Source organism: Burkholderia sp. AU45274 (genome assembly GCF_030482505.1).
In the GTDB taxonomy this organism is placed as follows: Bacteria; Pseudomonadota; Gammaproteobacteria; order Burkholderiales; family Burkholderiaceae; genus Burkholderia.
The window spans coordinates 1-56,997 of the sequence record NZ_JAUJQE010000003.1; the positions used below are offsets into that span (position 1 = coordinate 1).

A 56,997-nucleotide genomic window follows, 5' to 3' on the forward strand; every position below is an offset into this window, starting at 1 on the left:
TCCTGGAAGGCGGCAAGCGCGTGTCGTACGGCGCGCGGGCGATCACGGCCGGCGGGCTGCTGTCGCTGCCGAAGACGGTGTTCCCGGGCGGCGCGCTGATCGGCGACGACGCGGGCTTCCTGAACGCATCGCGGATCAAGGGCAGCCACGCGGCGATCAAGACCGGCATGCTGGCGGCCGACGCCGCGTTCGACGCGGTGCAGGCTGGCCGCCAGAGCGACGAGCTCAACGCGTACCCGGACGCCTTCAAGCAGTCGTGGCTGTACACGGAGCTGTACCGCGCGCGCAACTTCAAGCAGTGGATGGCCAAGGGGCTGTACCTCGGCACGCTGATGGTCGGGCTGGAGCAGAAGGTGATGGGCGGCAACGTGCCGTGGACGCTGCACCACAAGCATGCGGACCACGAAATGCTGAAGCCGGCATCGCAATGCCAGCCGATCGAGTATCCGAAGCCGGACGGCAAACTGACGTTCGACCGTCTCTCGTCGGTATTCATCTCGAACACGAACCACGAAGAGAACCAGCCCGCGCACCTGACGCTGAAGGATGCGAACGTGCCGGTGAACGTGAACCTGCGCACGTACGCGGGGCCGGAGGCGCGCTTCTGCCCGGCGGCCGTGTACGAATTCGTGAAGAACGACGACGGCAGCGATCGCCTGGTGATCAACGCGCAGAACTGCGTGCACTGCAAGACCTGCGACATCAAGGACCCGACGCAGAACATCGTGTGGGTCACGCCGGAAGGCGGCGGCGGGCCGAATTACCCGAACATGTAACGCAACGCATCCCCGCGCCTGCGGGCGCGAACGAACCGGAGTGAGACGATGAGCAATGCAGCGAAAGAAGTCGTGGTAGTGAGCGGTGTTCGTACCGCGATCGGTGATTTCGGCGGCAGCCTGAAGGATTTCTCGCCGACCGACCTCGGTGCGAAGGTGGTCGCCGAAGTGCTGTCGCGTGCGAACGTGTCGGGCGACGCAGTCGGGCATGTCGTGTTCGGCCACGTCGTGAACACCGAGCCGAAGGACATGTATCTCGCGCGCGTCGCGGCGATCAATGGCGGCGTGGCGCAGCATACGCCCGCGCTGACCGTGAACCGCCTGTGCGGTTCGGGCCTGCAGGCGATCGTGTCGGCCGCGCAGACGATCATGCTCGGCGACGCCGACATCGCGATCGGCGGCGGCTCCGAAAGCATGAGCCGCGCCCCGTACACCGTGCCGGCCGCGCGCTTCGGCCAGCGCATGGGTGACGGCAAGCTCGTCGACATGATGCTCGGCGCGCTGCACGACCCGTTCCAGACGATCCACATGGGCGTGACGGCCGAGAACGTCGCGGCGAAGTACGGCATCTCGCGCGACGCGCAGGATGCGCTGGCGCTCGAATCGCATCGTCGCGCGGCGCGCGCGATCGCGGAAGGGCGCTTCAAGGATCAGATCCTGCCGATCTCGATCCGCACGAAGAAGGGCGAAGTTGCGTTCGACACCGACGAGCACGTGCGCCTCGAAGCCAGCGCGGATGATTTCACGAAGCTGAAGCCGGTGTTCCAGAAGGAGAACGGCACCGTGACGGCCGGCAACGCGTCGGGCATCAACGATGCGGCCGCGGCCGTGCTGATGATGAGCGCGGACGCCGCGCGCGCGCAGGGCGTGAAGCCGCTCGCGCGCCTCGTCGCCTATGCGCACGCGGGTGTCGATCCGGCGTACATGGGCATCGGCCCGGTGCCGGCCACGCAGAAGGCGCTCGAACGCGCGGGCCTGAAGATCAGCGATCTCGACGTGATCGAGGCGAACGAGGCGTTCGCGGCCCAGGCATGCGCGGTCACGCAGGAGCTCGGCCTCGATCCGGCGAAGGTCAACCCGAACGGCTCGGGCATCTCGCTCGGCCACCCGATCGGTGCGACCGGCGCGCTGATCACGGTCAAGGCGCTGTACGAACTGAAGCGCATCGGCGGCCGTTACGCGCTCGTGACGATGTGTATCGGCGGCGGCCAGGGGATTGCTGCGATCTTCGAGAACATCTGATAATCGAACGCTCAGCACCCGAACACACAGGAAATTTCATGGCCATCGAAATCGTCGGCGTCGTGGGCGCCGGAACCATGGGCAACGGCATTGCGCAGACCGCCGCCGTTGCGGGTCTCAACGTCGTGATGATCGACGTCAGCGACGCGGCGCTCGAGAAGGGCATCGCGACGCTGAAGGGCAGCCTTGAGCGGCTCGTGTCGAAGGACAAGCTCGACGCCGCCACGCGCGATGCGGCGCTGGCGCGCATCACGACGTCGACCGACTACGCGAAGCTCGCAGCGGCCGATATCGTGATCGAAGCCGCGACCGAGAACGTCGAGCTGAAGGGCCGCATCCTGAAGCAGATCGAGGCCGTCGCGCGGCCTGAAGCGATCATCGCGACCAACACGTCGTCGATCTCGATCACCGCGCTCGCGGCGCCGCTCGCCGATCCGGCGCGCTTCGTCGGCATGCACTTCTTCAACCCGGTGCCGCTGATGCCGCTCGTCGAGATCATCCGCGGGCTGCAGACGAGCGACGCGACCGCGTCGGCGGTGCGCGAGCTGACCGAGCGTTTCGACAAGTCGCCGATCGGCGTGCGCAATTCGCCGGGCTTCGTCGTGAACCGGATTCTCGTGCCGATGATCAACGAGGCGTTCTTCGTGCTGGCGGAAGGCATCGCGTCGGCCGAGGAGATCGATGCGGGGATGAAGCTCGGCGCGAACCACCCGATCGGGCCGCTCGCGCTGGCCGACCTCGTCGGCCTCGACGTGTGCCTCGCGGTGATGGACGTGTTCGTGAAGGACTTCGGCGATCCGAAGTATCGTGCATGCCCGCTGCTGCGCGAGATGGTGACGGCCGGCAGGCTCGGGCGGAAGACCGGGCGTGGGGTGTACGACTACAGCAAGTAAGCAGAAGGCTGGAAAGTCATCAACGCGGGTGGCGAGTTGTGTCGGATGGTGTAATTCATCCGGTGCGGCTCGCCACCCGCGTTTTTCATTGATGGAAGCGGCTCGCCGAATACTGTCCGCTGGTTGAATTATTTCGAAAATAGATTTTAATCGTTAAATAGTTAAGTCAGTTAACTTGGAGTTATCTTTCATATCGATTAAATTGACGTTTCAATGTGTAATGTTATATCGTGATTGCCCAAAAACAACCGAGAGAAAATAAAGTGGCAATAAACGAGGGGTTTCAAAAAAAATGCCGCTGGTCGGCCATCGTCGCGTGGTCGGTATTCGCCGGACTGGCAGGCGCCGCATCGGCCAATACCGAGCCGGCGCAGCAGACGCAACCCAGGCAGGCGCGCATGCCTCGCGTGCCGCAGAATCTGCCGGTGTCGCCCGAGCAGGCGCAGTACAACCTGCCGCTCAGCGAGCAGGATCGCGCGGCGCTGACCCGGCCCTCGCCGCTCAAGCAGCCGGCCACGCGCAGCAAGCGCAGCACGTCGGGCGCCGATTGCCGCGACATGTCGGTGATGACCCAGTATCGCGGCGCGGCACTCGCCGATTACATCGCGAATCTTCCCGATTACGAATGCCATTACGGCCTGTTCTCGGTCGATAAAGCGCAGGCTACGCAGATATTCAATGCCGAAAACGTGCACGCTGTCGCGGGTCGTTTCGTGCAGGAAATTTATCAATACGACGCGAGCAATTTGATCCTGGTCAATTTGCTGATTTATCTGCGTGCCGCTTATTACCAATATGATGTATCGGGCATCGCAAACCCGATTCCGAATCTCGCGGTGTCGCTGCGCCCGTATATCAGGCAAAGCCTGGAGGGCGATGCGCTCTATCGCGACAATTCGCGTGCGCCGAGCACCGCGAACGAGCTGATGAAGCTCATCACGAACATGCGGGACGAAGCGTACTACCTGCCGACGCTGAAGAACCGCATCGCGTCCTACACCGTGAGCGCGTCGAATCCGCAGGCAGCGGCGCCGCTGCTGCAGCGCAGTGCGGCGGGCGGCTTCACCGGCTTGCTCACGGTGTTCTTCTACGCGCACCAGCGCAGCGGCGCGCAACCGATGCTCGACAGCGATGCGACGCTCCCGGAGACGCTCAACCGCTTCGTCACCGCGAACCGCGCGAGCCTGTCGAACACGAGCGCCGCCTATCAGCTGGCCGACGCGGCGCGCGAGACGTTTCGCTTCCTCCGTTATCCGGCGCAGAAGCCGCGCGTGAAGAAAATGATCCAGGACATGCTCGCGTCGACGAGCATGACGGGCGCGGACAGCGACCTCTGGCTCGCGGCGGCGGAAGCGGTCGACTACGGCGATCCGGGCAACTGCGCGGACTACGGCACCTGCGACTACAAGAAGCGGCTGACCGACGCGGTGCTCTCGCATCGCTACGCATGCAATGCGGGCGTGCGCATTCTCGCGCAGGACATGACGCCGCCGCAGCTGCAGTCGGTCTGCACGGCAGTCGCGCGGCAGGACGACTACTTCCACCGGATGATGAAGACCGGGCGCAAGCCGGTCGCGGGCGACCGCAACGACACGATCGAACTCGTCATTTTCGATGACTACGCGAACTATCGAAAATACGCGTCGGTGATCTACGGCATCAGCACCGACAACGGCGGCATGTACCTCGAGGGCGATCCGTCCGCGCCGGGCAATCAGGCGCGCTTCATCGCGCACGAGGCATCGTGGCTGCGGCCCGAGTTCAAGGTGTGGAATCTCGAGCACGAGTTCACGCACTATCTCGACGGCCGCTACGACATGGCGGGCGACTTCTCGGTGAGCACCGCGAAGCCGACCGTGTGGTGGATCGAAGGCGTCGCCGAGTATCTGTCGAGAAAGAACGACAACCCGGAGTCGATCGACGCGGTGCGCACGGGCACGTACCGGTTCTCTGACGTGCTCGGCACGCGTTACACGTCGAGCGACTACGTCACGCGCGCGTACCGGTGGGGCTACATGGCGACGCGCTTCATGTTCGAGCGCCATCGCGCGGACGTCGACACGATCGTGTCACGCTTCCGGGTGGGCGATTACGACGGGTACGCAAACCATGTCGCTTACATCGGCAATCGCTACGACACCGAGTTCGCCGACTGGGCGCGCAGCGCGACGACGGCGGGCGAGCCACCGGTGCCGGCGAAGCGCTGACCGGCACGGGCCGGCGCCGCGTGATCGGACGCCGGCCTCCGATCGTCACCCCCGCTCTGCCCGGGTGTGACGCGCCGGCCTGCACGAACGGTTGCACTTCCCGGATGTCAGTCACGCGCCGTCGGCATCGCGCGCGTCTATCGCGCGCCTTTCTTCCATCGTCGGGTTCACGTTCACGCAGCTGGTGGTGCATTTGCCGCTGGTGATCGTCATGCTCTGGGCGCTTGCGAGCACGCTCAGCTACCATCCGCCCGTCATGCCGTGACGAACGTCGGGCTTGCTTGCCGCCGGCGGATTGCGTGTCCGGCAGGCGCGGCGTGAAGTCGGTGCCGGCCGCGTACTGCGTTGGACACGACTACGCGCCCAGCACCGACAGATCCCGCGGCAGCGCACGCTTGAACATCGCGAGAATCTGCTGCGCCGCCTTCGGCGGCAGCGTGATCGCATGGCGCACGGCCGCCGCAATCTGGATCATCATCAGCTCGGCGAATGTGCTCCGTTGCGCATGCGGAATATCGGGCGCCACTTCGCCCAGCGCATCCGCGAACAACCCCGCCAGGAATTCCCCGTCCGCCCGGTCGAGCGCCTGCAATGCGCGGTCGGCCTGCGTGGCGCGCCAGATGTCGCGCATCAGCGGCTCGTCGACGAACATCCGGTAGTAGCTGTCCGTGATGCGGGCGAGCGTGGCGTGCAGGTCGTCGAGCGTCTTCATCGTCGCGAGGTCGCGCCGCACGCAGACGTGGCCGGCTTCGTTGTAGCGCTCCGCGAGCGTGCCGATCACGGCCGCCTTGTCAGGGAAGTACTGGTACAGCGAGCCGAACGAGATGCCCGTGCGTTCGACGATGTCGCTCATCCGGAACGCATCGCAGCCTTTCTCGATCATCACTTCCGACGCGCACGCGAGGATGCGCTCGAACCGCTCGCGGCTGCGCTGCTGCGTCGGCACCAGCCGTGCGCGCGCCGGTGTATCCGCCGTGTCCGCCGTTGTTGCAGGCCCGTCGTTCTGCCCCGATTTTTGTCGGCCCATGCCGCCTCCGGAAAAACTTGACGTTGCTAATGCGAGAGTCTATCGTGTTTTCGAAACACGAGACGCTCTCGTATTTTAGTCAAAGGAGACGGTCATGTCGGCACTTCCCATCCTCATCGTCGGCGGTTCGGGCAAGACGGGCGCCCGCGTCGATGCCCGGCTGCGTGCGCGCGGCATCGCGACCCGGCCCGTGTCGCGTACGTCGGCCGTCCGCTTCGACTGGACGGCGCCCGACACGTGGCCGGCCGCGCTCGACGGCGTATCGGCCGCGTACGTGACCTATCAGCCCGACCTGGCTGTCGAAGGCGCGGTGGATGCGATCGCCGCATTTGCACGCCTTGCGCGGGAAAGCGGTGTCGAGCGGGTCGTGCTGCTGTCCGGGCGCGGCGAGCCCCGCGCGCAGGCCGCCGAAGCCGCGCTGCAGGCGTCGGGCGTGGGTTGGGGCGTGGTGCGCGCGAGCTGGTTCAACCAGAACTTCTCCGAGGGCTACCTGATCGACGGCGTGCTGGCCGGTGAGGTCGCGCTGCCGGCCGGCGCGGTGCGCGAGCCGTTCGTCGATGCGGACGACATCGCCGATGTAGCGGTGGCCGCGCTCACCGATGAGCGCTTCGCGAACCGCGTGATCGAGGTCACGGGGCCGCGCGCGCTGACGTTCGCCGAAGCGGTCGGCGAAATCGCACGGGCTGCCGGCCGGCCGGTCGTCTATCGCGAGATTCCGGCCGATGCGTTCGTCGCCGGATTGCGCGAGGCGGGCGTGCCGGAGCCGGTCGTCGCGCTGCTCGACGATCTGTTCAGCGTGGTGCTCGACGGGCGCAACAGCGCGGTGACACACGGTATCGAAGCGACGCTCGGGCGGCCGGCGCGCGATTTCGCCGACTATGCGCGCGCGACGGCCGCCACCGGCGTGTGGCGCGCACGATCATGATCGCGTTCGCGACCGCCGCCTTGCTGTGGGGCTCGGCCATCGGCTGCGGGCTGATGGCCGGCGTGTATTTCGCGTTCTCGACGTTCGTGATGACGTCGCTCGGACGGATCGCGCCGCAGGCCGGCGTGGCCGCGATGAACGCGATCAACGTCGACATCGTGCGCTCGCCGTTCATGCCGCTGTTCCTCGTCACGACGCTGATGGCGCTTGCCCTAGTCGTGCTCGCGCTGTTCGATCGCGAGCAGCCGGGCGCGATGCTGGCGGTCGCGGGCGGCGTGCTGTACGTGTTCGGGATGTTCGCGGTGACGATGGCCGTCAACGTGCCGCTCAACGATGCGCTCGCCGCGGCCGATCCGTCGACCGCGCAGGGCGCGGCGCTGTGGACGCGTTACGTGCACGACTGGACGATGTGGAATCACGTGCGCACGGTGGCGTCGGCCGCCGCGTGCGTGTTTTTCATCGCGGGGATCGCGGCGCGCTAGCGGCGGGCGTCATGCGGTGGACGCGGCCTGTGCGGGCAACCGGCATTCGTCGAGCGTGCCGCACAAGAACCCGCCCTACGCATAAAACGCCGACGGCGACACGCCGAAATGCCGCTTGAACATCGCGGAGAACGCGCTCTGGCTGCTGTAGCCGTGATCCATCGCGACGGTCAGCACCTTCTCGCCGTGCGCGAGGCGCTTGAGCGCGAGCAGCAGCCGCGCCTGTTCGCGCCAGCGGCGGAAGCTGAGCCCCGTCTCGCGGCGGAACGCGCGATGGAGCGTGCGGACCGACAGCCCGAGCCGGTCGGCCCATTCGGCGATCGTGCGCAGGTCGTCGGGCGCGGCGACGAGCGCGTCGCAGATCGTGCGCAGGCGCGGGTCGTGCGGCCACGGCAGGTACAGCGGCAGCAGCGGCGCGACCGTCACCTCGGCGAGCAGCAGGTGCATCAGGTGGTCGTGGCGCGAGCCCGGCGCATAGTCGAGCGGCACGTCCACCGCGGCGAGGATCAGCTCGCGCAGCAGCGGATGCACTTCCACGACGCAGCTCCGCGCAGGCAGGTGCTCGACCGCGCCCGGCTCGACGAACACGGTGCGCATCTGCACGTCGCCGCTCATCTGCACCGTGTGGTCGAGACCGGCTTCGAGCCACACGCCGCGCGTCGGCGGCACGACCCACGACGCGCCTTCGGACTGCACGTGCATCACGCCCTCGATCGCATAGAGCAGCTGCGCGCGGCGATGCCGGTGCGGCGCGATCGACGTGCCGTGCGCGTACATCGCCGCCATCGCCGAGACGGGCATCGGCGTCGATTCGAAGCGCAGGTGGGCACCGGGCGGGGTGGACTCGAGTGTCCGATTGGCGACAAGTCGTGACATTTTGGCGTGAGACAGGCAGGTGGACGGGCGGGCACGATGGCGTTCCCATCCACGCCAACCCCCTGCCAGGATATTAATCCGTCGAATGCGATGAACAAGTCTCCTTTTCTGTTTCCCTTCTGCGCGATCGCGCTGTGGGCCGGCAACGTGGTCGTGTCGAAGCTGTCGGCGTCGACGATCGACCCGTCGGCGATCACCTTCTACCGGCTGCTGCTCGCCGTCGCGCTGATGAGCGTGTTCACGCTGCGCCCCGCGTGGCGCAATCGCGCGGCGCTCGTCGCGCACCTGCCGAAGCTCGCGGTGCTGGGCTTTCTCGCGATGGCGCTGTTCCAGAGCCTGTCCTACGAGGCCGCGAAATCGACCAGCGCGACCAACATGGCGATCATTACGGCGCTCGTGCCGCTGATGACGATGGCGCTCAGCTCGCTGCTGCTCGGTGATCCGCCCAGCGTGGGCATGATCGGCGGCGGGGTGCTGTCGCTCGCGGGCGTCGTCTACCTGATTGCCGAGGGGCACCCGACGACGATCGCCGCGCGCGGCGTGCATACGGGCGACCTGCTGATGCTGGCCGCGTCGGCCGCCTATGCGCTGTACGGTGTGCTGCTCAAGCGCTGGCGCATCGGTGCGCTGCCGGCGTGGCAGTCGACCTACGTGCAGGCGCTTGCCGCGCTCGTCTTCATGGTGCCGATGCTGCTGCGCTTGCCCGCGCCGGCGGCATGGCCGACGCGTGCGAGCGTGCCGCTGATCCTGTACGCCGGCGTGCTGGCGTCGGTCGTGCTGCCGTATCTGTGGATGCAGGGCGTGCGGCTGCTCGGCCCGAGCCGTTGCGCGATGTTCATGAACCTGCTGCCGGTGATGACGGCCGTCGGCGCGATCGTGCTGCTCGGCGAATCGCTGAAGCTGTATCACTTGATCGGCGGCGGCGTGGCGCTTGTCGGCGTGGCGATCGCGCAGCGGTTTCCGTTCCAGGCGAGCGCTTCGCAGGGCGTGCGGCAATGAGCGGCGACCGCGATATGCAGCACCTGATGGCCGCGCTGCCGGACGCGCTTGCATCCGTGGAGGGCCCGGCGCTCGCGCATCAGCTCGAACGGATCGCAGCCGCGCTCGAAGCGCTGGCGGGCACCGGCCAGCCGGCGCAAGTCGATTTCGATGCGGCCGTTGCATTCCGCTGGCGCGGCTTCGACGGCGGGCCGCGAGCGGCGCCGCTCGAACCGGTCGCGGCGCCCGCGCTCATCGCGTTCGATGCGCTGCGCAACGTCGAGCGACAAGTGGCGATCGTCGAGCGGAACACGCGGCAGTTCGTGCGCGGCTTCGCGGCCAATCACGTGCTGTTGACCGGCGCGCGCGGCACCGGGAAGTCGTCGATCGTGAAGGCGTGCCTGCATGCGTTCGCGCCGCACGGGCTGCGGCTGATCGAGGTCGGCAAGGAGCAGTTGAGCGACCTGCCGGCGATCGTCGATCTGGTGCGGGCGCGGCCGGAACGATACATCGTGTTCTGCGACGACCTGTCGTTCGAGGCGGGCGAGACCGGCTACAAGGAACTGAAGACGGTGCTCGACGGCTCGGTCGCGAGCGACCTGTCGAACGTGCTCGTGTACGCGACGTCGAATCGCCGCCACCTGATGCCCGAGCAGGCGAGCGACAATGCGAACGTGTCGCGTGCGGAGAACGGCGAGCTGCATCCGGGCGACGCGGTGGAGGAGAAGATTTCGTTGTCCGAGCGATTCGGGATCTGGGTGACGTTTTACGGGTTCACGCAGGACGCATATCTGGCGGTGGTCGACAGCCGGCTGAGCGAAGCCGGGTTCGATACGGAGCAGATTCGCGCGGCGCGCGAACCGGCGCTGCGGTGGGCGCTGGAACGCGGTGCGCGGTCGGGGCGGATTGCCGTGCAGTTCGTGCGGGATTACATCGGGCGGATGGCGGACGAAAGTGACGCGGAGGAAAGCGCCCGCGCGTTGCGAGCGGGCTGAGCAGGGCGTTACAACACCCGCTCCGACAACACCCTGAACGCGACGTCCGGCACGACGAAGCACATCGGCTCGCCGGTCGCGCCGATGCGCGCGAGGAATTCGCCGCCGCCCACCGGTTCGACCGGTTTCAGCGGCCGAACCGCGTCGACATCGATCGGCAGCTCGATCGACGCATGCGCGAGGCGGTCGCAGTCCGCGACATGCGCGACGGCCGCGTGCTGCAGCGACAGGTAAGCGACGGCGTCGCGCCAGCTTTCGAAGAACGGCGCGAACGCCTCGGGCAGCGTGGCGTCATCCGACATTGCCGCCGAGCAATGGAAATCCGGCGCGCTCCCGCTGCCGCCCGACAGCCGCGTCCGATACCGTCCATCTTGTTCGGCATGCGTGAAGCGCTCGGCGAGATGCGACGGCAGCGCGTCGCTGAAGAGTCGGCTGCCGAGTGCATAGAGCGGATGATCGAACACGTTCTTGACGAACAGCACCGTGCGATCGGCCGGCACGCCGCCCGGCAGCGCATCGACGTAAAGCCGCCAGTTGCTTTGCAACGGCGACGGGAACACGCGTCGCAGCGGGCCTGCGATACGTGGGCCGAAATGGCGGTGCGCATAGGTGAGGATCGTGAACGGCGTGCGGCCGTCGCGGCTCGCGAGCGTGACGCCGCGCGGCACCAGATGCGCGACCGCCGCAACATCGACGAGCCACGTGCAGTACACGACGTTCTCGACCTCGCTCGCGAGCTGCAGGAACGGCAGGCGCGACAGCAGCGCGCGGCGTGTGCGCAGCAGCGGGCGACTCGCGACGAGCCGGTTGACGAGGCGGCCGACGGGGCCGGCGGACGGGGAAACGAAGGCGTTGTCCTGGAGCATGAGCGGCATTGTGCCGATGTCGCGGGGCGGGTGGAAGAGGCGTTGCGGTGCCCCTGTCGAAACTGTCAGGGCATGTCGATCGCGAGCAGGATGCCGGGGATTTCAAGCAGGCGGAGAGCGCTCTCGTCGGATGGACGCAGGCGCCGCGCGCAAGCCGGCGCATAGGCGCGAAGCCTGGCGTCGTGCCCGCGTCCGCGTCCGCCAATCCGTCGGCGGCCTGCAGCATCGGTCAATACCCCGACCCACTCCCGCCCTGATCCGTCACGATCGCCACCCCCGAGCTCGTGCCGAGCCGCGTCGCGCCGGCCTCGATCATCGCCAGCGCGGCCGCGCGGTCGCGCACGCCACCCGACGCCTTCACGCCGAGCACGGGGCCGACCGTGCGGCGCATCAGCGCGACATCCGCGAGCGTCGCGCCGCCGTGGCCGAACCCGGTCGACGTCTTCACGAACGCGACGCCGAGATCGCGGCACATCTCGCACACGCGCACCTTCTCGTCGTCGGTCAGCAGCCCCGTTTCGAGGATCACCTTGAGCGGCACCGCGCCGCATGCCTGGTGCACGGTGTCGATGTCGGCCTTCACGTCGTCGGCGCGGCCGCTCTTCAGCGCGCCGATGTTGATCACCATGTCGATCTCGCCGGCGCCCGCCGCGATCGCGGCGGTGGCTTCGAACGCCTTGGCGGCCGACAGCCCGGCACCGAGCGGAAAGCCGACCACCGCACAGACGAGCACGCCGGTATCGGCCAGCTCGCGCGCGGCGAGCAGCACGTTCGCCGAATTCACGCAGACCGAGTAAAAGCGATGCTCGGCCGCCTGGCGGCAGAGTTCGCGGATCTGCGCGTCGCTCGCGTCGGGCGCGAGCAGCGTGTGATCGATGGTTTGAGCGAGTTGGGCGTTGGAAAGCGGCATGTTTCAGGACTCCACGGAGCGTGTGCCGGGAGGGCACACGTAAAGTTGATGTTTTCACATCGGTTTGTTACAAATACGACATTCCGGCCGGGCCCGCGCGCCCGGCACGACGAGCGACGGATGCAGCGGGCACGCAGGATACTGGCATGGAAACGAAGAAAGGCGAACGGATCAAGACATTGATGAACGTGCTGCAAGGGCAGAACGCGATTCATCTGAAGGAAGTGGCCGAGCTGTTCGGTGTGTCCGAGATGACGATCCGCCGCGATCTCGCGGACAACCCGCACGGCCTGAGCCTGATCGGCGGCTACGTGACGCGCCACTTCGCCGCGCAGCGCAGCGACATCGGCGAGTACGTGGTCAGCACCGAGAACGACCGGCAGACCGAGGAGAAGCGCCGCATCGGCAAGCTGGCCGCGCAGTTCGTGACGACCGGCGACACGATCTTCGTCGACTGCGGCTCGACCACGCCGTTCATCGTCGACTTCATTCCGGACGACCTCGAATTCACCGCGGTCTGCAATTCGCTGAACGTGTTCGCGAAGCTGCAGCAGAAGCCGCATTGCAGCGTGATCCTGTGCGGCGGCGTGTACCACCGCAAGAACATGGTGTTCGAGTCGGTAGCCGAGACGGGCATCCTCGACACGGTGCGCGTGTCGAAGGCATTCATCTCCGCCGCCGGCGTGAGCGACCGATGTGGCGTGACCTGCTTCAACTTCCACGAAGTCGACGCGAAGAAGAAGGTGATGGCGCGTGCGCAGAACCGCTTCCTGCTCGTCGACCACACGAAGTTCGACGAAGTGCGCGCGGCCTACTTCGCCGAGCTGACCGACTTCAACTACGTGATCTCGGACGGGCAACTGAGCCGCCGCTACGAAACGGCGATCCGCGAACACGGGATCGCGCTCGTGACCTGACGCCGCGCGGCCGCGCATCGCTTCACGCATGGCGGGCTTCCGCCGCGCTCAGGTAGCCGGTGACGACTTCGAAGCGGCGCGTCGCGCCCGGCGCGAGCGCCGCCACATGGCCCTTGCGGCGTTCGGCTTCATACCCCTCCGGCTCGCAGGTCGACGGCAGCGCGAACGCGGCGACCTGCTGGTCCGCGTTGTGCATGATCCAGCGCGTCGCATGCGGGAATTGCTCGGGGCGGTACGCGGTGTGGAAGGCGCCGCCATCCGGATGTTCGAGCAGGAAATGCGCGAGCCCGTCTGCATCCGTTTCCGCACCGTTCATGAAGAACACGATCTCCGGGTCGTACAGCGCGGGCGCATCGAGCGTGTGAAGCCGTTCCGGCTCGTGCGCGAGCGTGGCCGTGTAGTCGCGCCATGCGGCGGTCGGCTTGACGTGCGCGGGCACGCTGTCGCGCAATCGCAACCCGCCTCGAGGCAACGCCTGCACGAAGCGACCGCCCGGCACGTACGCATAGTTCAGGTGCGCCATGTACATCAGGTCCATCGGCGCGCCGCCGAGATTCGTCACGTCCATCGCGATCGTCATCTGCGCGTCGTGCTCGGCGAGCCGCACCGACGGGCGCGCCATGTAGTGGCTGCCGAAACCCTGCACGTATTCGTATTCGCCGGTCACTTCGACGAACGCGCCGCGCGCATCCGAGCCGACGACGACGCTCGCGCGATCCATCGGCGCGCACGGCATTTCGCCGTGCAGCGCATGCGTGTCGTCCGGCCCCGGGCAGCCGTTGCGCAGCAGCCCGCTGTGGAACATGAAGCAGCCGTAGGTATCGATGATCGATGCCGCGCGCTTCGGCTGCCGGAACATGTGCTTCATCGTCAGGTCGCGGCCGTCGAACGCGGCGGCCCAGATCATCTGGCCGAGATACGGCAGCACGACGAGGTGGCCGCGACGGTTCTCGAGCGTCAGCGCCTCGACGCCGGAGGGATACGCGAACGCGGTGACGGTGAGCCCGTCGGTGCGGTACAGCGTGCGCGGCGTGTCGCGGCAGTCGTCGCGGCGCAGTTCGATTTCGCCTCGCATGCTTACGCTCCCGATGTGTTGCGCGTGGCGGCGTAGCGCGCGGGCGCGTTGCCGTCGGCGGCTGCGTCGGGCGTCGCGGCCGGCAGGTGGCGCAGGCAGTAGAAGCCGTAGTAGACGATCACGACGAAGCACGCGAGCGGCACGACGAACGCGAGCTGCATGTTGCCGCCCGTGTGATCGGAGATCAGCCCCTGGATCAGCGGCACGACCGCGCCGCCGACGATGCTCATCACGAGGATCGAGCCGCCGTATTCGGTGTCCTTGCCGAGCCCGTCGATCGTGAGGCCGTAGATCGTCGGCCAGCACGGGCCGAGGAACACGCTCACGCCCACGGCCGCATAGACGGCCGTGATGTCGTGCACGCTGATCGTGTACGCGAGCAGCGCGATGCACAGGATGCCGTAGACGATCAGCACCTTGGCCGGCCCGACGCGCTTCATCACGAGCGTGGCGACCAGCTTGCCGACGAAGAAGGCGAAGAACGTGGCGAGCAGGTAGTGCGACGCACCGCGCTCGGTGAGGCCGCCGATCTGCATCGCGAGCCGGATCGTGAAGCTCCACACGCCGACCTGCGCGCCGACATACAGGAACTGCGCGACGACGCCCGCGACGAAGCGCCGGTTGCCGAACAGGCGCGCGAGCGTGCCGCGCGCGTCGATCCGGTGCGTGGCCACGCTCGGGCCGTTGCCCTTGCAGGCCGGGTAGGGCGTGAGCGCGAACACGATGAACACGGCCACGAGCACGACGATCAGCCACTTGTACGGCTCGAGCGTGGCCTGGATCATCGCGAGCTGGTGCACGTGCGCGTCGGCGGCCGACATCGCGGCGAGCTGCGCATGCGACGCATCGCCTTCCTTGAAGATCAGGAAGCTGCCCATGTACACGCCGGCCATCGCGCCGAACGGATAGAACGTCTGCGAGATGTTCAGCCGCCGCGTGCTGGTTGCGCGCGGGCCCATCAGCGTCGAATACGAGTTCGATGCGGTTTCGAGGAACGACAGGCCGGCCGCGATCACGAACAGCGCGACGAGGAACATCCCGTACTTCGCCATCGATGCTGCGGGGAAGAACAGCAGGCAGCCGGTCGTGTAGAGCAGCAGGCCGACGAGGATCGTCGTCTTGTAGCTGAACTTCTTCACGACGGTCGCGGCCGGAATCGCGAGGAAGAAGTAGCCGAGATAGAACGCGGACTGCACGAATGCCGATTCGAAATCGGACAGGAAGAACGACTTCTTGAATTGCGCGATCAGCACGTCGTTCAGGTTCGCGGCGGTGCCCCACAGCGCGAACAGGCAGCACAGCAGCGTGAACGCGAAGAGCGGCGTGCGGTTCAGGTAATAGCCGTCGGGGGTGTGTTCGATCCTGGCTCGGCTCATGGGTGTCTCCTTCCCAATTGTCTCGTCGATGAAGGCGTCGCTTACATGCCGGCGTCGCGGAGGAAGCGTTCGAACGTCGCGGTGTCGGCGTACGACTTCTGCGTGCCGAGGCCCGTGACCGAATGCGCGGCATACGCGGACGCGTAACGCATCGCATCGAGTGCGTTGCGTGACGCGGCATAGCAGCGCGCGAAGCAGCCGATGTACGCATCGCCGGCGCCCGTCGTGTCGCGTGCGTCGACCGGCACGCCCGGCACATGCCGCACGCCGTCGCGCGATACCAGCAGCGAACCGTTGCTGCCGAGCGTGACGAGCACGTGCTTGAGCCCGCGCGCGACCAGCGCTTCGGCGGCACGCGCCGCGCTGTCGCGCGAATCGACCGGCATGCCGGACACGATCGCGAGCTCGGTTTCGTTCGGCACGAAGAATTCGACGGTGCGGATCCGCTCGAAATCGAGATCGGCCACCGCGGGCGCGGGGTTCAGCAGCACCGGAATGCCGTGCCGCGCGCCGAATGCGATCGCGTGATAGACGGTGTCGAGTTCGATCTCGAGCTGCAGCACGATCAGCGCGCATGCGGCGAGCTGCGGCGCGGCCGCGTCGATGTCGGCCGGCGTCAGGTGGCGGTTCGCGCCCTTGACGATCAGGATGCTGTTGCTCGAATCGGGTTCGACGAAGATCGGCGCGACGCCGCTCGGCACGCCGGCGACCTTGCGCACGTGCGTGGTGTCGATGCCTTCGCGCTCGAAGTTGCGGATCGTGTTGTCGGCGAAGACGTCGTCGCCGACCTTCGTGACCATCACGACGCGCGCGCCGAGGCGGGCGGCCGCGACGGCCTGGTTCGCCCCCTTGCCGCCGCAGCCGAGCTCGAAGTTCGGTGCTTCGAGCGTTTCGCCCCGGGCGGGCATGCGTGCGACGTAGGTCACGAGATCGACCATGTTGCTGCCGATGACGGCGATTGTCTCCATCTGCGTCTCTTCCTTGGTATGGGGTGCGCCGCGCGCGTGGTGGGCGGCGGCGTGCGACAGGTGGTAATAAAATCACATAAAATGTGAGAATGCAATCATGTGATGTTCGGAGGGTTACTTTTGTCGGGGCGCAGCTATGCCGGCATGTGCTATCGATGCCGCCTGATGCAAGCCTTGATCCGGCCGGGCGGCGCTGTCGGCGCTGTTCCGATGCGCTCGTCCGGGCCGTGACGAAACCGCTCGACGAAATGTCGCTCAGCAAGCTCGGCGTTGCTCAATGGGTGCGGCGTGCAGGCATGAGGGAATCCGAACGCAGCGGAAGGGGCTGCCTCACCTTGCTGGGCGGCGGCCTGATGTGAACGGCGGTGCACCGGCTTCGGCAGGGCCCGCGCGCGCGAATCCGGACGCGACGGCCACGCGAATGGCCGGCACGTCGGCAACGATCCTCGACGCGTTCGATCCGACGTGCGGGTTTGCGCAGGCCGGCTCCAAATAACGGCGGCAGGGGCTCGGGAGGGCGCCTTTAAGTTCGGTTGCATACGCGTTCACGACGCGTGCGATGTGCGGACATCGCCGTCCGGGTCGTCCTCGGTACCCGTCGTCCGCACCGCGCCCGCGTGTGCCGAGCTGCCCGTCCCCTGAATACCGATCGGCGCCGCCAATGGGGATTCGGGGGTTCGCCACCGCACGCCACGCTGACGGCCCGATTACCGTTTTGTCATCCACCCCGTTCCCGCTTGCACCGTGCAGTGCGCCGTCGCCGTTTCCCGGTAACATCGCCGCATGTCACCACGACCGCGACGGAACCGCCATGCGCATCCTGATAGTTGAAGACGAGCCGAAGACGGGCGCCTACCTGAAGAAGGGCCTCGAGGAATCGGGGTTCAGCGTCGATCTCGCGAAGGACGGCGGCGAAGGGCTGACGCTCGCGCAGGAAGAGCGCTACGACGTGATCGTGCTCGACGTGATGCTGCCGGTGCTCGACGGCTGGGGCGTGCTGAAGCGGCTGCGCGACACGCATACGACGCCGGTGCTGTTCCTGACGGCGCGCGACGACGTGCAGGACCGCGTGCACGGCCTCGAGCTCGGCGCCGACGATTACCTGGTGAAGCCGTTCGCGTTCGTCGAGCTGCTCGCCCGCATCCGCACGCTCGCGCGGCGCGGGCCGCCGCGCGAAACCGAGCATCTCGCGGTTGGCGACCTCGAAATCGACGTCGTGCGCCGCCGCGTGAAGCGCGGCGCCACGCGGATCGACCTGACGCCGCGCGAATTCTCGCTGCTGCAGCTGCTTGCACGCCGGCAGGGCGAGGTGCTGAGCCGCACGCAGATCGCGTCCTACGTGTGGGACATGAATTTCGACAGCGATACCAACGTCGTCGAAGTCGCGATCCGGCGCCTGCGCGCGAAGATCGACGACGCGTTCCCGGTGAAGCTGATCCACACGGTGCGCGGCGTCGGCTACGTGCTCGAACCGAAGGACGACGCATGAGGTGGCCGCGCTCGCTGGCCGCGACGCTCGCACTCGCGATTGCCGCGACCACGCTGGCCGCGTTCGGGCTCGTCGGCGTGTACGTGTACGCGAGCCTCGAGCGGCAGGTCAATACGCAGGACGACCTCGACATCGTGCTCGCCGCGCGCCATACGCGCCGGCTCGCGGGCGAGCTCGAATCGCTCGACGCGGTGCGCGCGCATACGGAGCGGCTCACGAGCCAGGTGCTCGGCAACGAGGCGCTGTCGATGGTCGTCACCGACGGGCAGGGCGACATGCTGGTGCGCCACAACGTCACGCTCGCCGCGCTCGACGACGCGCGGCCGGCCGCGTCGGCGCCGCTGGCCGACGCGCAGCTGGTTGCGCCGAATGCGGCGCCGATACCCGCGAACGACCGGATCACGGCCGATCGACTCGTCACATGGATCGCGGCGGGCGGCACGCCGATGCGCGGCGTCGTGATCGAAGCCTTGCTCGGCGACCGCACGCCGATTCACGTCGCGATCGCGCGCAACATGCGCGACCGGGCCGCGCTGCTCGACGGTTACCGCGACCGGCTCAAGCTTGCCGGCGGCCTCGGCGCGTTGTTCGCGCTGCTGCTCGGCTACGGGCTGATCCGCAGGGCACTCGAGCCGCTGCGCGAGATCGTCGACAACACCGGCCGGATCACGGTCGACAAGCTCGACACGCGGCTCGACGCGTCGCGCGCGCCGCGCGAGCTGCGGGCGCTCGTCGATGCGCAGAATGCGATGCTCGGCCGCCTGCAGCAGGCGTTCTCGCACCTGTCGCAATTCAGCGCCGATCTCGCGCACGACCTGCGGACGCCGCTGAACAACATGCGCGGCGCGACCGAAGTCGCGCTCGCACGGCCGCGGCCGGCCGATGAATACCAGGCGCTGCTCGAATCGCATCTCGAGGAGTACGACCGGCTCGCGCGGATGATCGACAACGTGCTGTTTCTCGCGCGCGCCGAGCATCCGAGCTTCGTCACGCGGCAGCGGGCATTCGACGTGCGCGACGAACTCGAACGCATCGCCGGGTATTTCGAGGGGCTCGCCGACGAAGCGGGCTCGACGCTGCGCGTCGAAGGGCAGGGGCGGCTGACCGCCGACGTCGAGCTGTTTCGCCGCGCGATCGGCAACCTGCTCGCGAACGCGCTGCGTTACACCCCGGCCGGCGGTGTCATCACGCTCGCCGTCGACGAAACGCCGGATGCGGTGCGCGTCGTCGTCGCCAATCCCGGCGAGCCGATCGATCCCGCGCTGCTGCCGCGGATCTTCGACCGGTTCGTGCGCGGCGACCCGGCGCGCAGCGGCGGTGCGCCGGGCGGCACGGCCGGGCTCGGCCTCGCGATCGTGCGGTCGGTGATGGAACTGCACGGCGGTTCCGCCCGCGTCGAAAGCGATGCGGCCGGCACGCGTTTCATGCTCACGTTCAGCCGGCCGTCGGCGTCGTAACGGCGGTATCGTGCGGCGCGGCGGCCGCGTCGCTTGCGATGCCCGTCTGCGTCTGTGCCGCCGCGCCGGGCGCCGGCTCCGCCTGCCAGCCACCGCCCAACGCCTTCAACAACCCGACCTCGGCCTCCATTCGCCGCGCGGCGATCTGATCGGCCGTGCGCCGGTTCGTCAGTGCGATCGTCTGCGCGGTCACGACATCCAGGTAGCTGACGGCGCCTGCGTTGAACCGGTTCGTCGTCAGCCGCAGCGACAGGTCGGCCGCGTCGGTCGCGCGCTGCTGGCTGCGTGCCTCCGACGCGAGCGCATCGAGCGACGACAACTGATCTTCGACCTGCTGGAATGCCACCAGCACGGTTTGCCGGTAATCGGCGACCGCGCCGTCGTATTGCGCATGCGCGCCGCGCAGCGACGCGCTGCGGCGGCCGCCGTCGAACAGCGTGCCGGCGAGCTGCGGGCCGAGCGACCAGAACAGGCTCGGCGCGGTGAGCCACGGCGCAAAGAACGAACTTTCGAGCCCGGCGCTCGCCGACAGCACGAGGTCCGGGAAGAACGCCGCGCGCGCCTCGCCGATCCGCGCGTTCGCGGCCGCGACGCGGCGCTCGGCCGCCGCGATGTCGGGCCGCCGCTCGAGCAGTTGCGACGGCACGCCGGGCGGGATGGCCGGCACGTCGTACGCCTGCACACGCGGCGGCAGCGCGAACGTCGACGCGCTTTCGCCGACCAGCGTTGCAATCGCATGCTGGAGCTGCGCGCGCGACGCGTCGATGTCGGTGTCCTGCGTGCGCGTCGCCTCGAGTTGCGTGTCGGCCTGCGCGACCGCCGATGCGTCGATCGCACCGGCCGCGAGCTGCTGCTTCAGCAGCGTCAGCGCGTCCGCGTACGCCTGCACCGTGTCGTCGAGCAGTTGCTTCTGCGTGTCGAGCGAGCGCAACGCGAAATAGTCGGTCGCCAGCTCGGCCGTCACCGACAGCTTCACGGCCTGCAGGTCGGCCGCGCTCGCGGCGGCGTTCGCCTGCGCGCCCGTCACCGCATCGCGCACGCGGCCGAATACGTCGGGCTCCCAGCTCGCGGCCACGCCGGCCTGATAGTCGGGCGTGGTCTTGCCGGCCAGCGACGAGCCGAGCCGGTTCTGCGACACGCGTGCGCGGCTTTGCGCGGCGCCCGCGGTGATCGTCGGCAGGAACCCCGCGTGCTGGTAGTCGACCATCGCGCGGGCCTGCTGCAAATCGGCGAGCGCTTTCTTCACCGTCTGGTTCGATACGTCGACGCGCGCTTCGAGCGCGTTCAGGTCGGCGTCGCCGAACACCGTCCACCACGCGCCGCGCGCAGCGGCGTCGGCGGGCATCGCGACGTGCCAGCCGGCTTGCGCAGCCGGTGCGGTCGGTGCGCCCGCGTAATGCGCCGGTACGGCGACCGCAGGCGGTGAATATGGCGGCAGCGTCGTGCAGGCGGTCAATGCGGCCAATGCCGCGGCGGCGCCGAGCGCGACGGCGCGGCGGGCGAACGGGAACGGATGAGCGAGGCGCATGGCGGATATCTCGTCAGGGGTCTTCGATAGGTCAGCCGCGTGCGGGCGCCGAGGCGGGTGTCGATGCGGCCGGCGCGGCCGGTGCTGCGCCGCTCGCGCGCATCGGCGGCACGCCGCCCGCACCGCTCGCGGGCGCGGGTTGCGCGCGTTGCGCGGGCGAAGCGGCAACCGGTGCCGCCGCGTGCGCGATCGACACGATCTTCACGACTTCGCCGGCGGTGATCGCATCGCCCGGGTTGTCGATCACGCGATCGCCTGCCGCGAGCCCCGAGACGATCTCGACGCGTGTGCCGAAATCGCGCCCGATCTGCACGCGCTTGAGCGCGGTGCGTCCGTTCGCGGCGACGGTCGCCACCGTCACGCCGTCCGGCCGGAACAGCAGCGCGCTGACGGGCAGCTCGAACGCGGGCGCGGCGCTCGCGACGACGAGGTGCGCCTGCGCATACGCACCGGGCAGCAGCGCGCCGTCGGCGTTGTCGACGTCGATTTCGACGCGCAGCGTGCGCGTGACCGGATCGATCGCGCCCGCCGTGCGTGCGACGCGCGCGGCAAAGTGCCGCCCCGGATACTGCTGCGTGGTCAGGTAGACCGGCGTGCCGGTCGAGACGTCGGCTGCGCTGTCCTGCGGCACGTCGACGAATACGCGCAGCGTGCCGGTTTGCTCCAGATGGAACAGTTCGCCGGACAAGCCCGGACTGCCCGGCGTGCCGCCCGCGGTGACGAGCGTGCCGACGTCGACGTTGCGCGCGGTGATCACGCCGTCGAACGGCGCGCTGACCGCTTCGTACGACACCAGCTCGTTCAGGTGCGCGACGTTCGCCTGCGCGGATGCGAGCATCGCACGCTTCGCGTTCATGTCGGCCACCTTCGTGTCGGTGTCCTGCTGCGACACCGATTGCGACGTCAGCATGTCCTGCCAGCGCTGCGCGGTCGATTTCGCATAGTCGTAGTTCGCCTGCGCGGTGGCCGCGTCGGCGCGCGCCTGGCGCAACTGCGCATCGAGATCGGGCGCGGCGATCTGCGCGAGCGGCTGGCCGGCCTTCACGTGCGCGCCGAGATCCGCGCTCCAGTGCGCGATGTAGCCGCTGGTGCGCGCATAGATCGACGCTTCCGCGAACGGCATCACCGAACCGGGCAGCGTCAGCGTCTGGTCGGCGGGCGCCGTGCCGGGCGCGATCACCGATACCGGCAGCGCTTGCTGCGCGGCCACCTGCGCGCGCTGCGCGGCGCGCGCATCGATGCGCGGCACGATACCGATCGCGAGCAGCACGGCGGCGAGCGCGACGGCGGCGAGCGGCACGGTCAGCCGGCGGCCGCGTCGGCGGTGCGGCGCATCGGGCGCCGCCTCGCGGGAGCCGGGCGGGACGGCCGCGCGTTCGATCGTGCTTCCGGCAGGGTGGGCCGCGTCGGCGGCCGGCGGGGCGAGGGGTTCGATCGAGTCGTTCATGATGGGGGCTCGAGGTTGGACGAATCGGATGAAAGGGCGGCGGCGCGATCAGCCCAGCGCCGGCGTATCGGAGGTGGGCTGCGCGCGCCGTGCGGCCGCGGCCTCGCGACGCCGGTCGAGCCACGCGTGGACGAAGCCGAACACGACCGGCACGAACAGCAGCGTCGACACCGTGCCGAACGCGAGCCCGCCGATCACCGCGCGGCCGAGCGGCGCGTTCTGCTCGCCGCCGTCGCCGAGGCCGAGCGCCATCGGCAGCATCCCGATCAGCATCGCGAGCGCGGTCATCAGCACCGGGCGGAAGCGGTTGAACCCGGCGTCCAGCGCGGCCTGCCACGGCGGCGCGCCGCCGGCGAGCAGTTCGCGCGCCGTGTTCACGACGAGGATGCTGTTCGCGGTCGCGATGCCGATGCAGAGGATCGTGCCCGTCAGCGCAGGCACGGACAGCGTCGTGCGCGTGACGAACAGCATCCACGCGATGCCGGCGAGCGACGCGGGCAGGCCGCCGACGATCACGAGCGGGTCGAGCCACGACTGGAAATTGACGACCATCAGCAGGTAGACGAGCGCGACCGCGAGCACGAGGCCGCCGAGCAGTCCGGTGAACGACTCGTGCATCGCCTGCACCTGGCCGCGCAGCACGATCGACGAGCCGGGCGGCAGTTGCGCGCGGGCTTCGTCGACGAGTGTCGTCACGTCGGCGGTGACGCCGCCGAGGTCGCGCCCCTGCACCGACGCGAAGAGGTCGAGCACCGGCTGCACGTTGTAGTGCGACACGACCGCCTGCTGCGTCGTGCGCGAGAAGCTGCCGAGCGTGCCGAGCAGGTTCTGCGCGGGTGCGCCGGCCGCCGGGCCGCCGGCCGGCGTCTGCGGCGCGCGGGCGGTGCCGGCGGGCAGCGGCACGTTCGCGAGCGCCTGCAGCGAATTCACCGTGTACTGCGGCGTCTGCACGAGCACCGGGTAGCTGACGCCGTTGCGCGGATCGAGCCAGAAGTTCGGCGTGGTCTGCGAGCTGCCGGACAGCGCGATCAGCAGGTTCTGCGCGACGTCGCGCTGCTGCAGACCGGCCAGGATCGCCTTCGTGCGGTCGACGTTCACGTCGATCGCCGGTTCGTCGCCGGGTTGCTGGATGCGTGCGTCGACGAGGCCGCGCACGCCGCGCAGCTTCGCGAGCAGCGCGTTCGCGACCGCGCGGTTCTGGTCGAGCTGGTTGCCGACGATCTGGATGTCGATCGGCGCGGGCAGCCCGAAATTGAGGATCTGGCTGACGATGTCGGCCGGCAGGAACGCGAACGTCACGCCGGGGAACGACTGCGCGAGCACGTTGCGCAGCGTCGCGACGTACGCGGCCGTGGACGCATGGTTCGGCTTCAGCGTGATCAGCACGTCGGCGTCCCCGGTGCCGATCGGGTCGGACGCGTCGTACGTGAGGTTGATCCCGCTCACCGGCACGCCGATGTTGTCGAGCACGCCCGCGAGCTGGTCCGCCGGGATCACGCCGCGGATCTTCGCTTCCACTTCGTCGGTGAGCCGTGCGGTCTCCTCGATTCGCGTGCCGGTCGGCGCGCGCAGGTGCAGGCGGATCTCGCCGGTATCGACCGACGGAAAGAAGTCCTGGCCGGCGAACGCGAACAGGCCGGTCGATGCGACGCAGGCGAGCAGGAACGCGGCCGCGAAGCGGCGGCGCCGCGCGATCGCCGCCGCGAGCAGCGCGCGATAGCGCAGCCGGACGGCCTCGAAGCGTTGTTCGAACGCGGCCTGGAAGCGCGCGAGGCGGGCGAACACGCCGCGCGGCGGCCGGCCGTGGCCCTTCGCGCGCATCAGCGCCATCGCGAGCGTCGGCACCAGCGTGCGCGAGAAGAAGTACGACGCGATCATCGCGAAGATCACGGCTTCGGCCAGCGGCACGAACAGGTAGCGCGCGACGCCGGTGAGCAGGAACATCGGCACGAACACGATGCAGATCGACAGCGTCGACACGAAGGTCGGCACCGCGATTTCGCCCGCGCCGGTCAGGATCGCGTCCTCAAGCGGCGCGCCGAGTTCCAGATGATGCGTGATGTTCTCGATCGCGACGGTCGCGTCGTCCACCAGGATCCCGACCGCGAGCGCGAGGCCCCCGAGCGTCATGATGTTGATGGTCTGGCCGAGCACGGCGAGCGCGAGCAGCGACGTGAGCACCGCGAGCGGGATCGTGATCGCGATGATCAGCGTCGCGCGCCAGCTGCCGAGGAACAGCAGGATCATCAGCGCGGTCAGGCACGCGGCGATCAGCGCCTCGCGCACGACACCCTGGACTGCCGCCTTCACGAACACCGACTGGTCGTCGAGCGGCGAAATGTGCAGCGCCTTCGGCAGCCCGGCCGCGATCTTCGGCAGCATCGCCTTCACCTGGTCGATGATCGTCAGCGTCGACGCGCTACCCGTTTTCTCGACGGTCAGCAGCGCCGCGCGTTTGCCGTCCACCCGCACGATGTTGGTCTGCGGCGCGTAGCCGTCGCGTACGTGAGCGACGTCGCGCACATAGACGACCGTGCCGCCGATCGTCTTCACCGGCAGGTCGTTCAGCGCGGCCACCGTCTGCGTGCTGCCGTTCATCTGCACGTCGTACTCGTGCGTGCCGATCTTCGCGGTGCCGCCGGGCAGGATCAGGTTCTGCGCGTTGATCGCGTTCACCACGTCGATCGGCGCGAGGCCCTTCGCCTGCAGCGCACGCGTGTCGAGATCGACGACGATCTGGCGGATCTTGCCGCCGAACGGCAACGGCACGGCCGCGCCCTGGACGGTCGCGAGCTGCGTGCGGATGAAGCTGTTGCCGAGGTCGTACAGCTGCTGCTCGGCGAGCGTGTTGCTCGACAGCCCGAGCTGCAGGATCGGCACCGTCGACGCGTTGTACGTGATGATGTTCGGCGGCAGCGTGCCGGGCGGCAGGATGCGCAGGATCGACGCGGCGTTGCTCGAGGCTTCCGCGATCGCGCGATTGATGTCGGCGCCCGGGTGGAAGAAGATCTTCACGACCGACACGCCGTTCAGCGATTGCGATTCGATGTGCTCGATGTCGTCGACGTCCGACGTGAGCGCGCGTTCGTAGTTCGACGTGATGCGCTTGGCCATGTCCTCCGCGGAGAAGCCGTTGTACGACCAGACGATGCTGACGACCGGAATGTCGATGTTCGGGAAGATGTCGGTGGGGGTGCGCAGCAGCGCGAGCGGCCCCGCGATGAAGATCAGCAGCGCGAGTACGACGAACGTGTAGGGCCTGCGTAACGCCAGCCGGACGATCCACATGATGGTGCTCCTCGAAGCGGGGAATGGACGCGCATTCGATGCGACGAGCACGCAGTCTGCCGGCGCGGCGTTGACCCGACCCTGACTCGAAGATTACGAAACCGTTATCTGCGCCGGCGCGGCGGCAGCGGCCGTGCGGCAGGCCGCGCAGCGCGATGCGGGCTGGCCGGACCCGCGCCGCCGACGGCGGCGCGCCGCTTCATCCATAATGTCCGGCGGCAAACCTTCGCTCATTCGCGTATCTCGCCGATTTCAGGAGCCAGACCGATGTCGTTGCGCACCGATGCAAACTTCTTCCGCCTTCTTGCCGACTCGTATCGCCGGCTCGTGAACTGCCCGCTCGTGCCCGACGGCATGAGCGCATCCGACGGCGCCGCGTGGCTGTACGAAGCGGCGCCGTTCGGCATCCTGGCGCACGACACGTCGGCCGACCCGGTGTTCGTGTACGGCAACCGGCGCGCGCAGGCGATTTTCGAATACGACTGGGATGAACTGACGGCGTTGCCGTCCCGTCTGTCGGCGGAGCCGATGGAGCGACACGAGCGCCAGGTGTTTCTCGACAAGGTGATGCGCGATGGCTTCGTGGCCGAATATCGCGGCGTGCGCGTGACGAAGTCCGGCAAGCGGTTCTGGATCGAACGCGCGACCGTGTGGCAGCTCATGGACGCGGACGGAGTCGTGCACGGCCAGGCCGCGATGATTCCGGAAGTACGGCCGCTCGACGCGCCCGCATGAACGCGACGATCGACTGGCACGCGCATCGCGTCGCGGGCCCGCGCGATGTCCGGCGAACCGGGGCGGCCCGCCCACGACGGACGCGAGCGATCAGATAACAAAACCGTAATCGAAGCCTCACCTTCAGGAAAGCGCGCGAATCGCAGAATGAATCCAACTCTTCATCACATCGATGGGGAGCGGATGTCCGGCCTGATCTGCGGACGCGAACACGCCATCATTGAGAGGTGAACATCATGAACAACCTGATTCGTGCAGTCCTGCTTTCCTGCGCACTGAGCGCACCGATCGTCGCATTTGCGCAAACCGCCGACCATGCGCTCACACGGGCCGACGTGCGCGCCGATCTCGTCCGCGTCGAACAGGCCGGCTATCGGCCGATCGGTAACGATCCGAACTATCCCGACGACATCCAGGCCGCCGAGGCGAAGGTCGCCGCGCAGCAAGCGCAATCGGCCGCCGCGCGGCCGAGCGTCGCCGCAAAGCGCACTGATGCGCAATCGCTCGCGTCGCTCGACGAGCACCAGTTGTACGACCATCACTGAGCGCGATTGGCGACCGCCGTCCGCGGCCCGACGGCGGTTCCTTCAACGGACGGCACGCATGCCGTAGCGAGTCAGTCGTCGCCTTTCTCGAGCACGTTCTGCGTGAGCGCGATCGACGGAATCGTCGGCTTCAGCAACGCGCGGCGCGCGCGACGGCTCAGCCACTTCCAGCCGGCCACGAGCAGCAGCGCGACCAGCGGGATCGACGCGATCGTCCATGTCCCGTTCGGGTAGTCGAATGCCATCAACACCAGCACGCCGAGCAGGAACAGCAGCGTGAGCCACGACGTCACGGGCGCGCCGGGCATCCTGAACGAGACGTCCTCCACGTCGCCGCGCCTGACCGCGGCGCGGAACTTCATCTGGCATACGACGATGAAGCCCCATGTGCTGATGATGCCGAGCGACGCGATGTTCAGCACGATCTCGAACACGCTCGACGGCACCAGATAGTTGAGCAGCACGCCGACCACATAGATCGCGACCGTCACCAGAATGCCTGCGTACGGGACGGATTGCCCGCTCATCCGCGCGAGGAATGCGGGGGCCGAGCCGCCCATCGACAGCGAACGCAATACGCGCCCCGTCGAATACAGGCCGGAATTGAGGCTCGACAGCGCGGCCGTGAGCACCACCAGGTTCATCACCGAGCCGATGCCCGGCACGCCGAGCGCGCCGAAGAACGTGACGAACGGGCTCTGGCCCGCCTTGTACGCACTCCACGGCAGCAGGCAGACCAGCAGCACGACCGATGCGACGTAGAAAATCGCGATGCGCCAGATTACGTTGTTGATCGCGCGCGGCAGCACCTTGCGCGCATCCTTGCATTCGCCGGCGGCCGTGCCGACCAGTTCGACGCCCGCGAACGCGAACACCACGCCCTGCACCAGCACCAGCGCCGGCATCAGTCCGTGCGGAAAGAACCCGCCGTTGTCGGTGATCAGATGCAGGCCGGTGCCATGGCCGGCCACCGGCATGCCCGTGCCGAGGATCGCCGCGCCGATCACGAGAAACAGCACGATCGCGGCGACCTTGATCAAAGCGAACCAGAACTCCATTTCCGCGAACCATTTCACGCCGATCAGGTTCATCGTCGCGACGATGCACAGCGCGACGAGCGCGAAGATCCACTGCGGCACGGCCGCGAACGGTGCCCAGTAATGCATGTAGAGCGCGACGGCGGTGATGTCGACGATGCCGGTCATCGCCCAGTTCAGGAAGTACATCCAGCCTGCGACGAACGACGCCTTTTCGCCGAGGAATTCGCGTGCGTACGACACGAAGCTGCCGCTGCTCGGGCGATGCATCACGAGCTCGCCGAGCGCGCGCAGGATCAGGAACGAAAACGCGCCGCAGACGAGATAGACGATCGCGAGTGCCGGGCCGGCGGCCTGCAGCCGGGCGCCGGCGCCGAGAAACAGCCCGGTGCCGATGGCCCCGCCGATCGCGATCATCTGCACCTGTCGATTGCCGAGGGTCTTGTGATAGCCGGCTTCGTGCGATTCGAGCCAGCTGCGTTTGTCGGTTTCGCCGGTTGTCGACGGGTCGGGAATCGATGCCATGACGGGTTCCTCGCGCATGGAGGGGATGGGATTCGTCCCGGTCGCGGACGATCGGGACCACCGGTACCGGAGGTCCGGCGCGCGCAATCGCGCGCGCCCGTCCAGATTGCGGTTCGTCGGACGTGACGAAAGGCACGGTACGTCGCGAACGTATTCAGCCGTAATTCCGGTCACAAACGGAATGCAAATTTGGACTGAGCCTGGTCGAATCCATGCATAGGTGTCGGCGCCGGGTGAACCGGATAGGTAATTTGGTGCGCCGGCGCGCGCTGCGGGGGCAACCGTTACCGACGGCGCCGGCTCATGCACCGAAATGAGGAATCCGGCACATCGAATTTTTCGTCTCGCGCCGGTGCGGCAAGCGTTTCACGGCGATGGCCCGGTTTTTGCTGGAGTGGTGTCGGCCGCGCAATCGTTGCGCGCTGCCCGACGACATACCAGACAAGGAAGATTCACCGTGAGCCCGACGACCCGACCGTTCCCCCGACGCACCTGGCTGGCTGCGCTGCTCGCCGCCCCCGTGATCGCGCTGTTCGCCGCCGCGCCGGCCCACGCCGATGCGCTCGACACCATCGCGAAAAACGGCACGCTGCGCGTCGCGGTGCCCGAGGACTATCCGCCGTTCGGTTCGGTCGGCACGGACATGCAGCCGCAGGGCTACGACATCGACATGGCAGGCCTCCTCGCCAAGGCGCTCGGCGTCAAGCTGAAGCTGGTGCCCGTGAACAGCGCGAACCGGATTCCGTACCTGACGACCAACAAGGTCGACATGGTGATTTCGTCGCTCGGCAAGACGCCGGAGCGCGAGAAGGTCATCGATTTCTCGAGCGCGTACGCGCCGTATTTCCAGGGCGTGTTCGGGCCGTCGGACGTGAAGGTGAGCGCGCCCGCTGACCTCACCGGCAAGACGGTCGGCGCGACGCGCGGCGCGCTCGAGGAGATCGCGCTGTCGCAGCTCGCGCCGAACGCGACGATCAAGCGCTTCGAGGACAACAACGCGACGATCCAGGCGTTCCTGTCGGGGCAGGTCCAACTGATCGCGGCCGGCAACATCGTCGCGGCGGCGATTCTCGCGAAGCATCCGCCGCGCCGCCCCGAGGTCAAGTTCGTGATCAAGAATTCGCCGTGCTTCGTCGGCGTCAACAAGAACGAACCGCGCCTGCTCGCGAAGATCGACGATGCGATCGCGCATGCGAAGCAGGACGGCTCGCTCGGCGAGCTGTCGCGCAAGTGGCTCGGCCAGCCGCTGCCGGCCGGGCTGTGACGTATCGCAGTGCAGCCTGACACGTTGCCGCGGCCGGGATGCCCGGCGTGGCGCGTGTCGTTGTCCGAACCCGAATTCATCCGCTTCCCATGAGCTACCAGCTTCAATTCGGTGAACTCGCCGATTACGCCGGCGTGTTCGCGAGCGGCGCGGCGATCACGCTCGCGCTGACCGCGGTCGCGACCGTGCTCGGCGCGGCCGTCGGCGTGCTCGGCGCGGCCGCGTACAGTGCCGACGCGCGCGCGGCCGTGCGCCTGCGCCCGCTGATCGGCGCGTACGTCGAGGCGATTCGCAATACGCCGTTCGTCGTCCAGCTGTTCTTCATCTTCTTCGGCTTGCCGGCGCTCGGCGTGCACATCGACGAGTACACGGCCGCGATCCTCGCGATGACGCTCAACCTCGGCGCGTACTCGGTCGAGATCGTGCGCGCGGGCGTGGCCGCCGTGCCGAAAGGGCATCTGGAGGCGGCGTCCGCGCTGGCGATGTCGCGCGCGCAGATGCTGCGCCACGTCGTGCTGCCGCAGGCGCTCGCCAAGGTGTTTCCCGCGCTGTCGAGCCAGATCGTGATCACGATGCTGGGTTCGGCGGTCGTGTCGCAGATCTCGGTGGCCGACCTGACCTATGCGGCCGGCTACATCCAGTCGCGCAACTTCCGTGCATTCGAGACGTACTTCGTGATCACGCTCGCGTATCTGGCGATGGCGCTGCTGATGCGCGCCACGCTCGGCGCGATGGGCCGCCGCCTGTTCTCCCGCCGCGTGCGAGGTGCGCGATGACCGATTTCACGTTCGGGCAGATTCTCGCGAACCTGCTGCTGGCCGCGCGCTGGACGATCGTGCTGTCGATCGTGTCGTTCGTGTCCGGCGGCCTCGTCGGGCTCGGGCTGCTCGTGATGCGCGTGTCGGGTTCGACGGTGCTGCGCGGCATCGCGAAGCTCTATATCGAAGTGTTCCAGGGCACGCCGTTGCTGATGCAACTGTTCATCGTGTTCTTCGGCCTGCCGCTCGTCGGGCTCGACGTGCCGCCGTGGGTCGCGGCCACGGCGGGGCTCACGTTCTTCACCAGCGCCTATCTGGCGGAGATCTGGCGCGGCTGTGTCGAGGCGGTGCCGAAAGGGCAGTGGGAGGCGTCGGCCAGCCTGGCGATGAGCTATGTCGAGCAGTTGCGTCACGTGATCCTGCCGCAGGCCGCGCGCATCGCGATCGCGCCGACGGTCGGCTTCGGCGTGCAGGCGGTGAAGGATACGGCGCTCGTGTCGATCATCGGCTTCACCGAGCTGACGAAGGTCGGTATCGCGATCTCGAATGCGACGTTCCGGCCGTTCGTCGTGTATGGCCTCGTTGCGCTGATCTATTTCGCGCTCTGCTATCCGCTTACCCGTTATGCGCGCACGTTGCAAAGGAGATGGCATGCCGCTCGTTGAAACCCGGGGTCTCGAAAAGCACTTCGGCACCCATCATGTGCTCAAGGGCATCGACCTGTCCGTCGAGCGCGGGCAGGTCGTGTCGATCATCGGCCGCAGCGGCTCGGGCAAGAGCACGCTGCTGCGCACGCTCAACGGGCTCGAGAGCATCGACGCGGGCACGATCTCGGTCGACGGCGAACGCGTCGATGCGCGGCATGCGGACTTGCGTGCGCTGCGGCTGAAGGTCGGCATGGTGTTCCAGCAATACAACCTGTTTCCGCACCTGAGCGCCGGACAGAACGTGATGCTCGCGCAGTCGGTGGTGAAGAAGTCGCACCCCCAGCAGGCGCGCGCGATCGCGGAGCTGATGCTCGAGCGCGTCGGCCTCGGCGACAAGTTCGACGCGTTTCCGGAGCACCTGTCGGGCGGCCAGCAGCAGCGCGTCGCGATCGCGCGTGCGCTCGCGATGAAGCCGAGCGTGCTGCTGTGCGACGAAATCACGTCGGCGCTCGATCCCGAGCTCGTCGGCGAGGTGCTGGGCGTGATCGAGCAACTCGCGCGCGAGGACATGACGCTGATCATGGTCACCCACGAGATGAACTTCGCGCGTGCGGTGAGCGACAGGATCGTGTTCATGCACCAGGGACGCGTGTGGGAGAGCGGGACGGCCGACGAGATCTTCGAGCGTCCGCAGACGGTGGAATTGACGCGGTTTCTGGGCAGCGTGCGGAACCCGGAAACGGTTGCGCGCTGACTGACACGGCCGTGCGGCCGGGCCGCGACCTGATGACAAGACCGTAATCGAAGCCTCACCTTCCGGAAAGCGCGCGAATCGCAGAATGGACACCACTCCTCATCGCATCGATGCGGAGCGGATGTCCGGCCTGATCTGCGGACGCGAACACGCCATCTCGAGAGGTGAACGTCATGAACAACCTGATTCGTGCAGTCCTGCTTTCCTGCGCACTGAGCGCACCCGTCGCCGCATTCGCGCAAACCGCCGACCATGCGCTCACCCGCGCCGACGTGGTCGCCGACCTGATTCAGGCGGAGCGCGACGGCACGCTGCCGACGTCGAACTGGGACTATCCGCCGAGCGCGCCGACGATCGCGCGCAATCGCGAGCTGTATGCGATCGCGCACGGCGAGCCGCGCACCGCGACGGCGGGCGTGGGAACGGGCGCGGCTGTTTCAACGGCGAGCGCGCAATGAAGCCGGCTGCCGTACTGGCGCGGGTGGCGGGCCTGGCGCTCGCCGCGTGGCTCGCGGCGCATGGCGCGCCGGCCGCCGCGCGTGGCCAGCCGCAACTGCCCGACGACGATGGCGGGCGCGCCAGCGTGCTGCGCGCGCTCGATCCGTCGAGCGAGGCGCTGCGCCGGCCCGCCCACACGCGGCCGGCCCACGTTCAAGCCGCGCCCATCAAGCGGGCGCCCAGCGCGATGCCGCGCGCGGCGATCACCGCGCTCGCGGCGCGCTGACGGGCGTCCCAGCCCGCCAGCGCGGCGTCGAACCCGCGGCCGTGGCCGACTTCACGCAGCGCTTGCGCGAGGCCGACCGCGTCGTCCGCCGCTTTCGCGACACCGGCCGCCGTGTGCGGGCGAACGAGGCACGCGGCGTCGCCCAGCAGCACCGCACGCCCCACCGCCATCCGTTCGACCGCGAGATCCTGGATCGCCTGCGCGAACGGCGCGGGTGTCGCGTCGACGAGCGCGGCGAGCGTCGGCGCGAGCATCCGGCCACCGGCGTCGACGAGTTCCGCGCGGTGGTCGTCGCGCATCGCGCCGGGCGGCAGCGACCCGTCGCGTTGCGTGCCGTCGCGCGCGACGAACAGCGACCGCAGCCGGTCGGAAGTGAGGCGCCGGTACCAGACCCAGTTCACGCGCCGCTTGCCGGCCTCGATCGCGCCGTCCGCGCCGGGCACCAGATAGGTGAGGAACAGGTGCGCGTCGCCTTGCTGGAACGTGAAGCGCTCGCGCAGCAGATCCAGCACCTGTTCGGGCAGCGCCCGCTCGTCGACGAGCCCGCGCCATGCGACATAGCCCGCATACGTCGGCCGCACGTCCGGCATCAACTGTGCTCGCACCGCCGAGCGGCCGCCGTCCGCACCGATCAGCAGGTCGGCCGTCTCGGCGTGGCCGCTCGCGAAATGCGCGACGATGCGCTCGCCGTCCTGCTCGAATCGCTCGAACGCGTCGCCCGCATGGACGATGCCGGCCGGCAGCGCGCGCTTCAACGCCGTGTAGATCACGTTCCACGCGGTCTGCGTTTGCGGCATCGTGAAGCGTTGCACGATGCGGTCTTGCGCATCGACGTAGATCCGGTCGATCGAATCGACGGCGGCCTCGCGCGGCAGCGGTACGTTGCCGAATGCGAACGCCCGCTCGATCGGCGGCTGCAGCACGATGCCGCCGCCGCGGCTGTCCAGGTCGTGCGGGGATTGCTCGAATACGCCGACGTCCCAGCCGGCTGCGCGCAGGGCGGTCGCGGCGAACAGTCCGCCGACCGACCCGCCGACGATGACGGCCTTGCGGCCCGATCCGTGTTCCATCCGATGTCTCCCGATGATGGCCGAGCATAGGGCAAGCAACGGACGCAGCGGTTGAATCGTTCTGAAGCGGCCTGCGTGACAGCGTGACGCGTGCGCCGCCGCTCAGCCTCGGCGGCGTTTGGCGGGGGCGGCGCAGGAGCCGGATGCCACGCGTTGCAGTGCGGCCGGCGTGCCGTTCAGGAACGCGTCGACCTGCCGTTCGATTTCGGCGTCGAGATCGTCGGGCGCCGGCAATCCGTATCCCCCGCTTGCACACGCCCAGAGGGAGAGGCTCGCTTGCGGGCTCCAGCCCCGTTCGATTTGCGCGTTGCGCTGCGCTTCCGCCGCCGGCGTTGCTTCAGAAAAATTCAGTTCGCCGCCATGACTTTCAGGCGCACGTCCCCTAGTCTTGCTACCGAACCGCCGCATGGGCCGGGCGCGCAGGTCGAGGGCGCGGACTGCGCCGGCAAAACCAAGGAAACCACGACATGCAACCTGGACACGTAACGGCCGCCGGCGCGGCCGCGCCCGATCGCCTGCCCGGCGAAGACGTCTTTCTCGCGTCGATCGCAGGCTATGTCGACACGCTCGGCTTCGTCGCGCTGTTCGGCCTCTTTACCGCCCATGTGACCGGCAACTTCATCCTGATCGGCTCGGGCCTGGCCGGGGTCGGGCAGGGGCTGCTGATCAAATGGCTCGCGTTTCCGGCGTTCATCGCCGGGATCGTGGCCGCCCGCCTGCTCGACCACCGGATGCGCGTGCGCGGTCATGGCGCGCGGGCCGGTTCGCTGTACGCATTGCAGGCGATCCTGCTCGCCGGCTTCATGTTCGCGGGGATCGCGGCGTCGCCGATCGGCAGCGCCGACGCGCCCGCGACGATCATCTGCGGGCTGCTCGGCGCGGCGGCGATGGGCGTGCAGAACGCGCATGGCCGGCTGACCGCGCGCTCGGTGGTCGCCAACACGGTGATGACCGGCAACGTCACGCAGGCCGTCATCGATGCCTTCGACTGGCTCGTGCCGATCGCCGCGCCGGCCGAACGGGACGCCGCCCGCGCGCGGCTGCAGCGCACGCTGCCGCCGGTGGCCGGCTTCGCGCTCGGCGCGGGCGCCGGCGCGACGGCGTACCTGTATGCCGCGTTCTGGGCGCTCGCGCTGCCGCTCGCGGTGCTGGGCTTTCTCACGTATCGATCCGCACGCTTGGCCGAGCTGCCCGCCTCGCGCTGAACCCGTTTTCGCGCGCGGCGTGCCGCTGCGCGCCACCTTCAAGGAGAACCCGATGATTTCACTGAACCTGCGCCACGTGCTGCGCATGACGACTGCGTCGACGGCGATGCTCGCCGCGTTGCTGGCGGCCGCCCCGTCGCATGCCGACGAAACGCATCTGGACGACACGGCGCGCCAGCCGGCCGCCGCGCGCTTCCCGGCGGTCGCGGTCGGCCCGCAGTACGACACGACGCACGTGTGCGTCGCGCCGGAAGACTTCGACCGCTTCACCGACAGCTTCGTCGCGACGTTCGGCGGCAAGAAGTCGAAGCAGGGCGTGTTCCAGGTCACGCCGACGCCGAGCCAGACGATGTCGCAACTGGTGCTCACGCCGGTCGGCACGATCTCGGTGTTCGGCTTCAAGACGCCGATCCCGTATCCGTTCTGCGAGGAGCGCACCGGCTATCTGGTGACCGACATGGACATGGCCGTGAAATCGGCGCGTTCGCATGGCGCGGACGTGGTCGTCGCGACCTTCCCCGATCCGATCGGGCGCGACGCGATCATCCGCTGGCCGGGCGGCGTGAACATGCAGCTGTACTGGCATACGCAGGCGCCGAATTACGACCCGCTGCAGACGGTGCCGGAAAACCGCGTGTATGTGTCGCCGGAACGCGCGGGCAAGCTCGCGCACGACTTCGCCGCGTTCTCGCACGGCAAGATCGTGTCGGACGTGCGCAAGGCGCCGGGCATCGAGATTGGCCGGCCGAACGACACGTACCGCCGCATCCGCATCGAATCGGGCTTCGGCAAGATGACCGTGCTCGCGACGGACGGCCACCTGCCGTTCCCGTTCGGGCGCGAGATGACCGGCTATGAAGTCGCCGACCTGGCCACGACGCTGAAGCAGGCCGAAGCCGCGGGCGTGACCGTGCTCGTGCCGCCGTTCACGTCGGACGGCCGCGACGCGGCGCTCGTGCAGTTCCCGGGCGGCTACGTCGCCGAAATCCACGCACGGTCGAAATAACGGTGCGCCGGCCGATCAAACCATCGTGGCGCGGCGCGCTGCCGGGCGTCGTGCTGGCCGGCGGCGTCGCGCTGCATGCCGGGACGGCGGCCGGTGCCGATGCGCCGGCCGCAGCAGCCGCAGCAGCACCCGTCGTTCAGCCGCAGGCGCCGGCGGCAGCGAGCGCCGCCGTGGCGTGCACCGCGAAGCGTCCGACCGTGCTGTTCAACCGCTGGCAGGAGGACTGGTCGGTGCTCGCGAACCCGTGCGTGCCGCGCAAGCCGTTCGACGCTCTGAAATACGTGCCGCTCGGCGACGACCCGTCGACCTACCTGTCGCTCGGCGCGAACCTGCGCGAGCGTTTCGAGCTGAACAACGCGCCGCTGTTCGGCCTCGGCTCCGCGCACGACGACAACTACGTGATCCAGCGCACGAACGTGCACGCGGACCTGCGCTATCGCGGCCATCTGCAGGCGTTCGTGCAGTTCGTCGATGCGCGGCCGTTCGGCAAGAATACGGTCGGCCCGATCGACAGGGACCAGCTCGACATCGAGCAGGCGTTCGTCGCGTATGTCGACCAGATCGGCCCCGGCACGTTGAAGACGCGGGTCGGCCGGCAGGAGATGGCGTTCGACTTGCAACGCTTCGTGTCGGTGCGCGACGGCCCGAACGTGCGGCAGGCGTTCGACGCGCTGTGGGCCGATTACGAAATCGGCAAGTGGCGGCTGATCGGCTACGTGACGCGCCCGGTGCAGTATCGCGACGCCGCCGCGTTCGACGACGTGTCGAACCGGCACCTGCGATTCGACGGCGTGCGCGTCGAGCGCAACGGCACGGGGCCGGGCGACCTGTCCGCGTACTGGTCGCGCTACACGCGCGACAACGCGCGCTTTCCGGATGCGTCGGGCACCGAGCGGCGCGACGTGTTCGACATGCGCTATGCGGGCAAGGCCGACGGGCTCGACTGGGACGTCGAGGCGATGCTGCAGACGGGCCACGTCGGGCAGGACACGGTCGGTGCGTGGGCGTTCGGCGCGCTCGGCGGCTATACGTTCGCGAAGACGGCCGGCACGCCGCGCATCGGGATCCAGATTGACGGCGCGTCGGGCGATGCTCACCCGGGCGACCGGCGCGTGGGCACGTTCAATCCGATGTTTCCGAACGGCTATTACTTCACGCTCGCCGGTTATACCGGATACAGCAACCTGATCCACGTGAAGCCTTCGCTGACCTTCAAGCCCGCCAGCTCGGTAACGGTGCTGACCGCCGTCGGCTTCCAGTGGCGGCAGACGACGGCCGATGCGATCTACGGACAGGGCATGTCGGCCGTGCCGGGCACGGCGGGCAAGGGCGGCGCGTGGACGGGGATGTACGCGCAGGCTCGCGTGGACTGGCTCGTCAATGCGAACACGGCCCTGGCCGTCGAGGCGGTGCACTTCCAGCTCGCCGATTCGATTCGCGCGCTGGGCGCGCGTAATGCCGACTATGTCGGCGTGGAAGCGAAGTTCGGTTGGTGACGCGGCGCGCGCCGCCGCTCCTGTCAGGGCGGCGCGCGCGTGACCGAACGACGCCGGGCACGGGGCAGGTCGCCCAACGACCTGCGCGAATACGTCGTTCAGAGGGTGCCGATCGGAAAAGTCGCAAATGGCCCCGATCTCGGCGAAGGTCAGGTCGGCGTGCCGATCAGATGCGGAGCACGCGTCATGCGTCGTTCGAGCAGCCGGCGGTGCTGCCGGCGGACGGTCGCAGAAACAGCGGCGTCACGCAGGCCATTGACGAACGTCTTGAAACACATGCAAGCGCCCCGACCGTCCTGGTCGGATGCGCTCGAACCTTCCGATCACAGCGGTGTCGATTCGCGGCGCTTCGCGCCAGCGTCGGTTGCATGGGCGCCCGGCAGCGCACCGAACATGTGCTGGCTGCACTTCGCGTCGCGCCATGCGGTTCCCAGCCGGATGCCGCTGAACAGCCGTCGTGCCAGCGGGAGAATCTGTTCGCCGGCCAGAATGCCAAGCAGGCCCGCCAGGGCGACCGCGGGCGGCGCCGGCGATTGCACGCCGATCAGCGCATAAACGATGCCGGCGAGGATGCCGGCGAACAGCGAAGCAGTGTACGGTTTCATAGGTCTGGAATGGTGTGTCGGCAGTTGGAAATATGGACAACTACCGATCTTGAGTCGATCCGAAAGTCCTGGGTCAGCCTATCAGTTCTGCCTGTTCGTTGCGGGTCCGTTCAATGAAATTCAGATCTTTTCAGCCTGGATTCATGAAGGTCGCGAGAATCAGAACAATTAATTGGTGTGGCCGCGCATTAGTCGATTGAATGACGCAGGCCGGCTGCCGAGTCTTCCGCCCCAGCGCATTCGACGCGTCGCGGATTCGTCGGCCCGGCGAGCCTCATTTCTCTCTGCGTCAAAGGACATCACCGCCATGAGCAACCCGAAGCTTGAAGTACTTACCCCGCACAACAGCCAACTGATCTTCATCGATCAGCAGCCGCAGATGGCGTTCGGCGTGCAGTCGATCGATCGCCAGACGCTGAAGAACAACGTCGTCGGGCTCGCGAAGGCCGCGAAGGTCTTCAACATCCCGACCACGATCACGACGGTCGAAAGCGACAGCTTCTCCGGTCACACGTATCCGGAGCTGCTCGACGTGTTCCCGAACCAGAAGACGCTGGAACGCACGTCGATGAATTCGTGGGACGACCAGAAGGTGCGCGACGCGCTGGCCGCGAACGGCCGCAAGAAGGTGATCGTGTCCGGTCTGTGGACCGAAGTCTGCAACACGACGTTCGCGCTGTGCGCGATGCTCGAAGGCGACTACGAAATCTACATGGTCGCCGACGCATCGGGCGGCACCACGCAGGCCGCGCACGACTTCGCGATGCAGCGCATGGTGCAGGCGGGCGTCGTGCCCGTCACGTGGCAGCAGGTGCTGCTCGAGTGGCAGCGCGACTGGGCGCACCGCGAGACGTACGACGCCGTGATGGCGATCGCGAAGGAGCATTCGGGCGCGTACGGGATGGGCGTCGACTACGCGTACACGATGGTCCACAAGGCCGCGCCGCGCACCGCGACGCCGCACGAGTCGATCGCGCCCGTTCCGGCGAAGTAAGCGCGGACGGCCTGCGATCGTTGATGCCGGTGCGGCGGGTTCGAGGCGAACGCGCCGCATTGGCTCCCTTGCGCGGGCGGCGGACGTGACCGAAACACGAATGCCGCCCGCAGCAGGCTGATCGGAACACGGCCGCTGCATTCGAAATTTCCGGGAGATTTATCGCATGGAACCTTATCTGGTTTCCCTTGGTGCGGGCCTGCTGATCGGTGTGATTTACAGCGCCATCAAGGTTCGCTCTCCCGCACCGCCGCTGATTGCGCTGGTCGGGTTGCTCGGCATGCTGATTGGCGTGCAGGCGTTGCCCACCGTGAAACAGCTGCTTGGCTTCTGATCAACAAGAGGTGATGTCTATGACCGCAACCGTGACCCAACCGGATCTGATCCTGCATAACGGAAGATTCACGACGCTCGACCGCGCGAACCCCGTCGCGACGGCGGTCGCGATTGCCGCCGGCCGCTTCGTCGTCGTCGGCAGCGACGCGGATGTGATGCCGCTCGCGGGCCGCGCGACGAAGGTGGTCGATCTCGGCGGCCGTGGCGTGCTGCCGGGTCTGATCGACAACCACTGCCACGTGATTCGCGGTGGACTGAACTACAACATGGAACTGCGGTGGGACGGCGTGCCCTCGCTCGCGGTCGCGATGGAAATGCTCAAGCGCCAGGTGGCCGTGACGCCCGCGCCGCAGTGGGTCCGCGTGGTCGGTGGCTTCACCGAGCATCAATTCGTGGAGAAACGGCTTCCGACGATCGACGAACTCAATGCCGCCGCGCCGGACACCCCGGTGTTCATCCTGCACCTGTACGATCGCGCGCTGCTGAACGCGGCCGCGCTGCGGGTGGTCGGCTACACGAAGGACACGCCGGAGCCGCCGGGTGGGACCATCGTTCGCGATGCCGCCGGCAACCCGACCGGCCTGCTGCTTGCGAACCCGAACGCGACGATCCTCTACGCGACGCTCGCGAGGGGCCCGAAGCTGCCGTTCGAGTATCAGTACAATTCGACGCGCCATTTCATGCGCGAGCTGAACCGGCTCGGCGTGACGGGCGTGATCGACGCGGGCGGCGGCTCGCAGAATTATCCCGACGACTACGAGGTGATCCGCAAGTTGCACGACTCGGGCGAGATGACGATCCGGATCGCCTACAACCTGTTCACGCAGAAGCCGAACGCGGAGAAGGAAGACTTCGTGAACTGGACGAAGAGCGTCAAGTACCACGACGGAACCGACTACTTCCGCAATAACGGCGCGGGCGAGATGCTGGCGTTTTCCGCGGCCGACTTCGAAGACTTCCGGGTGGCACGCCCGGACCTGCCCGACCAGATGGAGGATGATCTCGAAGGCGTGGTGCGCGTGCTCGCGGAAAACCGTTGGCCGTGGCGCATGCACGCGACCTATGACGAGACCATCAGCCGCGCGCTCGACGTGTTCGAAAAAGTGAACCAGGACATCCCGCTCGACGGGCTGAACTGGTTCTTCGATCATGCGGAAACCATCACCGAGAAATCGATGGACCGGATCGCCGCGCTCGGCGGCGGCATCGCGGTGCAGCACCGGATGGCGTACCAGGGCGAATACTTCGTCGAGCGCTACGGCGCGCAAGCCGCGGAGGCCACACCGCCCGTGGCGAAGATGCTCGGCAAGGGACTCAAGGTCTCGGCCGGCACCGACGCGACCCGCGTCGCGTCGTACAACCCGTGGGTGTCGCTCGCATGGCTCGTCACCGGCAAGACGGTCGGCGGGATGCGGATGTATCCGCAGCGCAACCTGCTCGATCGGGAGACGGCACTGCGCATGTGGACCGAGTACGTGACGTGGTTCTCGAACGAGGAGGGCAAGAAAGGGCGCGTCGCGGTGGGGCAGCTGGCCGACCTGGTGGTCCCGGATCGCGATTTCTTCGCGTGTGCCGAGGACGACATCGCCGGCACGACGGCGTTGCTGACGGTCGTGGGCGGAAAGATCGTGTGGGGCGCGGGGCCGTTCGAGTCGTACGATGCACCGATCCCGCCCGCGATGCCCGACTGGTCGCCCGTGCGTGAGTTCGGCGGCTATGGCGGCTGGGGGGCGACGCAGCGCGCCGGCGCGCCGCTGCAACGGGCGGCCGCCGCTGCGATGTGCGGTTGCGCGAACGCATGCAACGTTCACCAGCATGCGCATGCGAGCGCATGGGCAAGTGCGCTACCGACGTCCGACGCAAAGGGCTTCTGGGGCGCGTTCGGGTGCTCCTGCTGGGCGGTCTGACACGGCGCGCGGCCCCATTGCGACTCCGCGACGTGGGTCCGCGCGCTTCATCGCCCTTGACGCCTTTTGCGAGCCCCCGGGACTGATCGGCGGGCTCGTTCTCGTCACTTCTGCTCGACCATGGACGAGACCCGGCTGGCAGTCGTCCCGTCGTTCGGTGACGATACGACGACCGGGATAAAGCGATGAGCCCGCTTCCTCCACCAAAAAGGTGGATGGAGCGGGCTGGCGCCGCAATCTGTCGGATCAGACGGATGGCGGCATGAACCTCGATTGAACAATCGGCCGGGCTACCGGTGCGCGCGTCCGCGACCGCGCAGAGGCTTCAGCGCGAGCGTGCGCGCCGCCACGCGCCGGGCGGATGGCCGACGATCCGCGCGAAGATGCGGTTCAGATGGCTCTGGTCCGCGAAGCCGCACGCGATCGCGATGTCGGCGAGCGTCATGTCGGACGTCTCGATCAGTTCGCGCGCACGCGTCACGCGCTGTTCGAGCAGCCACTGGTGCGGCGTGCGGCCGGTGGTGCGCGAGAACGCGCGGATGAAGTAGCCGCGCGACAGGTCGCATTCGTTCGCCACTTCCTCGATCGATACGCCGAGATCCGCCTTTTCCAGCAACAGCTCCTGCGCGCGCGCCAGTTTCGCCGGCGACAGGCTGCCCTTGTGGTCGAGTTCGCGCGTGCGCGCGTTGCCGTAACGGCGCACGAGGTGCGTGCCGATCGCGAGCCCCACCTGCTCGATGAACAGCGCGTTCAGCGGGCCGGGCGCGTCGAGGCTGCCGGCCACCGCGTGCGCGAGATGGCCGAGCACCGGATCACGCACGTCGGGGCGGCACGTGAGGCCGCCGATTGCCTGCCCGCCGTGCTCCGGGCCGACGCGCTCGAGATACGCATGCGGCAGCTCGACCAGCACGAAGTCGAAGTTGCCGTACAGGTCCGCATGGAAGTGGCGCGAGAAATCGCGAATGTAGATCGAGTGATGCTGGAACCGGCGCTCGCTCGCGCCGGCGCGCCCGTAGAGCGTGCGGCGATGGCCGGCGGCCAGCGATACGCCGACCAGGAAGCCGCGGTCGCACGCGGGCATGTCGATGTGTTCCACGTGCGCTTCGCGCATGCATTTGCGGTGAAGCCGCAGGCCGCCGGTGGCGGTCTCGACATCCTTCGACAGCAGGCTGGCCACGCAGCCGAGCGTGTCCTTCGGCGGTGGGGGCGGGGATACCGCCGGCGCTGCGGTAACGGAGTCTGACATGGAATTCCCGGGCAAGTGACTCGGCGCGCGAAATGGCGAGTCCAGTTTAGCGACGCAAGTGAACATTCAAAATGAATTTGCACAAACGTCCGCTCGTGAATCTGACGAATTGCTTTCAATGACGGCGCACGGCCGCCGCATCGCCCGTCACGTCCGGCGTGCGAGCGGCCCGGCAGAGTATCGCGCCCCACTTTTACATGCAAGCGAATGCGCCGATCGCGTGATCCGGCCGCCGTCCACAGTGCATTTTCCTTCAAGATTTTCGTCGCGCGCCCGTCTACACTCAGCCCGTAATTCAACAGTGTCCGGCCGGCGCCACGGTGCGCCGGGGCCGGACATCCTGCCGGGTGGACTGCCGCGTTCACCGGGCGGTCATCCTGAGGGACCCGGAGGCGGCCATGATCCAGATCGGAACGTTGTCGGTGGATTTCGAGCAGCGCGACATTCGCCGTCAGGGCGCGTCGTTGCGCATCGGTGCACGCGCGCTCGACATTCTCGAAGTGCTGCACCGCGCGAGCGGGGCGGTCGTGTCGAAAGACGACATCATGGACGCGGTCTGGCCCGGGCTGATCGTCGAGGAAAACCGCCTTCAGGTGCATGTGGCGACGCTGCGCAAGGCGCTCGGCACGAGCCGCGATCTGATCAAGACGGTGCCCGGGCGCGGCTACCTGCTGGTCGCGTGCGCGTCGCCGGGCCCGGAACCCATGCCCGCGGCCGACACGCCGGCCGCCGTACCGACCGTACCTTCCGCCCTACCGACCGATGCCCACGCGTCGTCGCTGCCCGCGCCGCTCGCCGGACGCGACGCCGAAATCGCGCCGCTCGTCGGACGCGACGCCGAAATCGCGCAGATCGTCGAGATGCTCGAACGCACGCCGGTCGTCACGCTCGTCGGCGCGGGCGGGATCGGCAAGACGAGCCTCGCCGTACGCGTGGCCCACGCGGTGCGCAGCCGCTCGCGCGAGCGCGTGCTGTTCGTGGAGCTGGCGCGCGCGGGGACGCGCGCCGACATGCTGATCGCCGTCGCGGCCGAGCTCGGCCTGGACACGCAGCGCGTGCCCGCCATCGAGGACATCGGCGCCGCATTCGCGGCGTCGCGCTACCTGCTCGTGTTCGACAATGCCGAGCACATCGTCGACCTCGTCGCGAGCCTCGTCGAAACGCTGACGTCGTGCGCCGGCTCGCTGCGCGTCCTCGTGACGAGCCGCGAGCCGCTGCATATCTCGGCCGAAGCGGTGTTGCGCTTGAGCCCGCTCGCGGTGCCCGACGACGACGCGCGCACCGACGAGATCGTTCGTTGTTCCGCCGTCGAGCTGTTCCTGGAACGGGTTCGCACGGCCGCGCCGGATTGTCCGGTCGACGAAGCCGGCATGCGGCTGATCGCCGATATCTGCCGGCGACTCGACGGGCTGCCGCTCGCGATCGAACTGGCCGCGGCGCGCGTCGCGACGCTCGGGCTCGCGGTCGTCGCGTCGCGGCTGGACGACCGGCTGAACCTGCTGACCGGCGGGCTGCGCTCGGCGCTGCCGCGTCATCAGACGCTGCGGGCGACGTTCGACTGGAGCTACGTGCTGCTCGACCCGGCCGCGCGTGCGCTGTTCCGCCGGATGGGATGCTTCATCGGGCCGTTTACGTTCGATGCCGCGCACGCGGTCGCCACCGAGCCCGGCACATCGGCCGCGGACATGATCGCGGTGCTCGGCGAACTGGTCGCGAAGTCGCTGGTGACCGTCGAGTTCCACGGCGCATCGGCGCGGTACCGGCTGACCGAATCGACGCGTGCGTATGCGCTGGAAAAACTGCACAACGAGGGCGAGTTCGAGCGCATCGCGGCGCGTCACGCACGATACGAGCGTGAGCAAGGGCATGAACGCGAGCACGCGCACGCGGCGGCGAGCGTGGACGCCGCGCGGCGCGACGATGGGGTCACCGAAACACCGAACGACGCATCAGCGGATGCGGTCACCGGGGCACTGAACGACGTAACAGCCGGTGCGGTCACGACAGCGCCGAACGACGCACCAGCCGATCCATCAACCGACGCGCCCGTCCTGGCCGCCGACGCAACGCCCGTGCCCGAAGCGGACCGCCTGGCGCGCGCGCTGCTGGAGCCGGCACGGATGCACGAGTGCGCGGCGCGGGCGCGCCAGGTGCTCGACGCTTTCGACACGGCGGCGGCCGACCCGGTCGATGCCGCGCGCGAGATGCGGTTGCGCGCGGCCTGCGCGTCGGCACTGCTGCATACGGACGGCGACGCCGTGGCCGCGGCCGCGATGTGGGACCGCACGCTCGGTCTTGCCGCCCAGGTCGGCGACGATACGTTCGATGCGCGCGCGCTGGTCGGGCAGTGGCATACGATGCTGACGCTGTCGGACATTCACGAATCGCTGCGCTACGCGACACGCTTCGAGCGCGCGGCCGAGCGGCGCGGCGACCGCTCGCAGCGGCTCCTGGCCAACGCGATGGTCGCAACGTCGCTGCACTACTTCGGCGAGCACGCGCAGGCGCGCGAGCGGCTCGAGGCGGCGACGGCCGAACTCGGCGCGGTGGGCGAGCCGCCGTGCGCGCAGGCAGCGCTCGGCGTCGACATGACGACGCTCGCGCGCACGATGCTCACGCGGCTCGTGTGGATGCAGGGCGACCCCGACCATGCAATGCGCATCGCCGCGCAAGCGGTCGAGTGCGCGCGCCGCGGCCCGTCCGCGCTCGCGCTTTGCGTGGTGCTGGGGGCGGCCGCCGTGCCGATCGCACTGCGCTACGGCGACCACGACATCACGTCCGACTATCTCGCGACGCTGCGCGCGACCGCGAGCGCGCACGGCTTCGACATCTGGCGCAATCACGCGGAATGCCTGACCGGCCAGTTCGACATCCAGGCCGGTCATCCCGGCGCGGGCCTCGCGCGGCTCGAACCCGCGCTGCGGCGTGTCGAGGCGAGCGGATTCCGGCGGCTGCTCGCCCCGTTGAACGTCGCGTATGCGGAGGGCCTCGTGCGCGTCGGCCGCGCAAGCGAGGCGCGCATGCGGCTCGATGCGACGCTCGCGCGCTGCCGTGCGCACGGCGAGCATCTGTTCGTGCCGGAACTGCTGCGCGTGACGGGCGTCGCGATGCTCGAACAGGCACGCTCCGCGGCCCCCGACGTCGCGCTCGCGTACGAGGCCGACGGGCATCGTCATCTGCAGATGGCGATCCAGACCGCGAACGGGCAGGGCGCCGCGATGTGGGCGCTGCGCGGCGCGCTGGATCTCGCCGATCACCTGATCGAGCGCGGGCGCACCGCGCACGCGTCGACACTGGTCGCCGGCGTCGCGCGGCACTTCGATCCGCATTCGCGCGCGCATGACGTGCGGCGCTTGCTGCGCGTGCAGAATTTCGTGCGCCAGGACGCGCCGTCTCCGCCGTCCCGCACGCGTGCGCGCCACGACGCCGCCGACGCGGCGCAGCAGGCCGCATAGCGATGCGCGCGTTCCTGGCAGCCGCGCGACTGCGCGATCGCGGCATGCGTGCCGATGCGTGCGACGCAGCCCTGTTCCGTCGTTCGACGACGCGCCGCACGTGCGGCGCGGCGCGGCGTGCGCGTGCGCACGGGAGGCCCGACGGTGCTTAGAGCGACGGAACCCGCGCGCGCGGCGGACCTCGTCGTCTTCAACGGCAAGATTGCGACCCAGGACGAGCAGCGCTCGTTCGTCAGCGCACTGGCGGTGAAGGACGGGCGCATCGTCGCGACCGGCAACGATCGCGACGTGCTGCGTCATGCACACGGTGACACGACCTGCATCGACCTGAACGGCCGCACGGCGATTCCCGGCCTCGTCGACGCGCACCTGCAGGCGATCCGCGGCGGCACGCACTTCAACCTCGAGCTGCGCTGGGACGGCGTGCCGTCGCTCGCCGCCGCGCTCGACCTGCTGCATCGGCAGGCCGAGCGCACGCCCGCACCGCACTGGGTGCGCGTGGGCGGCGGCTGGACCGCGCTGCAGTTCGCGGAAAAGCGTGGCCCGACGGTGGCCGAGCTCAATGCGATCGCACCCGATACGCCGGTGTTCGTCCGGCATCTCGGCGACAGCGCGTGGTTGAATGCGGCCGCGCTGCGCGCGATCGGCTACGGGCGCGACACGCCCGATCCGCCGGGCGGCGAATTGCGGCGCGACCGCCATGGGCGGCCGACCGGGCTGCTGCTCGCGCGCCCCGATCCGGCCGTGCTGGCCGCGGCGCTCGCGCGCGCGCCGGTGCTCGGCGCGGCCGACCGGGTCAACTCGACGCGGCAGTTCATGCACGCGCTGAACCGCGTCGGCGTGACGAGCGCGATCGACGCCGGCGGCGACGGTCTGGCGTATCCGGACGATTACGCGGCGGTCATCGCGCTGGCACGCCGCGGCGAACTGACGACGCGCATCGCGTACGCGCTGGGCGCGCGGCACGCCGGCCGGGAAATCGACGACTTCGCGCAGTGGATCGCGCTGACCTCGCCCGGCGACGGCGATGCGTTCCTGCGCGCGAACGGCGCAGGCGAGCGGCTGCTGTTTTCGGCGGTCGACCTGGGGAATTTTCTCGACCCGCGCACCGAGCTGCCCGCGTCGGTCGATGCGGAACTGGCCGCCGTCGTCCGGCTGCTGGTCCGCCACCGCTGGCCGTTCCGGCTGCATGCGACCTACGACGAGTCGATCGGCCGCTTCCTCGACGTGTTCGAGGCGGTGAACCGCGAAACGCCGTTCGCCGGGCTGCGCTGGTGTTTCGACCGGTGCGAGACGATGTCGGATGCGAACATCGCGCGCGTGGCGGCGCTGGGCGGCGGCGTGACCGTGCAGCCGCGCATGGCGTTCGAGGGTGAGGCGTTCATCGCGCGCGACGGGGCGGCCGCGGCGACGCGCGCGCCACCGATCCGCGCGATGCTCGCGGCCGGGCTGCCGGTCGGGGCAGGCTCCGGCGCGCTGGATGCCGGGAGCTACAACCCGTTCGTCGCGCTGTACTGGATGGTGTCGGGGCGCAGCGTCGGCGGCACCGTGCTGTATCCGGCGCGCAACCGGCTCGGCCGGATGGAGGCGCTGCGCCGCTACACGGTCGGCAGCGCATGGTTCTCCGCCGACGAGCATCGCAAGGGGGCGCTGGTGCCCGGCCGTTACGCGGACTTCGCGGTGCTGAGCGACGACTATTTCACGATCGACATGGCGCGCATCCCGCAGCTGTCGTCGGTGCTGACGGTCGTCGACGGCAAGGTCGTGCACGCGGAACGGGAATTTGCGTCGCTCGCGCCGCCGCCGCCGCCGCCCGTCAGCCCCGAATGGTCGCCGGTCGCCGACGGCGGCGGCACGCCTGCGCCCGGTGCGAACGGGCACGGCGGTCCGCGCGCAGCGGCGGTGGGCGACGCGTGCACGGAACCCGGTACCGATGCGTGCCGGGCACGCGGCCCCGGGCGCCGCTTCGCGCGGCCGCGCTATCCGACGGCCAGCGCGGCCGGCGGCCGCTGCGACGCGTGCGGCGGCCGCTGCGCCGTGTGCTAGCCGGCACGCACCGGTGCGCGCGCCGGTGCGGCCGGGGCACGGCCTTGCCTTGAACGATTTTTGTGTCCCGTGCACGGGACAGGAAGGAGACACGATGAACGTTGCGCACACGCGCGCACCGTCGAGCGCCGACGAAGTGGCCGGCGTCAGCATTCCGCGCACGACGCTTGCGGTCGAGGCGGCCGACGCGGCGCGCGCATCGTTGCCTGCCGCGCTCGCCGATCATGCCGCACGCGTGTTCGTGTTCGCGTCGCTCGCCGCGCGGCGCGCGGGCGAAGGGTGCGATCCCGATGCGCTGTACGTCGCCGCGATGTACGCGAACATGGGGCTGAGCCCCGCTTACTGCCGTTCGCCCGAACGTTACGAACTCGACGGCGCCGATGCCGCGCACGCGCTGCTGGTGCGGCATCGGCGCGCGCGCAGCATGCGCGACGAGGTATGGCACGCGATCGCGCTGCATACGACGCCCGGTGTGGCCGCGCGTGCGTCGCCGCTCGCCCGCGCGCTGGCCCGCGCCGTGTCGACGGATCTGATGGCAACCGATTTCGACCGCTACACCGACGACGAGCGCGCCGCGCTGCTCGCCGCGTACCCGCGCGGCAGCGGATTTCGCGAAACTTTCCTTGCTGCGGTCGCGCGCGGCGTCGAGCATCGGCCGCAGTCGACGTTCGGCACGTGGAGCGCCGACGTGCTCGAGCGCGCGGATCCGGATTTCCAGCGGCCGAATTTCTGCGGGCGCGTGCTGGGGGCGCGCTGGAACGACGCGTGACGGCGCCGTTGCCCCGCGCGGGAATCGGCCGCGCGGGCCCGGTATCGCGATGGGGTGCGTGACGACCCGTGCCGTGCGCGGGGCATTCGCCGGTTACGCGGGCGATTCGGCCGCGTCGTGCCGCGCATAGTCGACGTAGCCCGCGCGGTCGCCGCCGTACCAGCCGACGTTTTTCGGCTCCGCGAGCGGGGCGCGTGCGGCGAGGCGCTCGACGAGATCGGGGTTCGCGATATAGGCGCGCGCGAACGCGACGAGATCGGCGTCGCCTGCGTCGATCAGCGCGTTCGCCGCGTCCGGTGAAATGCCGCCGTTGACGATCAGCGTGCCGCCGAATGACCGGCGCGCGTGCTCGACGATACGCGGCAGGTCGGGCTCGCCGCTCCAGCCGTTGGTGTCGGCCGCGTGCAGGTAGGCGACACCCGCGTCGTCGAGCATCCGGCCGACGTACGCGAGCGTCGCATCCGGATCGGCATCGCGCACGTTGTTGTACTTCGCGTACGGCGAGATCCGCACGCCGACACGGCCGAGCGGCATCACGCCGCCGACCGCGTCGACGATTTCCGCGAGAAAGCGCGCGCGGTTCGCGACCGAGCCACCGTAGCGATCGTCGCGGCGGTTCAGCGTCGACGACAGGAACTGGTGCGGCAGGTAGCCGTTGGCCGCATGGATCTCGACGCCGTCGAAGCCGGCGGCCATCGCGCGCGTTGCCGCTTGCCGGAATTCATCGACGGCCGCGACGACTTCGTCGGTCGTCATCGCGCGCGACGGCGTCGCGTGAATCTTCGTGTAATAGCCGTTCTGCAACTGCGCCCATACCTGCAGCCGTTCGAGGTCGTCGTTCACGCCGGACGGCGACAGCGGCGCGGCGCCGCCTAGCAGCGTCAGCGAGCTGACCCGGCCGCCGTGCCACAGCTGCGCGAAGATCCGGCCGCCGTTCGCGTGCACGGCATCGGTGACGACCTTCCAGCCGGCGGCTTGAGCATCGTCGACGAGCCCCGGCGTCAGCTCGAATGCGGCGGAGGCCCGGCTGACGTTGGTCGCCTCGGTCACGATCAGGCCGGCCGACGCGCGCTGCGCGTAGTACTCGGCCATCAGTTCGGTGGGCAGCCCGCGCGACGGCGCGCGCGAGCGCGTCATCGGCCCCATCACGACGCGGTTCGGCAGCGCGAGGCCGCGCAGATCATAGGCACTGAGCAGGGAAGACATGATGGACTCCTTTTCTTCGACGGGGAGCGGGACGGCAACGCGCCCCGCGAACGAATCGGTTTGAAGGGCGGCGGCGGGGTTCAGCCGAGTACTTGACGTTGCGCGTGCGGCCGCCCGACGAGCAGGTAGTGCGCGAGCGCGACGATCGGGAACGCACCGGCCACCGCCGCGACGAGCGACCAGCCGCCATGCTCGTACAGCGGGCTCGCAAGCGCCGAGCCGACGGCGCCGCCGACGAAGATGCTCGTCATGTACAGCGCGTTCAGCCGGTTGCGGCTGGCCGCGTGCAGCGCGTAGATCTCGCGCTGGCCGAGCACCATGTTCATCTGCACCGCGAAGTCGAGCACGATGCCGGTCACGACGAGCCCGTACAGGCCGGTGCCGTGCACGAACCCGATCGCGTACGACAGCGTGCCGGCGACCAGCGCGATCAGCGTCGCGCGCACCGTATGGCCGGCGTCCGCGAGGCGCCCGGCCACCGGTGCCGACGTCGCGCCGATCGCCCCGACCAGCGCGAACAGGCCGATGGCCGACTGCGACAATCCGTAGTGACGCGTCAGCTCGACCGGCACGACGGTCCAGAACAGGCTGAACGACGCGAACATCAGGCCCTGGTAGAACGCGCGATGACGCAGGACGGGCATCGTGCGGACCAGTTGCAGCAGCGAGCCGATCAGCTCGAAATAGGTCGCGCGATGGTCGGGCTGGCGCGGCGGAATCGTCAGCGCGAGCACGGCCGTGACGAGCGTCATCAGCACGGCGGCCGCCGCGAACACGAAACGCCAGCCGAACGCGTCGGCCACGACGCTCGACAGCGGGCGGGCCAGCAGGATGCCGAGCAGCAGCCCGCTCATGATCGTGCCGACCACGCGGCCGCGCGAATGATCCGGCGCGAGATGCGCGGCGAGCGGCACGAGGATCTGCACGGCCACCGAGCTGAAGCCGATCAGCAGCGAAATCGCGAGAAAGAGCCCGGGTGTGCGCACGAGCGCCGCCGCGGCGAGGCTCGCAATCGACACGATGGCCGTCACGATCATCAGCTTGCGGTTCTCGAGCAGGTCGCCGAGCGGCACGATGAAGAACAGGCCGAGGGCATAACCGATCTGCGTCAACGACACGATCAGGCTCGCCGTGCCGCCGGACATGTGCAGGCCCGGCGCGATGAGTTCCGTGATCGGCTGCGCGTAGTACAGGTTCGCGACGATCGCGCCGCAGCTGAATGCGAACAGCAGGATCAACCCCTGCGTGAGTTGGGTGCCGTGCGCAGGCGGCGCGAGCGGCGTGGAATCTGCTGACATGGTGGACTCCTTGAGAAGAGAGAGGTGGGTCACCGTGTCGCCGCGCCTGCACGGGGTTCGCCGGGGGCGCGATACGGTGCACCGCGTTGCCGCCCATACTATTGACCGGTCGATCAAACCGGAATCGAGCCGCAGTGCAATCGAGCTTTGCGCGACACGCAAAGGTCGCGTCCGGTCAGCCGCGCTTGCCCTGCAGCGTCGGAATCTGCTCGAACAGGCCCGCGAGCCAGTCGACGAACACCTTGAGCTTGACGGGCACGTGGCGATTGGGCGGATACAGCACCGAGATCGGCCGGGCCGGCGCGTTGAAGTCGGTCAGCACTTCGCGCAGCCGCCCCGATTTCAGATAGGGCTCGACGAGGTACAGCGACGTCTTGATCAGGCCGATGCCCGCGATGCCGCACTCGATGTAGTTGTCCGCATCGTTGACCGCGACCGTGCCGCACATCTGCACGACGCGCGGCTCGCCGTCGACGACGTAGTCCCACACGCGAGGGCGCCCGGTATCGGCCGAGATGTGGCTGACCGCCACGTGCTGCGCGAGATCGTCGACGGTCTCCGGCTCGCCGCACCGTGCCAGGTACGCGGGCGAGCCGCACGTGCAGGTGGTCAGGCTGCCGATGCGCCGCGCGACCATCCCGGAGTCGTCGAGCGCGCCGATGCGCACCACGCAGTCGACGCCTTCGCCGACGAGATCGATCTGCCGGTCGGTCACGCCAAGCTCGATCATGATGCCCGGATGGGCGTCGAGGAAGGTGGGCAGCGCGGGCACCACGACCTGCTTGGCCATCGCCGGCGGCAGGTTCACCTTCAGCCGGCCGCGCGGCACGTTGCGCGCCTGCGAGACTGACGCCTCCATGTCGTCGATTTCGCGCAGCACCGCGACGGAACGTTCGTAGTAAGCCTGGCCGTCCTCGGTCAGCGAGATGCGGCGCGTCGTGCGGTTCAGCAGCCGGCAGCCGAGGTGCTGTTCGAGCGCGCTGAGCAGCGCGGACACGCGCGGCGTCGTGAGGCCGGTCGTGTCGGAGGCGCGCGTGAAGCTGCCGGTTTCGACGATGCGCGTGAACACGCGCATCGAAAGCAAGGTATCCATCGTCGGGGGGCTCCAGTTCTGTCGGGTCGCGGCGCCGGTGCATGCCGGCGCCGTCCGTCGTGTCGGGTGTCGGTCGCGCGTATCGGGGCGACCGGATCGCTATGCGTCGATGCGTCGTCTCAGCGCGTCGCCGGCGAACGGCATTTCGCGCATGCGCTGGCCGGTCGCGTCGAAGATCGCGTTGGCCAGCGCGCCGGCGGTGGGCCCCATCGACGCCTCGGCCGCACCGAGGAACGGCGCGCCCGGGCGATTGATCAGGTGGACCTTCACGCTCCGCGGTGCGGCCGAGAAGCGCAGGATCGGGTAGCTGCTCCAGTCGAAGCTGCGAATTCGTTCGGTGTCGTACTTCAGCGCCTCGTACAGCGTCCAGCTCGCGGCCTGCACGATGCCGCCCTCGATCTGGTTGCGGATCCCGTCCGGCGATACGACCTGCCCCGCGTCGACGGCGGCTTCCGCGTGCTCGAGCGTCACCTGGCCGGTTTCCGGCACGACCGACACCTCGACCGCGATCGCGACGTACGCCATCAGGTTCTTGTACTTGCCGAACGCGAAGCCGACGCCGCGGTTGCGCGCGCGCGGCGGCCGCGGCCAGCCGAAGTGCGTCGCGGCGAGCTTGATCACCTGAAGCGCGCGATGATCTTCCATGTGGCGCAACCGGAATTCGACCGGATCGACACCAGCCTCGTGCGCGAGTTCGTCCATGAAGCTTTCGATCGCCCACACGTTGGTGTGTGCGCCGAGCGAGCGCATCGCGGACGTCTGCAGCGGCATCGTCGGCGAGAAGTTGTTCACGATGTGCTGGTTCGGCAACGCGTACAGCGGAATCGCGTTGCGATCGGCGCCGCCTTCCGGTTGCAGCATCGGCGTCGACGGCGCGGGCACGAACGGCGGCTCCAGCATCCGCGCCGGCAGCAGCCGGCCGGCGTTGACGATCCGCTCGTTGTGCGAGCTGCTCCACAGCGCGTAGTTCCAGTCGACGATGCGGCCGCTCGCGTCGAGCGATGCGCTGACCTCGGTCACCATCGCCGGCGTGAAGTGGTCCCACGTATGTTCCTGCTCGCGCATCCACTGCACGCGAATCGGCTTGCCGGGCATCGCGGCGGCGATCAGCGCCGCGTGCGCGGCGGCGTCGTCCGCGCCGTTGTGCCCGTAGCAGCCCGATCCTTCGGTATGAATGCAGCGGATGCTCGCCTTCGGCATCGACAGCATCTCGGCCAGCGCGTCGCGCAGCGGATAGACGCCCTGCGAGTGGGTCCACACCGTCATCGCCCCGTTCTCGAGGTGCGCGACCGCACACGACGGCCCGATCGAGCCGTGCAGCAGGTAGTTCTTCAGGAACGTCGCATTGAGCGTCTTCACGGCCGGCGCGGTGGCCGCGTGCGTGTTGGCGATCTCGATGCGCTGCGTCGAGATCCGCTTCAGGTCGGCATGCACGGTGGCGCGATCGGGCAGCTTGCGGCCGGGCGACCAGCGGCACGCGGCGGCCAGCGCGCGCTGGGCGACCACCGCCTGCCATTCGCCCCGGGCGACCACCGCGAGCATGCTGCCGTTGCGCACGATCCGCACGACGCCCGGCAGCTTCAGGATCGCCGCGTCATCGAACGACAGCAGCTTCGCTTCGTACACCGGCGGCATCACGATGCGTGCGTGCAGCATGCCGGGCAATTCCATGTCCTGCACGTAGCTGACGCCGCCCGTCACTTTGTTCGGGATGTCGATGCGCGGCAGCGACGTGCCGATCACCGTGAACGTCGCCGGGCTCTTCAGCGGCGACGTGGGCGCGGCGCTGCGATGCAGGTCGACGGTGCGGATCGCGTCGCCGTAGGTCATCGTGCGGCCGTCGGGCGCCTTGATGACCGCGTCGGCGGTCGTCAGCGTGCGCGCGTCGACGCCGAAGCGCTTCGCCGCGCCTTCCACCAGCAGCGCACGCACCTGCGCGGCCGCGTTCAGCAGCGCGGAACCGCTGTCGGCCATCGTGTGGCTGCCGGCGGTCAACCCTTCGTCGGGCGACGCGCCGGTGTCGGCCGTCAGGAACGTGATCAGTGACGGCTTCATGTCGAGTTCTTCGGCCGCCACCTGCAGCAGCGCGGTGCGCACGCCGGTGCCGAGCTCGACCTTGCCGGTGAATACGGTGACCTTGCCGTCCGGCGCGATCTTGATCCACGCGTCGAGCAGCGGATTGGTCTTCAGGCTGCCGGCGAGCGCCTGCGTGGCTTTCGCCACATGCACGGCGGCGCCTTCGTCCGCGATCACGAGCTGCGCGGCCGCGCGGGTGGCCGGCGCGAGCGTGAACGCGACGAACAGCGCGCCGGAGACGATGAAGTGCCGGCGGCCTTCGTCGATGTCGTCGTGGGAATTCATCAGTTGCTCCGAGAAACCCCGTCCTTCAAGACGGGGAGGAAAGGCGTGCTGTTGACAGGCTGCTTCTTCCACGGGTTAGGATCACCGGCATGATCCTTGTCTATCGCTACCGGGTGAAATCGCTCAACGGACTGCTTAACAAGCAGAGCCGTGCGGTGAATTACGTCTGGAACTTCTGCAATGACACGCAGAAGCACGCGCTCAAGTGGGGCAAGAAGTGGCCGACAGGATTCGACCTGAACGTACTGACGACCGGCAGCAGCAAGGAACTCGGGATCCATTCCGGCACGGTCAACGCAACGTGCGAGCAATACGCGAAGTCGCGCAGCCAACACCGTCGGCCCTACCTGCGCTATCGCGGCAGGAAATCGCTGGGCTGGGTGCCGCTGAAGGGCCGTGACCTGAAACGCGAGGGTGACGCGTTCCGTTTCGCCGGCAACACGTTTCGCGTGTTCAACAGCCGCCCGCTTCCCGAAGGCAAGATCAAGGACGGGACCAACTTTGCGCAGGATGCGCGCGGCAACTGGTTTCTCAACATCGTGATCGAGATGCCCGATGTTCAGGCGCGCCCGATCCGTTCCGGCGTCGGCATCGATCTTGGCCTGAAAGACTTCGCCACACTTTCGACGGGCGAGAAGCTGCCCAATGACCCGTTCGGTCGACGAGCGGCGGACAAGCTGGCGAAAGCGCAACGGGCGCGAAAACACAAACGGCATATCGCGAAGCTGCACGCCAAGGTCGCGAATGCCCGTGCCGATTTCCAACACAAGCTCGCGCTCGATCTGGTGCGGCGTTTCGATTACATCGCGGTCGGCAACGTGTCGGCTGCCAAGCTCGCCAGAACCAGGATGGCGAAGAGCGTCTACGACGCATCCTGGTCGTCCTTCCGAAGCAAGCTCCGCTACAAGGCGATCGCGCACGGGGCCACGTTCGAGGAAGTCGACGAAAGCGGTTCTACCCAGTCCTGTTCGGCGTGCGGGTCGAAAGACAGCACGACGCGGCCGAAAGGTATCGCGGGACTGCGAATAAGAGAGTGGGCCTGCAGTGACTGTGGTGTCGAGCATGATCGAGATACCAACGCTGCGTTGAACATTCTCCGATGCGGACGTGCATCGCCAGGTGTGGGAATCCTCTCCCTTTAGGGAGCGGAGGACGTCAACAAAGTCCCTTGCTGATCGTAACGGGGGCGGAGGCGGGTTCCGGGGGCGGCAGCCCGGCGACCGAGCGCACGGCCGCGAGGATCCGCATATGGGTGCCGCAGCGGCACAGGTTCGGCTCCATATGCGTACGCAGTTCCTGTTCGGTCGGCTTCGGGTTGCGCTCGAGCAGCGCCTGCGCGCGCATGATCATCCCCGCGATGCAGTAGCCGCACTGCGCGGCCTGATGCTCGACGAACGCGCGCTGCAGCGGGCCCGGATGCTCGGCGGTGCCAAGGCTCTCGATGGTGCGCACGCTGCGCGCGCCGACCGCGGCCACCGGCATCAGGCACGAGAACGTCGGCTTGCCGTCGACGATCACCGTGCAGGCGCCGCATTGCCCGAGGCCGCAGCCGAACTTCGCGCCGTGCAGGTGCAGGTCGTTGCGCAGCGCATACAGCAGCGGCGTGGACGGATCGATGTCCAGCGTGTGCCGCACGCCGTTGACGGTGAGGGTAATCATCGGGCGGTGTCCTCTTTTCTGAGCTTCGCGGCGAGCGCGTCGATGCCCGACCATGCGGGGCGATCGGTGTAGGTCGCGCGCACGTATGCGGCGAGATCGGCGATTTGCGCGTCGTCGTACTGGTCGATGAACGACGGCATGTAGTTCAAGGTGTCTTCGCCGTGCCAGCCGATGCCGTTGAACATCATCTGGATCGCATTGCGCGGCGTATCGGCGTTGACCGCCGTGCTGAACGCGAGCGTCGGCCGCTCGCCGATCGACTGCATCGGCGCGGCCGGCCCGTGGCACTGCGCGCACGATGCCTGGAACAGCACCGCGCCGCGCTGCGCGGCGGGCGTCGTCGCGGCGCGTTCGGCCGGTGCGGCGGCCGCGGTCGCATGCCCGTTCGCCGGCTTCTGGATCGACAGGATGTACGCGGCGATCGCTTCCACGTCCTCCACCGGCACCGTCGCGAGATCGCGCGTGACGGGCAGCATCGGCCCGGCCGCCGCGCCGTGCTCGCTCGCGCGGCCGGTGCGCAGGTACGTGACGAGC

At 68.4% G+C, this 56,997-nt stretch carries 50 protein-coding genes (1 of these 50 only partly in view); 29 read left to right on the plus strand and 21 right to left on the minus strand.

Annotation, left to right across the window (positions count from 1 at the left end; translation table 11 throughout):
* The 4 genes from QZM35_RS12820 to QZM35_RS12835 form a co-directional block, all read left to right on the plus strand.
* On the plus strand, positions 1-776 hold a 776-nt coding region (locus QZM35_RS12820; RefSeq protein ID WP_301776065.1), incomplete at its 5' end, for an electron transfer flavoprotein-ubiquinone oxidoreductase.
* A 48-nt stretch (positions 777-824) separates the two neighbouring features.
* Positions 825-2,018: a beta-ketothiolase BktB gene (gene bktB, locus QZM35_RS12825; RefSeq protein WP_089429494.1), complete on the plus strand. Its 1,194-nt coding sequence runs from the start codon at positions 825-827 to the stop codon at positions 2,016-2,018.
* A gap of 38 nt (positions 2,019-2,056) precedes the next feature.
* The gene (locus QZM35_RS12830; protein ID WP_089429495.1) at positions 2,057-2,911 is read left to right on the plus strand and encodes a 3-hydroxybutyryl-CoA dehydrogenase; all 855 of its coding nucleotides are present in this window, start codon (positions 2,057-2,059) and stop codon (positions 2,909-2,911) included.
* A 263-nt stretch (positions 2,912-3,174) separates the two neighbouring features.
* Positions 3,175-5,118: a collagenase gene (locus QZM35_RS12835; protein WP_301776066.1), complete on the plus strand. Its 1,944-nt coding sequence runs from the start codon at positions 3,175-3,177 to the stop codon at positions 5,116-5,118.
* A 355-nt stretch (positions 5,119-5,473) separates the two neighbouring features.
* On the opposite strand, the gene QZM35_RS12840 is transcribed toward QZM35_RS12835, so the two are convergent.
* A complete protein-coding gene (locus tag QZM35_RS12840; RefSeq protein WP_089429496.1) occupies positions 5,474-6,145 on the minus strand; it encodes a TetR family transcriptional regulator in 672 nt (223 codons plus the stop codon).
* A 94-nt stretch (positions 6,146-6,239) separates the two neighbouring features.
* On the opposite strand from QZM35_RS12840, the gene QZM35_RS12845 reads away from it, so the two are divergent.
* Both QZM35_RS12845 and QZM35_RS12850 read left to right on the plus strand, forming a co-directional pair.
* Positions 6,240-7,070, plus strand: coding sequence for an NAD(P)H-binding protein (locus QZM35_RS12845; protein ID WP_089429497.1), 831 nt, complete (start codon positions 6,240-6,242; stop codon positions 7,068-7,070).
* Positions 7,067-7,552 (plus strand): DUF1772 domain-containing protein, encoded by a 486-nt coding sequence (locus QZM35_RS12850; protein ID WP_174971039.1) that lies wholly within the window; start codon positions 7,067-7,069, stop codon positions 7,550-7,552. Before QZM35_RS12845 ends, QZM35_RS12850 begins: the two co-directional genes overlap by 4 nt.
* A gap of 75 nt (positions 7,553-7,627) precedes the next feature.
* Here QZM35_RS12850 and QZM35_RS12855 read toward each other — a convergent pair whose 3' ends face one another.
* Positions 7,628-8,428 carry a helix-turn-helix transcriptional regulator gene (locus tag QZM35_RS12855; RefSeq protein WP_301776067.1) on the minus strand — a complete coding sequence of 267 codons (801 nt, stop codon included), beginning with the start codon at positions 8,426-8,428 and terminating at the stop codon, positions 7,628-7,630.
* Positions 8,429-8,518: 90 nt separating this feature from the next.
* Between QZM35_RS12855 and QZM35_RS12860 the strand changes: the two genes are divergently transcribed.
* Complete coding sequence (locus QZM35_RS12860) at positions 8,519-9,427, plus strand: DMT family transporter (RefSeq protein WP_301776068.1); 909 nt, start codon at positions 8,519-8,521, stop codon at positions 9,425-9,427.
* A complete protein-coding gene (locus QZM35_RS12865) occupies positions 9,424-10,401 on the plus strand; it encodes an ATP-binding protein (RefSeq protein ID WP_174971030.1) in 978 nt (325 codons plus the stop codon). The genes QZM35_RS12860 and QZM35_RS12865 overlap by 4 nt, the downstream gene beginning before the upstream one ends.
* Before the next feature lie 8 nt (positions 10,402-10,409).
* Here the strand turns inward: QZM35_RS12865 and QZM35_RS12870 are convergent, their stop codons facing one another.
* A complete protein-coding gene (locus QZM35_RS12870; protein WP_301776069.1) occupies positions 10,410-11,267 on the minus strand; it encodes a DUF2071 domain-containing protein in 858 nt (285 codons plus the stop codon).
* A 229-nt stretch (positions 11,268-11,496) separates the two neighbouring features.
* Positions 11,497-12,177: a deoxyribose-phosphate aldolase gene (gene deoC, locus QZM35_RS12875; RefSeq protein ID WP_301776070.1), complete on the minus strand. Its 681-nt coding sequence runs from the start codon at positions 12,175-12,177 to the stop codon at positions 11,497-11,499.
* A 146-nt stretch (positions 12,178-12,323) separates the two neighbouring features.
* Here deoC and deoR point away from each other — a divergent pair, with 146 nt between their 5' ends.
* A complete protein-coding gene (gene deoR, locus QZM35_RS12880; protein WP_089429503.1) occupies positions 12,324-13,094 on the plus strand; it encodes a DNA-binding transcriptional repressor DeoR in 771 nt (256 codons plus the stop codon).
* Between the two features lie 22 nt (positions 13,095-13,116).
* Here the strand turns inward: deoR and QZM35_RS12885 are convergent, their stop codons facing one another.
* The 3 genes from QZM35_RS12885 to rbsK are packed head-to-tail and all read right to left on the minus strand — an operon-like array spanning position 13,117 to position 16,513.
* The gene (locus QZM35_RS12885; protein ID WP_301776071.1) at positions 13,117-14,169 is read right to left on the minus strand and encodes an aldose 1-epimerase family protein; all 1,053 of its coding nucleotides are present in this window, start codon (positions 14,167-14,169) and stop codon (positions 13,117-13,119) included.
* A 2-nt stretch (positions 14,170-14,171) separates the two neighbouring features.
* A complete protein-coding gene (gene fucP, locus QZM35_RS12890; protein ID WP_089429505.1) occupies positions 14,172-15,545 on the minus strand; it encodes an L-fucose:H+ symporter permease in 1,374 nt (457 codons plus the stop codon).
* Between the two features lie 41 nt (positions 15,546-15,586).
* A complete protein-coding gene (gene rbsK, locus QZM35_RS12895; RefSeq protein ID WP_089429506.1) occupies positions 15,587-16,513 on the minus strand; it encodes a ribokinase in 927 nt (308 codons plus the stop codon).
* A gap of 811 nt (positions 16,514-17,324) precedes the next feature.
* On the opposite strand from rbsK, the gene QZM35_RS12900 reads away from it, so the two are divergent.
* A complete protein-coding gene (locus tag QZM35_RS12900) occupies positions 17,325-18,002 on the plus strand; it encodes a heavy metal response regulator transcription factor (protein ID WP_027786146.1) in 678 nt (225 codons plus the stop codon).
* Positions 17,999-19,459, plus strand: coding sequence for a heavy metal sensor histidine kinase (locus QZM35_RS12905; RefSeq protein WP_301776072.1), 1,461 nt, complete (start codon positions 17,999-18,001; stop codon positions 19,457-19,459). The genes QZM35_RS12900 and QZM35_RS12905 overlap by 4 nt, the downstream gene beginning before the upstream one ends.
* Here the strand turns inward: QZM35_RS12905 and QZM35_RS12910 are convergent.
* From QZM35_RS12910 to QZM35_RS12920, 3 genes are read right to left on the minus strand one after another with little or no spacing between them, the layout of a single operon-like run.
* A complete protein-coding gene (locus tag QZM35_RS12910) occupies positions 19,437-20,987 on the minus strand; it encodes an efflux transporter outer membrane subunit (protein WP_301776073.1) in 1,551 nt (516 codons plus the stop codon). The genes QZM35_RS12905 and QZM35_RS12910 overlap by 23 nt on opposite strands.
* Positions 20,988-21,018: 31 nt before the next feature.
* Positions 21,019-22,434, minus strand: coding sequence for an efflux RND transporter periplasmic adaptor subunit (locus QZM35_RS12915; RefSeq protein WP_301776074.1), 1,416 nt, complete (start codon positions 22,432-22,434; stop codon positions 21,019-21,021).
* Between the two features lie 48 nt (positions 22,435-22,482).
* The gene (locus QZM35_RS12920; protein WP_301776075.1) at positions 22,483-25,722 is read right to left on the minus strand and encodes an efflux RND transporter permease subunit; all 3,240 of its coding nucleotides are present in this window, start codon (positions 25,720-25,722) and stop codon (positions 22,483-22,485) included.
* Positions 25,723-25,989: 267 nt separating this feature from the next.
* Between QZM35_RS12920 and QZM35_RS12925 the strand changes: the two genes are divergently transcribed.
* Both QZM35_RS12925 and QZM35_RS12930 read left to right on the plus strand, forming a co-directional pair.
* Positions 25,990-26,457: an MEKHLA domain-containing protein gene (locus QZM35_RS12925; RefSeq protein ID WP_089433575.1), complete on the plus strand. Its 468-nt coding sequence runs from the start codon at positions 25,990-25,992 to the stop codon at positions 26,455-26,457.
* Positions 26,458-26,693: 236 nt separating this feature from the next.
* Positions 26,694-27,002: a DUF4148 domain-containing protein gene (locus tag QZM35_RS12930; protein WP_089430105.1), complete on the plus strand. Its 309-nt coding sequence runs from the start codon at positions 26,694-26,696 to the stop codon at positions 27,000-27,002.
* Between the two features lie 71 nt (positions 27,003-27,073).
* Here the strand turns inward: QZM35_RS12930 and ansP are convergent, their stop codons facing one another.
* Entirely contained in the window at positions 27,074-28,564 is a 1,491-nt protein-coding gene (ansP, locus tag QZM35_RS12935) for an L-asparagine permease (RefSeq protein ID WP_226206324.1), read from the minus strand.
* A 457-nt stretch (positions 28,565-29,021) separates the two neighbouring features.
* On the opposite strand from ansP, the gene QZM35_RS12940 reads away from it, so the two are divergent.
* The 6 genes from QZM35_RS12940 to QZM35_RS12965 all read left to right on the plus strand — a co-directional run bounded on the left by QZM35_RS12940 (position 29,022) and on the right by QZM35_RS12965 (position 32,711).
* Positions 29,022-29,828: a transporter substrate-binding domain-containing protein gene (locus tag QZM35_RS12940; RefSeq protein WP_301776076.1), complete on the plus strand. Its 807-nt coding sequence runs from the start codon at positions 29,022-29,024 to the stop codon at positions 29,826-29,828.
* Between the two features lie 89 nt (positions 29,829-29,917).
* The gene (locus QZM35_RS12945; protein WP_089429512.1) at positions 29,918-30,604 is read left to right on the plus strand and encodes an amino acid ABC transporter permease; all 687 of its coding nucleotides are present in this window, start codon (positions 29,918-29,920) and stop codon (positions 30,602-30,604) included.
* Positions 30,601-31,251 carry an amino acid ABC transporter permease gene (locus tag QZM35_RS12950; protein ID WP_089433577.1) on the plus strand — a complete coding sequence of 217 codons (651 nt, stop codon included), beginning with the start codon at positions 30,601-30,603 and terminating at the stop codon, positions 31,249-31,251. The genes QZM35_RS12945 and QZM35_RS12950 overlap by 4 nt, the downstream gene beginning before the upstream one ends.
* Positions 31,238-31,987 carry an amino acid ABC transporter ATP-binding protein gene (locus tag QZM35_RS12955; protein ID WP_089433578.1) on the plus strand — a complete coding sequence of 250 codons (750 nt, stop codon included), beginning with the start codon at positions 31,238-31,240 and terminating at the stop codon, positions 31,985-31,987. Before QZM35_RS12950 ends, QZM35_RS12955 begins: the two co-directional genes overlap by 14 nt.
* Before the next feature lie 173 nt (positions 31,988-32,160).
* A complete protein-coding gene (locus QZM35_RS12960; RefSeq protein WP_089433579.1) occupies positions 32,161-32,445 on the plus strand; it encodes a DUF4148 domain-containing protein in 285 nt (94 codons plus the stop codon).
* Positions 32,442-32,711: a hypothetical protein gene (locus QZM35_RS12965; RefSeq protein ID WP_174970988.1), complete on the plus strand. Its 270-nt coding sequence runs from the start codon at positions 32,442-32,444 to the stop codon at positions 32,709-32,711. The genes QZM35_RS12960 and QZM35_RS12965 overlap by 4 nt, the downstream gene beginning before the upstream one ends.
* On the opposite strand, the gene QZM35_RS12970 is transcribed toward QZM35_RS12965, so the two are convergent.
* Positions 32,639-33,781 (minus strand): FAD binding domain-containing protein, encoded by a 1,143-nt coding sequence (locus tag QZM35_RS12970; protein WP_301776077.1) that lies wholly within the window; start codon positions 33,779-33,781, stop codon positions 32,639-32,641. The two genes, QZM35_RS12965 and QZM35_RS12970, sit on opposite strands and share 73 nt — an antisense overlap.
* A gap of 102 nt (positions 33,782-33,883) precedes the next feature.
* A complete protein-coding gene (locus QZM35_RS12975) occupies positions 33,884-34,189 on the minus strand; it encodes a hypothetical protein (RefSeq protein WP_174970981.1) in 306 nt (101 codons plus the stop codon).
* Positions 34,190-34,248: 59 nt separating this feature from the next.
* Between QZM35_RS12975 and QZM35_RS12980 the strand changes: the two genes are divergently transcribed.
* The 3 genes from QZM35_RS12980 to QZM35_RS12990 are packed head-to-tail and all read left to right on the plus strand — an operon-like array spanning position 34,249 to position 37,488.
* Positions 34,249-34,986 carry a YoaK family protein gene (locus QZM35_RS12980; RefSeq protein ID WP_301776078.1) on the plus strand — a complete coding sequence of 246 codons (738 nt, stop codon included), beginning with the start codon at positions 34,249-34,251 and terminating at the stop codon, positions 34,984-34,986.
* 52 nt (positions 34,987-35,038) lie between these two features.
* Positions 35,039-35,992, plus strand: a complete 954-nt coding sequence (locus QZM35_RS12985) for a glyoxalase (RefSeq protein WP_089434001.1) — start codon at positions 35,039-35,041, stop codon at positions 35,990-35,992.
* A gap of 14 nt (positions 35,993-36,006) precedes the next feature.
* Positions 36,007-37,488: an alginate export family protein gene (locus QZM35_RS12990; protein ID WP_301776322.1), complete on the plus strand. Its 1,482-nt coding sequence runs from the start codon at positions 36,007-36,009 to the stop codon at positions 37,486-37,488.
* A gap of 323 nt (positions 37,489-37,811) precedes the next feature.
* Here QZM35_RS12990 and QZM35_RS12995 read toward each other — a convergent pair whose 3' ends face one another.
* Positions 37,812-38,093: a XapX domain-containing protein gene (locus tag QZM35_RS12995; protein WP_089429519.1), complete on the minus strand. Its 282-nt coding sequence runs from the start codon at positions 38,091-38,093 to the stop codon at positions 37,812-37,814.
* Between the two features lie 307 nt (positions 38,094-38,400).
* Here QZM35_RS12995 and QZM35_RS13000 point away from each other — a divergent pair, with 307 nt between their 5' ends.
* From QZM35_RS13000 to QZM35_RS13010, 3 genes are all read left to right on the plus strand, one after another.
* A complete protein-coding gene (locus QZM35_RS13000; RefSeq protein ID WP_046546706.1) occupies positions 38,401-39,087 on the plus strand; it encodes a hydrolase in 687 nt (228 codons plus the stop codon).
* Between the two features lie 166 nt (positions 39,088-39,253).
* Complete coding sequence (locus QZM35_RS13005; protein WP_039362659.1) at positions 39,254-39,421, plus strand: DUF1427 family protein; 168 nt, start codon at positions 39,254-39,256, stop codon at positions 39,419-39,421.
* Positions 39,422-39,440: 19 nt separating this feature from the next.
* Positions 39,441-41,330, plus strand: coding sequence for an amidohydrolase (locus tag QZM35_RS13010; RefSeq protein WP_301776079.1), 1,890 nt, complete (start codon positions 39,441-39,443; stop codon positions 41,328-41,330).
* Between the two features lie 325 nt (positions 41,331-41,655).
* On the opposite strand, the gene QZM35_RS13015 is transcribed toward QZM35_RS13010, so the two are convergent.
* Positions 41,656-42,576, minus strand: coding sequence for a helix-turn-helix domain-containing protein (locus tag QZM35_RS13015; protein WP_089429521.1), 921 nt, complete (start codon positions 42,574-42,576; stop codon positions 41,656-41,658).
* Between the two features lie 398 nt (positions 42,577-42,974).
* Between QZM35_RS13015 and QZM35_RS13020 the strand changes: the two genes are divergently transcribed.
* The 3 genes from QZM35_RS13020 to QZM35_RS13030 all read left to right on the plus strand — a co-directional run bounded on the left by QZM35_RS13020 (position 42,975) and on the right by QZM35_RS13030 (position 48,846).
* Positions 42,975-46,031, plus strand: coding sequence for a winged helix-turn-helix domain-containing protein (locus QZM35_RS13020; RefSeq protein ID WP_089429522.1), 3,057 nt, complete (start codon positions 42,975-42,977; stop codon positions 46,029-46,031).
* A gap of 144 nt (positions 46,032-46,175) precedes the next feature.
* Positions 46,176-48,077 (plus strand): amidohydrolase, encoded by a 1,902-nt coding sequence (locus tag QZM35_RS13025; protein ID WP_089434003.1) that lies wholly within the window; start codon positions 46,176-46,178, stop codon positions 48,075-48,077.
* A 94-nt stretch (positions 48,078-48,171) separates the two neighbouring features.
* Positions 48,172-48,846, plus strand: coding sequence for a phosphohydrolase (locus QZM35_RS13030; protein ID WP_089429524.1), 675 nt, complete (start codon positions 48,172-48,174; stop codon positions 48,844-48,846).
* Positions 48,847-48,939: 93 nt separating this feature from the next.
* On the opposite strand, the gene QZM35_RS13035 is transcribed toward QZM35_RS13030, so the two are convergent.
* From QZM35_RS13035 to QZM35_RS13050, 4 genes are all read right to left on the minus strand, one after another.
* The gene (locus QZM35_RS13035; protein ID WP_174970966.1) at positions 48,940-50,052 is read right to left on the minus strand and encodes an alkene reductase; all 1,113 of its coding nucleotides are present in this window, start codon (positions 50,050-50,052) and stop codon (positions 48,940-48,942) included.
* 80 nt (positions 50,053-50,132) lie between these two features.
* A complete protein-coding gene (locus tag QZM35_RS13040; protein ID WP_301776080.1) occupies positions 50,133-51,350 on the minus strand; it encodes an MFS transporter in 1,218 nt (405 codons plus the stop codon).
* A 175-nt stretch (positions 51,351-51,525) separates the two neighbouring features.
* The gene (locus QZM35_RS13045; protein WP_089429527.1) at positions 51,526-52,443 is read right to left on the minus strand and encodes a LysR family transcriptional regulator; all 918 of its coding nucleotides are present in this window, start codon (positions 52,441-52,443) and stop codon (positions 51,526-51,528) included.
* 99 nt (positions 52,444-52,542) lie between these two features.
* A complete protein-coding gene (locus QZM35_RS13050; RefSeq protein ID WP_301776081.1) occupies positions 52,543-54,804 on the minus strand; it encodes a molybdopterin cofactor-binding domain-containing protein in 2,262 nt (753 codons plus the stop codon).
* Between the two features lie 89 nt (positions 54,805-54,893).
* Here QZM35_RS13050 and QZM35_RS13055 point away from each other — a divergent pair, with 89 nt between their 5' ends.
* Positions 54,894-55,946, plus strand: coding sequence for an RNA-guided endonuclease TnpB family protein (locus tag QZM35_RS13055; protein WP_089433585.1), 1,053 nt, complete (start codon positions 54,894-54,896; stop codon positions 55,944-55,946).
* A 13-nt stretch (positions 55,947-55,959) separates the two neighbouring features.
* On the opposite strand, the gene QZM35_RS13060 is transcribed toward QZM35_RS13055, so the two are convergent.
* Both QZM35_RS13060 and QZM35_RS13065 read right to left on the minus strand, forming a co-directional pair.
* Entirely contained in the window at positions 55,960-56,463 is a 504-nt protein-coding gene (locus QZM35_RS13060) for a (2Fe-2S)-binding protein (RefSeq protein ID WP_089433586.1), read from the minus strand.
* Positions 56,460-56,997: the 3' portion of a cytochrome c gene (locus QZM35_RS13065; protein ID WP_301776082.1), read on the minus strand. 749 nt of this gene lie beyond the right edge of the window; only the last 538 of its 1,287 coding nucleotides appear in the window; the start codon falls outside the window, past its right edge; its stop codon occupies positions 56,460-56,462. Before QZM35_RS13065 ends, QZM35_RS13060 begins: the two co-directional genes overlap by 4 nt.

Coding starts and splice junctions, on each gene's coding strand:
- QZM35_RS13010 (WP_301776079.1), top strand. CDS start 39,441: ATGACCGCAACCGTGACCCAACCGGATCTGATCCTGCATAACGGAAGA.
- QZM35_RS13050 (WP_301776081.1), bottom strand. CDS start 54,804: ATGAATTCCCACGACGACATCGACGAAGGCCGCCGGCACTTCATCGTC.
- QZM35_RS12945 (WP_089429512.1), top strand. CDS start 29,918: ATGAGCTACCAGCTTCAATTCGGTGAACTCGCCGATTACGCCGGCGTG.
- QZM35_RS12970 (WP_301776077.1), bottom strand. CDS start 33,781: ATGGAACACGGATCGGGCCGCAAGGCCGTCATCGTCGGCGGGTCGGTC.
- QZM35_RS12850 (WP_174971039.1), top strand. CDS start 7,067: ATGATCGCGTTCGCGACCGCCGCCTTGCTGTGGGGCTCGGCCATCGGC.
- QZM35_RS12930 (WP_089430105.1), top strand. CDS start 26,694: ATGAACAACCTGATTCGTGCAGTCCTGCTTTCCTGCGCACTGAGCGCA.
- QZM35_RS13035 (WP_174970966.1), bottom strand. CDS start 50,052: ATGTCTTCCCTGCTCAGTGCCTATGATCTGCGCGGCCTCGCGCTGCCG.
- QZM35_RS12950 (WP_089433577.1), top strand. CDS start 30,601: ATGACCGATTTCACGTTCGGGCAGATTCTCGCGAACCTGCTGCTGGCC.
- QZM35_RS12900 (WP_027786146.1), top strand. CDS start 17,325: ATGCGCATCCTGATAGTTGAAGACGAGCCGAAGACGGGCGCCTACCTG.
- QZM35_RS12985 (WP_089434001.1), top strand. CDS start 35,039: ATGATTTCACTGAACCTGCGCCACGTGCTGCGCATGACGACTGCGTCG.
- QZM35_RS12920 (WP_301776075.1), bottom strand. CDS start 25,722: ATGTGGATCGTCCGGCTGGCGTTACGCAGGCCCTACACGTTCGTCGTA.
- QZM35_RS12865 (WP_174971030.1), top strand. CDS start 9,424: ATGAGCGGCGACCGCGATATGCAGCACCTGATGGCCGCGCTGCCGGAC.
- QZM35_RS13005 (WP_039362659.1), top strand. CDS start 39,254: ATGGAACCTTATCTGGTTTCCCTTGGTGCGGGCCTGCTGATCGGTGTG.
- QZM35_RS13020 (WP_089429522.1), top strand. CDS start 42,975: ATGATCCAGATCGGAACGTTGTCGGTGGATTTCGAGCAGCGCGACATT.
- QZM35_RS13040 (WP_301776080.1), bottom strand. CDS start 51,350: ATGTCAGCAGATTCCACGCCGCTCGCGCCGCCTGCGCACGGCACCCAA.
- QZM35_RS12840 (WP_089429496.1), bottom strand. CDS start 6,145: ATGGGCCGACAAAAATCGGGGCAGAACGACGGGCCTGCAACAACGGCG.
- QZM35_RS13055 (WP_089433585.1), top strand. CDS start 54,894: ATGATCCTTGTCTATCGCTACCGGGTGAAATCGCTCAACGGACTGCTT.
- QZM35_RS12885 (WP_301776071.1), bottom strand. CDS start 14,169: ATGCGAGGCGAAATCGAACTGCGCCGCGACGACTGCCGCGACACGCCG.
- QZM35_RS12955 (WP_089433578.1), top strand. CDS start 31,238: ATGCCGCTCGTTGAAACCCGGGGTCTCGAAAAGCACTTCGGCACCCAT.
- QZM35_RS12855 (WP_301776067.1), bottom strand. CDS start 8,428: ATGTCACGACTTGTCGCCAATCGGACACTCGAGTCCACCCCGCCCGGT.
- deoR (WP_089429503.1), top strand. CDS start 12,324: ATGGAAACGAAGAAAGGCGAACGGATCAAGACATTGATGAACGTGCTG.
- QZM35_RS13015 (WP_089429521.1), bottom strand. CDS start 42,576: ATGTCAGACTCCGTTACCGCAGCGCCGGCGGTATCCCCGCCCCCACCG.
- QZM35_RS12965 (WP_174970988.1), top strand. CDS start 32,442: ATGAAGCCGGCTGCCGTACTGGCGCGGGTGGCGGGCCTGGCGCTCGCC.
- QZM35_RS12980 (WP_301776078.1), top strand. CDS start 34,249: ATGCAACCTGGACACGTAACGGCCGCCGGCGCGGCCGCGCCCGATCGC.
- QZM35_RS12960 (WP_089433579.1), top strand. CDS start 32,161: ATGAACAACCTGATTCGTGCAGTCCTGCTTTCCTGCGCACTGAGCGCA.
- QZM35_RS12830 (WP_089429495.1), top strand. CDS start 2,057: ATGGCCATCGAAATCGTCGGCGTCGTGGGCGCCGGAACCATGGGCAAC.
- bktB (WP_089429494.1), top strand. CDS start 825: ATGAGCAATGCAGCGAAAGAAGTCGTGGTAGTGAGCGGTGTTCGTACC.
- QZM35_RS12905 (WP_301776072.1), top strand. CDS start 17,999: ATGAGGTGGCCGCGCTCGCTGGCCGCGACGCTCGCACTCGCGATTGCC.
- QZM35_RS13045 (WP_089429527.1), bottom strand. CDS start 52,443: ATGGATACCTTGCTTTCGATGCGCGTGTTCACGCGCATCGTCGAAACC.
- QZM35_RS13060 (WP_089433586.1), bottom strand. CDS start 56,463: ATGATTACCCTCACCGTCAACGGCGTGCGGCACACGCTGGACATCGAT.
- deoC (WP_301776070.1), bottom strand. CDS start 12,177: ATGCCGCTTTCCAACGCCCAACTCGCTCAAACCATCGATCACACGCTG.
- QZM35_RS12975 (WP_174970981.1), bottom strand. CDS start 34,189: ATGCGGCGGTTCGGTAGCAAGACTAGGGGACGTGCGCCTGAAAGTCAT.
- QZM35_RS12860 (WP_301776068.1), top strand. CDS start 8,519: ATGAACAAGTCTCCTTTTCTGTTTCCCTTCTGCGCGATCGCGCTGTGG.
- QZM35_RS12870 (WP_301776069.1), bottom strand. CDS start 11,267: ATGCTCCAGGACAACGCCTTCGTTTCCCCGTCCGCCGGCCCCGTCGGC.
- QZM35_RS12915 (WP_301776074.1), bottom strand. CDS start 22,434: ATGAACGACTCGATCGAACCCCTCGCCCCGCCGGCCGCCGACGCGGCC.
- ansP (WP_226206324.1), bottom strand. CDS start 28,564: ATGGCATCGATTCCCGACCCGTCGACAACCGGCGAAACCGACAAACGC.
- QZM35_RS13000 (WP_046546706.1), top strand. CDS start 38,401: ATGAGCAACCCGAAGCTTGAAGTACTTACCCCGCACAACAGCCAACTG.
- QZM35_RS12845 (WP_089429497.1), top strand. CDS start 6,240: ATGTCGGCACTTCCCATCCTCATCGTCGGCGGTTCGGGCAAGACGGGC.
- QZM35_RS13030 (WP_089429524.1), top strand. CDS start 48,172: ATGAACGTTGCGCACACGCGCGCACCGTCGAGCGCCGACGAAGTGGCC.
- QZM35_RS12995 (WP_089429519.1), bottom strand. CDS start 38,093: ATGAAACCGTACACTGCTTCGCTGTTCGCCGGCATCCTCGCCGGCATC.
- rbsK (WP_089429506.1), bottom strand. CDS start 16,513: ATGGAGACAATCGCCGTCATCGGCAGCAACATGGTCGATCTCGTGACC.
- QZM35_RS12910 (WP_301776073.1), bottom strand. CDS start 20,987: ATGCGCCTCGCTCATCCGTTCCCGTTCGCCCGCCGCGCCGTCGCGCTC.
- fucP (WP_089429505.1), bottom strand. CDS start 15,545: ATGAGCCGAGCCAGGATCGAACACACCCCCGACGGCTATTACCTGAAC.
- QZM35_RS12925 (WP_089433575.1), top strand. CDS start 25,990: ATGTCGTTGCGCACCGATGCAAACTTCTTCCGCCTTCTTGCCGACTCG.